The sequence below is a fragment of the Paraburkholderia lycopersici genome (genome assembly GCF_900096975.1).
In the GTDB taxonomy this organism is placed as follows: domain Bacteria; phylum Pseudomonadota; class Gammaproteobacteria; order Burkholderiales; family Burkholderiaceae; genus Paraburkholderia; species Paraburkholderia lycopersici.
Map to the genome: position 1 here is coordinate 1 of NZ_FMYQ01000016.1, position 55,561 is coordinate 55,561.

The following is a 55,561-nucleotide window of genomic DNA, read 5'->3' on the forward strand; positions in this document are numbered from 1 at the left end:
TTTAAAGAGCATTCGCGAAACCCGCCGTACAACCACTCACTGCCCGGCGTTTTCTGCGTTGCTGCGTCAGCAGCAGAGAAATGAGATTATGAAGAATCTTTTTCGCTTCGTCAACCCCTTTTTTTAGCGTCACCGCCTGAAGGCTGCTGATCCCGCGACCGCCGGTTTCCGCGGCGGCCTTCACTCGCCCGACGTCCATCACATCGAACAGCGAAGGGGGCGAATCTTAACGCCCCGGCCGCCACGCCGCAAGGGGGAGACGGAAATATTCCTTACTTCCCGGCGAGTGCCTCCAGCGGCACCACGGTCGCCATTGCCGCATAGCCTGCATCGCTCGGGTGGATGTGGTCGCCGCTGTCGTATTCATGGCGCAGACGCGTCGGATCGGCCGGATCGCGCAGTGCCGCGTCGAAATCGACCACGCCGTCGAATGCCCTGCTCGAGCGAATCCACTGGTTGACCGCTGCGCGGATCGCTTCGCGCTCCGGCGGCAGCGACGCCGGCGTCAGCGTCGCACCGAGAATGCGCACGCCACGCCCATGCGCCTGCGCAATGACGCGCCGATATCCCGCGATCAGATCGTTCGCGTCCACATGCGCATGAGGAAAATCACAGTCAAGGGCCGAGCGCGCCGGCATCGCCTGGAAGTTGATGTCGTTGACGCCGATGAGCAGCACCACCGTCCGCACGCCCGGGTGTGCCAGCGCGTCCCGCTCGAAGCGCCGCTCGAGTGCCTCGCCATAGCATGGCGAATCGTTCAGCAGGCGGTTACCGCTTATCCCGAGGTCGATGACGGCGAGATCCGAACGCTGCGATTGCGCGAGACGCCGCGCCAGCGCGTCCGGCCAGCGGCGATTCTGATTGAGCGTAGAGCGCATGCCATCCGTGATGGAATCGCCGATCGCCGCAACCGTCGATGCCCCCGGCGCCTCGACCGCCAGCCCCGTCACCCACACATACTGCGTGAACCGCTGTGTAAACGCCGCGATCGACGGATCGGCGACGTGATCGCCTGGCCGCGAGACGTAGTCCACCTGATTCGACACGCGATGCCATGCGACCACCGTCTGCCCAGGTCCCATATATGAGCTGATGGCGTAGGGCTTATGCGCCCTCAGCTCGATATGCACCGGGTCGCTATCGAGCGCCGCGCCGGGCGGCACCGACACCGCCGGCCGCCCGCCAAACGTCACGGACACCACGCCCGCCTCGCTCGCCGCCGCGCCACCGGCAGAGGGCGCGATCGCCATCGCCTCGATCACTAGCGGCGTGCGTCCGTAGAGATTGCTGACGCGCACGCGCACGACCGAACCGCCGAGCGTCGGATACACGATCTGGCGAACAGTGCGCCCTGCGACGTCCGGCGTGCGGTAGAGCGCCGGGAGCGAATCGCGCTGGGGAATCGACTGAAGCGCCGTCGCCCAGCTCGTGACCCACGAGCCCGAGGGTTGATCGGCGAACGCCGGCGAAACGACGCCCGGCGAAACGACGGAAACGAGCAACGCGGCGGCCGCCGCAAGGGAAGCAAGGGAGATCTTCATCCGTGAACAGTGCGCAGGCAAAGGCGCATTGTGCCCCATGGCCCGCCGGACAGCCTTCCATCCGCCTGACAGTTCGATGCACGCGCCGCCAAGCGGCGCACGCACGGCGTCGATTCGCTAACGCTCACTGCCAGTGCACTCTTTCTTGCCCTACCTCAAAATATTCATTTACCGACCGGTCGGTTGGTTTATACTGCGCGACATACCCAACTTCGACGAGAGCGTCCCATGTACACGCAATCCCTCGACATCCCCGGCAACGTCGCCCCGCTGGACGCGGACGCAGCCTCGCCCGAGCAGGCGCGGTTCGACGCCGTCATGGCCGCCGACGGCAAGATCGAGCCGCAGGACTGGATGCCCGAAGCCTATCGCAAGACGCTCGTGCGCCAGATTTCGCAGCACGCGCATTCGGAAGTGGTCGGCATGTTGCCGGAAGGCAACTGGATCACGCGCGCGCCGAGCCTCAAGCGCAAGGCGATCCTGCTCGCCAAGGTACAGGACGAGGCGGGCCACGGCCTGTATCTCTATAGCGCGGTCGAAACGCTCGGCGTCTCGCGCGACCAGTTGATCGACGCGCTCCACGCCGGCAAGGCCAAGTATTCGAGCATCTTCAACTACCCGACGCCCACGTGGGCCGACGTCGGCGTGATCGGCTGGCTCGTGGACGGCGCCGCGATCATGAACCAGATTCCGCTGTGCCGCTGCTCCTACGGCCCCTATGCGCGCGCCATGATCCGCATTTGCAAGGAAGAGTCGTTCCACCAGCGCCAGGGCTTCGACGCCCTGCTCGCCATGATGCAGGGCACCGAAGCGCAGCGCGAACTCGTCCAGCAGTCCGTGAACCGCTGGTGGTGGCCCGTGCTGATGATGTTCGGCCCGAGCGACGCCGATTCGGTCCACAGCAACCAGTCGGCCAAATGGGGGATCAAGCGCATCTCGAACGACGACCTGCGCCAGAAGTTCGTCGACGCCATCGTCGAGCAGGCCAGGGTGCTGGGCGTCACGCTGCCCGACGCCGACCTCAAATGGAACGAGGCGCGCGGCCATTACGACTACGGCGCGATCGACTGGGAAGAATTCTGGCGCGTCGTGAACGGCGACGGCCCGTGCAACCGCGAGCGTCTCGGCACGCGCGTGAAGGCGCACAACGAAGGCGCATGGGTGCGCGAAGCCGCCCTCGCCCATGCAGCAAAACAACGTCAGCGCGCCGAAAAGCAGGCCGCGTGATCCCCGAGACTACGAAGGAGAGACAGATGAACAAGGAATGGCCGATCTGGGAAGTGTTCGTGCGCAGCAAACAGGGCCTCGACCACAAGCATTGCGGCAGCCTGCACGCCGCCGACGCCACGATGGCGCTGCGCATGGCGCGCGACGTCTACACGCGCCGCCAGGAAGGCGTGAGCATCTGGGTGGTGCCGTCGTCGGCGATCACGGCGTCGGACCCGAACGAGAAGGCCGAACTGTTCGAGCCGGCCGGCGACAAGATTTATCGCCATCCGACGTTCTATACGCTGCCCGACGAAGTCAACCACATGTAAGAGCGCCACCATGACGACGCCCACGCCCGAACAACTCGCGTACGTGCTGCGCCTCGCCGATACGGCGCTGATCCTCGGTCAGCGCAATACGGAATGGTGCGGCCACGGCCCGGTCCTCGAAGAAGACATCGCGCTCGCCAACATGAGCCTCGACCTGATCGGCCAGGCGCGCCTGCTCTACACGCACGCCGCCGCGCTCGAACAGGCGCTCACCGGCCGCGAGCGCACCGAGGACGACTACGCCTACTTCCGCGCCGAACGCGAGTTCGCGAACTACACGCTCGCCGAACTGCCGCATTTCGGCCCGCTCGTCGGCACGACGCATTCGGCCAACGACTACGCCGTGACGATCGTGCGCAACTTCCTCTATGCCACGCTGATGGCGCATCTGTGGACCGCGCTGCTGCGCTCCGCCGACAGCCAGCTGGCCGCGATCGCCGAACGCTCGATCAAGGAAACGCGCTACCACGTGCACCACGCGCGCGAATGGCTGATCCGCTTCGGCGACGGCACCGAGGAATCGCACCGCCGCGCCCAGGCCGCGCTCGACTGGCTCATGCCGTACACGCGCGAATTCTTCAGCACCGACGCCGTGGAAACCGCCGTGACCGAAGCGGGCATCGCGCCGCTCACCGCGCAACTGGAAGCCGCCTGGCGCGCCGACGTGGAAGCCGCGCTAGACGAAGCCACGCTCGCGTCGCCAGCGCCCGTCCAGCACATCACGACCGGCAAGCTCGGCGAACACTCGGAACACATGGGTTTCGTACTCGCCGAAATGCAGAGCCTCGCGCGCCAGCACCCCGGCGCGCGCTGGTAAGCAGGCGCTCGCAGTCAAGAGAGGACGTCACGATGCAAGCAACGGCAGATCACGCGCTCGAACGCGCCTGGGAAGTGCTGGAATCGGTGCCCGATCCGGAGATTCCCGTCGTGTCGATCCGCGAACTCGGCATCCTGCGCGACGTGCGCCGCGCCGCCGACGGCCAGATCGAAGTGGTCATCACGCCCACTTATTCGGGCTGTCCGGCGATGTCGCAGATCGCGGAGGACGTCGCGCACGCGCTCGACGTCGCCGAACTCGCGCCGTACCGCATCGCGACGACCCTCGCGCCCGCCTGGACGACCGACTGGATCACCGACGCAGCGCGCGAAAAGCTGCGCGCCTACGGCATCGCGCCGCCCACGGGCAACTGCGGCAGCCACGGCGGCAGCGCCGGTCAAGCGGCCGAACAGCCGATCACCTTCATGCCGAAGCCGCTGCCCGCGCCCGCCTGCCCGCACTGCGGCTCGCCGCACACCGAACGCCTCGCGCAATTCGGCTCGACCGCGTGCAAGGCGCTCTACCGCTGCCTCGACTGCCGCGAACCCTTCGACTACTTCAAACCGTACTGATATGGCCACTCCGCAATTCCATTCGCTGCGCATCCGCGAAGTGCGGCCCGAAACCGCGGACGCGGTCTCCGTCGCTTTCGAGGTCCCGCCCGAGCTGCGCGACGCGTATCGCTTCACCCAGGGTCAGTTCGTCACGCTCAAGACCCACATCGACGGCGAGGAAACGCGCCGCTCGTATTCGATCTGCGTCGGCGTGACCGACTACGACCGCGACGGCGAACTGCGCATCGGCATCAAGCGCGTGCGCGGCGGGCGTTTCTCGAACTTCGCGTTCGACACGCTCGCGCCGGGCCACGAAATCGACGTGATGACGCCCGACGGCCGCTTCTTCACGCACCTGAACGCCGGGCACGGCAAGCACTACGTGGCGTTCTCGGGCGGCTCGGGCATCACGCCCGTGCTCGCGATCATCAAGACGACGCTCGAAACGGAGCCGCGCAGCGCGTTCACGCTCGTGTACGGCAACCGCAGCGTCGACGCGATCATGTTCGCCGAAGAACTGGAAGACCTGAAGAACCGCTTCATGAACCGCTTCATGCTCTACCACGTGCTGTCCGACGACCTGCAGGACGTCGAGCTTTTCAACGGCGTGCTCGATCAGGCCAAGTGCGCGGCGTTCCTCGAAACGCTGCTGCCGGCGAACGAAATCGACGAAGCCTTCATCTGCGGGCCCGCGCCGATGATGGACGCCGCCGAAGCCGCGCTCAAGGCCGCCGGCGTGCCGCCGCAAAACGTGCACGTCGAGCGCTTCGGCTCGCCGCTGCCGCAGGCGGGCGTGCCGCCGGTCGACATCGCCGAAAACACGCCGGCCGCCGATCTGGAAATCATCATCGACGGCAAGAAGCGCAAGATGCGCCTGCCGTACGAGGGCGCAAGCCTGCTCGACGTCGGCCTGCACGCGGGCCTCGCGCTGCCTTACGCGTGCAAGGGCGGCGTCTGCTGCACCTGCCGCGCCAAGGTGCTCGAAGGCGAGGTGAAGATGGACAAGAACTACACGCTGGAAGAGCAGGAGATGAAGGACGGCTTCGTGCTCACCTGCCAATGCCATCCGGTGAGCGAGCGCGTCGTGGTGAGCTTCGACGAACGCTAGAGCAACGGCACGCTTTCGGCCCACAGGCGATCCGCTTACACTAGGGGCCGCGCGCGTGTTGCAGCGCAACGCTGCACACGCGCGCGGCTCTTTTTCGTTATTTGCGCGCTTTCGGGCTTTCAGGCGTTCACCGTGAACGCAGCGAGTTGTCGATGACCACGATTCACCTCATATATGGCGAGCCGGCCGCGGCGGCGTTGCGCCAGGCGCTCGAAGGGGCGGCCCGCGCCGCGGCAACGGCCGATCGTCCGGACCGCGTGATCACGCTGCGCGATGACCTGACGGTAGGCCCACTGCGCGACATCGACAAAGCAGGCGACCCCGGCATCTCACAACGCGCCGCCTTCTGGGAGCGCCTTGGCGGCGTCTCGCCCACCCTCGCAAGCGAGGACTGCACGGCGTTGAGGGCCCTTGAGGCCGACGACACCAACGTAGTGATCTGGCACACGGATGATGCGGCGCACCAGCTCGCGTTGCGGCGCGTCTGCTACCGCCTGCGCGACGTCCCGCAGCGGTTGAACGAGGTGCGTCTCGCCGCCGATGAAATTTCGGGCCATAACGCGCCGGTGCGTCTCGAAGCGCGGTTGCCCGACGCTGCGCCGATTTCGGTGCTGCGCATTACGCGCCTCGCGCTCGAATGGCAGGAAGCGAAGTTCGCCAACGGCGAAACGCGGCGCTGGCGCGACAATACCTTTACAAGCGGCACGTGGAGCGATCTCGACACCCTGATCCTCGACGTGCTCTGCGCAAACAAAGCCCATCCGGAAGCTGCGTCATGGCTCGCAAGCGACGCGCTCGGCGCGGCGCTCACGCGCGACGCCGGCTTCACGGTAGGCAAAGCGGTCGTGCTCTGGCGCCTGCGCGAACTGGCCGCCGCCGACGAACTGCGCCTACGCGATGACATGTGCGCGGCATGCGCGCCGCTCGCGGGCGCCGCTCACGCGACGCGTCCGCCGCTGCCGCAAACCCCCGCGCACCTTTCCCTCTCCCGCTGAATTCCCATGGCACGCACCCGAGCGCCCGACCACGAAACCCAACGCGACCAGATTCTCGAACTCGCTGCCGCCAAATTCGCGCAGACAAGCTATCCGAGCACCTCGATGTCCGACCTCGCGGCCGCGAGCGGCACCTCGAAGGCCCGGCTCTACCATTACTACGAGAGCAAGGAAGCCATCCTCTTCGATCTGCTCGACCGCTACACGAAGCGGCTGATGCTCATCATCGCGGAAGTGGAAGGCGCGAGCCAGCGGCGCGGGCTCGACGAGCGCGAGAGCTTCGCGGAGTTGATCCGTGCATTTCTCGCAGAGTACGAAACCTCGCACAGCCGCCATGTGGCGCTCCTGAACGACGTCAAATATCTCGTGGACGCCCAGCGTGAGATCATTCTGAACCGCCAGCGCGACGTGGTCGCCGCCTTTACGCGCCAGCTCGCACGCGCCTACCCGGGCCAGGTGACGGCCGAAAACCAGACCGCGCTGACGATGATGGTGTTCGGCATGATCAACTGGACGTTTACCTGGCTCAAACCGGGCGGCCGCATGGGCTATCGCGATTTCGCCGAGCAGGTGATCGCCGTGGTCGATCATGGCTTGAAAAGCGCGTGAGCAGCGGAAATTTTCGGGTCGGATTGCTGCGACGCGACATGACGTATCGCGGCAACAGTTGACGCATCAACTTATCCGCAACAAATAATCCAGAATAATCAATAGCTTGCGCAAAAATTCCATGTTAATTAGGCGCAACACTCAAATTTACACTCGGGGTTTTCCCTAGCTCATACCCAGGGTTTTCGCTAGAATGCGTTTTGCACTGCATCATGCCTCACGTATTTTAAGGAGAACCCACCATGAACCCGCTTTCGACCCAAGCCAACGCGCCGATCGTATCGTCCGTTCGCCCGCTGACGTCCGGTCATGCGCCCGTCATGGTGCGAGTACTCACCTCCGCCGACCGCGACCGCCTGCTTGCGCACTTCCTCGCGCTCGATGTCGACGACCGCCTGCTGCGCTTCGGCCAGGCGGCGCCGGATCACGTGATCGAGAACTACGTGCGTTCGGTGGACTTCGCGCGCGACACCGTTTTCGGCGTGTTCGACCATCAACTGCAACTGGTGGGCGTCGGCCATCTGGCGTACCTGCCCGCGGACGGCAACAGCCGCACGGCCGAATTCGGCGTCTCCGTGATGGAAAGCGCGCGCGGTCAGGGTATCGGCTCGAAGCTGTTCGAGCGCGCCGCCATCCGCAGCCGCAACACGCACGTCACCACGCTCTACATGCACTGCCTGTCGCGCAACTCGACCATGATGCACATCGCGAAAAAGTCGGGCATGAAGATCGAGTACGCCTACGGTGAAGCCGACGCGTATCTCTCGCTGGAGCCGGCCGACCAGAGCAGCATCATCGCGGAAATGCTCCAGGAGCAAGCCGCGGTGTTCGACTACGCGCTCAAGCGCCAGGCGCGTCAGGCCAGGAAGCTGATGGAAACGATCCTGCCGCAAGCCGTTGCGGCATGACTCCTGCCCTTCGGGACAGACTGATTCACTGAGAAAAAGCGGCTTCGGCCGCTTTTTTTGCGCCCGTGCGGTGCACGGTCAACGGATGGGCAAAGCCGTCGTTTCCTTGAACGTGTCGAGCGAGAAGCTCGACTTCACGTCGATCACCGACGGATGGTGCAGCAACTGGTCCTGCACGAAGCGCGAAAAATGCGCCATGTCCTCCACCTGCACGCGCAACAGGAAATCCATGTCGCCGGTCATGGCGTGGCAGGCGACCACTTCCGGCCAGGCCTGCACCGCCGCCCGAAAAAGCTCGGCGTGCGTGACGCCCTCGCGCCCCGCCGCCGTCGGGCCGCGTTTTTCCAGCCGCACATTCACATAGGCGAGCAGATCGAGCCCGAGCTTCTGGGCGTCGAGCAGCGCCACATAGCCGCGGATCACGCCGCTTTCCTCCAGCCGCCGGATGCGCCGCAGACACGGGCTCGGCGAGAGGTTCACGCGCTCGGCGATCTCCTGGTTCGAGAGCCGCCCGTTCTCCTGAAGAATCGCCAGAATACGCCTGTCGATTGCGTCCAATTCGATACTTGCCATTTCCTGCCGTCCAATCGTTCAGTCCGGGCAGTTTATAGCGCAAATTGATCTGCCAGCGACCCAAATCGCAAGTTTTCTCCTGGTACGACCGTCTACACTCGTTCGGCGAAATCCGCTCTACAACTTGGTATGAGGCCGCAGCAGGCGCTAACGCCCTCGCCGCGACCGACACAGGAGACAACCATGCAGGTCCCCAACTGGGAGAACCCCGTCGGCACCGACGGCTTCGAGTTCATCGAATACACCGCGCCGAACCCCAAGGCGCTCGGCAAGCTGTTCGAGCGCATGGGCTTCACGGCCGTCGCGCGCCACCGCCACAAGGACGTGACGCTCTACCGCCAGGGCGATATCAACTTCATCGTCAACGGCGAACCCGATTCGTTCGCGCAGCGCTTCGCGCGCCTGCACGGCCCGTCCATCTGCGCGATCGCGTTCCGCGTGCAGGACGCCGCCAAGGCCTACCAGCGCGCGCTCGAACTGGGCGCATGGGGCTTCGACAACAAAACGGGCCCGATGGAATTGAACATTCCGGCGATCAAGGGCATCGGCGACTCGCTGATCTATTTCGTCGACCGCTGGCGCGGCAAGAACGGCGCGGCGCCGGGCAGCATCGGCGACATCAGCATCTATGACGTCGATTTCGAGCCGATTCCGGGCGCCGAGCAGAACCCGGCGGGCCACGGCCTCACCTACATCGATCACCTCACGCACAACGTCCACCGCGGCCGCATGGCCGAATGGGCCGAATTCTACGAACGCCTCTTCAACTTCCGCGAAATCCGCTACTTCGACATCGAAGGCAAGGTGACGGGCGTGAAATCGAAGGCGATGACCTCGCCCTGCGGCAAAATTCGCATCCCGATCAACGAGGAAGGCGGCGAAACGGCCGGCCAGATCCAGGAATACCTCGACGCCTATCACGGCGAAGGCATCCAGCACATCGCGCTCGGTACGAACGACATCTACGGTACCGTGGATGGCCTGCGCGCCTCGAACATCACGCTGCTAGACACGATCGACACGTACTACGAGCTCGTGAACCGCCGCATTCCCGGACACACCGAGCCGCTGGAAGAGTTGAAGAAGCGCAAGATCCTGATCGACGGCGCCCCCGAGGATCTGCTGCTGCAGATCTTCACCGAGAACCAGATCGGCCCGATCTTCTTCGAGATCATCCAGCGCAAGGGCAACCAGGGCTTCGGCGAGGGCAACTTCAAAGCCCTGTTCGAGTCGATCGAGCTCGACCAGATCCGCCGCGGCGTGGTCCAGGACAAGGCCTGACGCGCTTAGGCAGACGGCCGGCTTCCCGAAGCGCAAACAAAAAGGGCGAAGATCGCGCGATCTTCGCCCTTCTTACTTTGGACTCCGCCGCCGCACACCCGGCTGCGGAGTCCGTGAATGGAATGCTGCGCGGATCAGCGCGGCATCAGGATTGACGGTCGGCCTTCGCGGCCGGCATGGCGTTCGTCTCAGCCTTGGCGCTCAGCGTGTACTGGGCGCATCGGGTCGTCACATTCTCGCCGCCCCTCGTGCCGGCGTTCGAATGCAGCGGCGCGCTCATGGCGAAGAACGCGGCCGAGACCGTCAGGAAGGTCTGGATATGTCGATTGTTCATGCTGTACTCCTTTTTTCAGACTGCCTGTTGCGGTAGTACCCCTTTAAATTCCCAGGGCGTTGCGCGGTTCGCACAGGTGAGGGAGTTAGACAGGATATTCAAGACCGGTTCCTTGTCTGTGCAGGTTTTACAGGTTGTTACGCCGCGTGGAATTCCGATACATCCTTTCTACACGGGCGTTCGAGCCCCTTTTGCGACGTGCGGCCGCAGGCTCGAAACATGCTTCGAAATGCTGCGGCGCGGCACGCCGATGGCGAGAGCGGCGGGTTTGCCCGAGTGCTACTATCGAAGGAAAGCAGTCAATATGGCGACCCCGGCCAACGCATTCACAAGATGCCGAGGCCCTGCAGTTCTGGCGATCCCAAAACGGATTGGTTGGATGGAGGAAGACACATAATGAATGCCCCGCTCGACGCAGGTCAGCGCGCTTCGCTCGAAGCCGCACTCGCTTCCGTCACGCTCGACGACAAATACACCCTCGAACGCGGCCGCGCGTACATGAGCGGCATCCAGGCGCTGGTCCGCCTGCCGATGCTGCAGCAGGAACGCGACAAGGCCGCCGGTCTCGATACCGCGGGGTTCATTTCAGGCTATCGCGGCTCGCCGCTCGGCGGTCTCGACCAGTCGCTCTGGAAGGCGAAGCAGCACCTCGCCGCCCATCGGATCGTCTTTCAGCCCGGCGTCAACGAAGACCTCGCCGCGACCGCCGTCTGGGGCTCGCAGCAGGTGAACCTGTACCCGTCGGCGAAACACGACGGCGTGTTCTCGATGTGGTACGGCAAGGGCCCCGGCGTGGACCGCTGCGGCGACGTCTTCAAGCACGGCAACTCGGCCGGCTCGTCGCGTCACGGCGGCGTGCTCGTGCTCGCCGGCGACGACCACGCCGCCAAATCCTCGACGCTCGCGCACCAGTCGGAACACATCTTCAAGGCCTGCGGCCTGCCGGTGCTGTTCCCCTCGAACGTGCAGGAATACCTCGACTTCGGCCTGCACGGCTGGGCGATGAGCCGCTATTCGGGCCTCTGGGTCGCGATGAAGTGCGTGACCGACGTGGTGGAATCGTCGGCGTCGGTCGAGATCGATCCGCACCGCACCCGCATCGTCCTGCCCGACGATTTCGTCCTGCCCGAAGGCGGCCTGAACATCCGCTGGCCCGATTCGCCGCTCGTGCAGGAAGCGCGTCTGCTCGACTACAAGTGGTACGCGGGCCTCGCCTACGTGCGCGCCAACAAGCTCGACCGCATCGAGATCGATTCGCCGCACGCGCGCTTCGGCATCATGACCGGCGGCAAAGCCTATCTCGACGTGCGCCAGGCGCTCACCGACCTCGGCCTCGACGACGAAACCTGCTCGCGCATCGGCCTGCGGCTCTACAAGGTCGGCTGCGTCTGGCCGCTCGAAGCGCAGGGCGCGCAGGCCTTCGCGCGCGGGCTCGAAGAGATTCTCGTGGTCGAGGAAAAGCGCCAGATCCTCGAATACGCGATCAAGGAAGAGCTGTACAACTGGCCCGACGCCCAGCGTCCGCGCGTGTACGGCAAGTTCGACGAGAAGGACGGCGCCGGCGGCGAATGGTCGGTGCCGATGGGCAACTGGCTGCTGCCGGCGCACTACGAGCTGTCGCCCGCGATCATCGCCAGGGCTATCGCCACGCGGCTCGACAAGTTCGAGATGCCCGCCGACGTGCGCGCGCGCATCGCCGCGCGCATGGCCGTGATCGAGGCGAAGGAGAAGGCGCTCGCGAAGCCGCGCGTGCAGGTCGAGCGCAAGCCGTGGTTCTGCTCGGGCTGTCCGCACAACACCTCGACGAACGTGCCGGAAGGCTCGCGCGCGATGGCCGGCATCGGCTGCCATTACATGACCGTCTGGATGGACCGCAGCACGAGCACCTTCAGCCAGATGGGCGGCGAAGGCGTGGCGTGGGTCGGCCAGGCGCCGTTCACGAACGACCGGCACGTGTTCGCCAACCTCGGCGACGGCACCTACTTCCACTCGGGCCTGCTCGCCATTCGCGCGGCGATCGCCTCGAAGGCGAACATCACCTACAAGATTCTCTACAACGATGCGGTGGCGATGACGGGCGGCCAGCCCGTCGACGGCGTGCTGACCGTACCGCAGATCACGCATCAGCTCGCCGCCGAAGGCGCCGCGAAGATCGTCATCGTCACCGACGAACCGCAGAAGTACGAGGGCGTCACCTCGCTCGCGCCGGGCGTGGCGATCCACCCCCGCGACCGGCTCGACGCGATCCAGCGCGAACTGCGCGAAGTGCCCGGCACGACGATCCTGATCTACGACCAGACCTGCGCGACCGAGAAGCGCCGCCGCCGCAAGCGCGGCGCGTATCCGGACCCGGCGAGGCGCGTCGTCATCAACGAGGCCGTCTGCGAAGGCTGCGGCGACTGCTCGGTGCAATCGAACTGCCTCTCGGTCGAGCCGCTCGACACCGAGTACGGCACGAAGCGCCAGATCAACCAGTCCACCTGCAACAAGGACTTCTCGTGCCTGAAGGGCTTCTGCCCGAGCTTCGTGACGGTGGAAGGCGGCCAGTTGCGCAAGCCGAAGGCGAGCAGCGTCGGCAACGACGCGATGCCGCCCGTGCCGACGCCCGACGTGCCCGCCCTCGCGCGCCCCTACGGCGTGCTCGTGACGGGCGTGGGCGGCACGGGCGTGGTGACGATCGGCGCGCTGCTCGGCATGGCCGCGCACCTCGAAGCCAAGGGCGTGACCGTGCTCGACGTGACCGGCCTCGCGCAGAAAGGCGGCGCCGTGATGAGCCACGTGCAGATCGCGAGCCGCCCCGACGATATCCACGCCACGCGCATCGCCATGGGCGAGGCGAAGCTCGTGATCGGCTGCGACGCCATCGTGACCGCCGGCGACGACTGCGTCTCGCGGATGCAGGCCGGCCAGACGCACGTCGTGCTCAACAGCACGCCGACGCCGACCGCCGAGTTCATCAAGAATCCGAACTGGCAGTTCCCGGGCTCGAACACCGAAGCCGACGTGCGCGCGGCGGCGGGCGAGGACAACGTGGCGACCGTCGATGCGAACCGCTACGCGCTCGCGCTGCTCGGCGACGCGATCTACACGAACCCGTTCGTGCTCGGCTACGCGTGGCAAAAGGGCTGGCTGCCGCTCACGCACGAGTCGCTCGTGCGCGCGATCGAGCTGAACGCGGTGCAGGTCGAGAAGAATCTCGCGGCGTTCGAGTGGGGCCGCCGCGTGGCGCACGATCGCGCGGCCGTCGATGCGCTCGTGAAACCGCCGCGGCAGCCGGAACAGAACGCCGACGCCGCCGGCGCGAAGATCGTCTCGCTGCACACGCCGAAGGCGCTCGACGCGCTCATCGACAAGCGCGCGCAGTATCTCGCCGCGTATCAGAACGACGCGTACGCCGCGCGCTATCGCGCGCTCGTCGCGGAGGTGCGCGCGGCGGAGAGCGGCCTCGACCGCCCGGACGGCCAGTTCGCGCTGACCGAAGCCGTCGCGAAGAACCTGCACAAGCTGATGGCGTACAAGGACGAGTACGAAGTGGCGCGCCTCTACGCGGACCCCGCGTTCGTCGAGAAGCTGAAGGCGAGCTTCGAAGGCGACTGGAAGCTCAACTTCCATCTCGCGCCGCCCACGTTCGCGAAGCACGACGACAAGGGCCATCTGCTGAAGAAGCAGTACGGCCCGCGGATGCTCCCGGCGATGCGCGTGCTCGCGAAGCTGAAGTTCCTGCGCGGCACGGCGTTCGATCCGTTCGGCCGCTCGGAGGAGCGCCGCCACGAACGCGCGCTGATCGGCGAGTACGAGGCGCTCGTGCGCGAACTCCTGGGCGGCGTGAACGCCGGAAATCTCGTGCTCGCCGTGGAACTGGCGAGCCTGCCCGACGGCATTCGCGGCTACGGTCACGTAAAGGAGAACAACCTCAAGGCCGTACGCGCGAAGTGGGCGACGCTGCTCGACAAGTGGCGCTCGCCGCAGGGCGGCGCGGCCCGTCACGCCGCCTGACGGCTGACGGCTGACGGCTGACGGCTGACGGCTGACGCAGCGTTGCCGTAAAAACGAAGGGCGCTCCGCTTGCACGGAGCGCCCTTTTCATTGCATGACGAAGCGACGGAACCGGTAGCGAAAGCCGGCGCGCATCCCCCGCGCGCCGGCCCGAACCCTCAACGCGCCGCCTGCTTCGCGACCGCCGCGTTCGCCGAAGCGACCGCCGTCATGTTGATGATGCGGCGCACCGTCGCCGCCGGCGTGAGGATGTGCACGGGCTTCGAGGCGCCCAGCAGGAACGGCCCCACCGTCACGCCCTCGCCGCCGATAGTCTTCAGCAGGTTGTACGCGATGTTCGCCGCCTCGACGTTCGGCATGATGAGCAGGTTCGCCTCGCCCGCGAGCGTCGTGCCCGGGAACGCCTGCTTGCGGATCAGCTCGGAGAGCGCCGCGTCGCCGTGCATTTCGCCGTCCACTTCGAGCTGCGGCGCGCGCTCCGAGATGCGCTGGCGCGCGGCCTGCATACGCTGCGAGGTCGACGACCGCACGCTGCCGAAATTCGAGCTGGAAAGCAGCGCGACCTTCGGCGCGATGCCGAACTTCTCGATCTCGCGCGCCGCGAGGATCGTCATGTCGGCGAGTTGTTCGGCGCCCGGCACTTCGTTCACGTAGGTGTCGCAGATGAACAGGTTGCGGCCCGGCAGCATCAGCAGGTTCATCGCCGCATAGGTCTCGGCGTTCGGCGCCTTGCCGAGCACCTGCTCGACGAACTTCAGGTGATAGTCGAAGCTGTTCACGAGGCCGCAGATCATGCCGTCCGCGTCGCCGAGATGCACGAGGATCGCGCCGATCAGCGTGTTGAACTTGCGCATCGCGGCCTTCGCGACGTCGGGCGTCACGCCCTGGCGCGCGCCGAGTTCGTGATACGCCTGCCAGCTCTTCTGGTAGCGCGGATCGTCCTCCGGATCGACGATCTCGAAATCGGCGCCCGGACGCAGCTTCGAGCCCATCTTCTGCAGGCGCATTTCCACCACGGCCGGCCGCCCGACGATGATCGGCCTCGCGATCTTCTCGGTCAGCACGAACTGCGCGGCGCGCAGCACGCGCTCGTCCTCGCCCTCGGCGAACACGATGCGCGCCTGGCTCGCCTTCGCGGCCGCGAACACGGGACGCATCACCATGCCCGAGCGATACACCGTCGCGCCCAGTTGCTCGCGGTAGGCGTCCATGTCGGCGATCGGGCGCGTCGCCACGCCCGAATCCATCGCCGCCTGCGCCACGGCCGGCGCGATCTTGATGATGAGGCGCGGGTCGAACGGCTTCGGAATCAGGTACTCCGGGCCGAATTCGAGCGTATGGCCCTCATAGGCTTTCGCCACTTCGTCGCCCTGGTCGGTTTCCTCGGCGAGTCCGGCGATCGCGCGCACGCACGCGAGCTTCATCTCTTCCGTGATGGTCGTCGCGCCCACGTCGAGCGCGCCGCGGAAAATGAACGGGAAGCACAGCACGTTGTTGACCTGGTTCGGATAGTCCGAACGGCCCGTGGCGATGATCGCGTCCGGGCGCACCTTCTTCGCCTCCTCCGGGCGAATTTCCGGCTCCGGATTCGCGAGCGCGAGGATCAGCGGCGTCGCGCCCATGTCCTTCACCATCTCGGGCTTGAGCACGCCCGCGCCCGAACAGCCGAGGAACACGTCGGCGCCCCGGGTGGCGTCGCCGAGCGTGCGCGCCTGCGTATTGGCGGCATAGCGCGCCTTCGAAGGATCGAGATTGCCGCGGCCCTCGTAGATCACGCCCTTCGAGTCGGCAACGAGAATGTTCTCCTTCTTCAGGCCGAGCTTCACGAGCAGGTCGAGGCACGCGATGGCCGCCGCGCCCGCGCCCGAGCACACGAGTTTCACGCTGCCGAGCTGCTTGCCCACGACCTTCAGGCCGTTGAGGATGGCGGCCGAAGCGATGATGGCCGTGCCGTGCTGGTCGTCGTGGAAGACGGGGATCTTCATGCGCTCGCGCAGCTTCTGCTCGATGTAGAAGCACTCGGGCGCCTTGATGTCCTCCAGATTGATGCCGCCGAGCGTCGGCTCGAGCATGGCGATGGCTTCGACGAGCTTGTCGGGGTCGCTTTCGTCGAGTTCGATGTCGAACACGTCGATGCCCGCGAACTTCTTGAAGAGGCAGCCCTTGCCCTCCATCACCGGCTTGGCCGCGAGCGGGCCGATGTTGCCGAGGCCGAGCACGGCCGTGCCGTTCGTCACGACGCCGACGAGGTTCGCGCGCGAGGTGTACTTCTGCGCGTCGAGCGGGTCGGCGTGAATCGCCTCGCACGCGGCCGCGACGCCCGGCGAGTAGGCAAGCGAAAGATCGAGCTGATTGGACAGCGGTTTGGTCGGCGTGACCGAAATCTTGCCGGGCTTCGGATTCTGGTGATACGCGAGCGCGCTTTGCTTCAGTTGTTCATCCATTTTCAGGCCTGCCTGGACGTGAGAGACATGAGAGAGAGAGAATGTTGTTGTTCGCGAGCCCGACGGTTCGCGCGGCGCCACGCACGTTTTCGAAGGCGCGGGGTCCGGCGCATGCGGCAAGGCAACGAACCCGGCAATAGAAGAAGCGGCGAGACGAAACGGCGCAACGGCGCATAACGCGGCGCGGGCGTTCCAGCGGGGCCGATTAGTGTACACCTGGCACCGTTCGCGGCCACGTGGGTCAATGACTGATACCGGGAATTCGCGCCGCCGGCAAAGCGCGGCGGCGCGACGCCTTGCGCGCTTTCGTCCTACGGTTGCGCGATGCTCATTCGAGCGTGGCGCCGCGCCGTTCGGGAATCAGGAAGAGGGTCGCGAGGATGTCGAGGACGTAGATGGCGGCGAGCATGCCAAGCGCCGCCGTGAAAGAGTAGCGCGCGGCCAGCGCGCCGACGGCGAGCGGCCCGAAGCCGCCCACGGCGCGCCCGATGTTGAAAAGCACATTCTGCGCGGTGGCGCGGGCCGCAGTGGGATAAAGCTCGGAAATAAGCGCGCCATAGCCGCCGATCATGCCGTTCACGAACACGCCCATCGCCGCGCCGCCGACCAATAGCGCGCACGGCGTGGAAAGCTGCGCATAGACGAACACCATGATTACGGCGCCCACCTGGTAGAACAGGAACGCGGGGCGGCGCCCGAAACGGTCGGCCGCAACGCCGAAGAGCCAGATGCCCACCGCCATGCCGGCCACCGTCGCGGCGGTCCAGAGCCCTGACTTCGTCAACGAGTAGCCGAACGACTTCGCAAGATACGCGGGCAGCCAGATCATCAGCCCGTAGTAGCCGAAGTTCTGCACCGAGCAGAGCACGGCCACGCCGAGGCTCGCACGCGCGGTGGGCGCGTCCGCCACGAGCAGGCGCAGCGCGCGCGGGCGCTCGCTTCTGCCCGCCATGGCCACGCGCTGCGCATGAGCGACGAAAAGCCCGGGTTCTTCCACGCGCCGGCGCACGACGAACGAGACGACGGCCGGCAAGAGGCCGATTGCGAACATGCCGCGCCAACCGATCACGGGCAGCAGCAGCGGCGTGAGCAGCGCCGCGGCCAGCACGCCCAGTTGCCAGCCCAGCCCGACGTACGACGATGCCCGCGCGCGCAGCCGCGCGGGCCACGCCTCGGCAACGAGCGCCATGCCGATGCCGAACTCGCCGCCGAGCCCAATGCCGGCAATCGTGCGGTAGACGAGCAAGTCGGCATAGCCGCGCGCGAGCGCGCACATCCCCGTGAATACGGCGAAAAGCAGGATCGTCCAGGTGAGCACGCGCACGCGCCCGTAGCAGTCGCTCAGGAGCCCGAACCCGATGCCGCCCGCGACCGCGCCGACGAGCGTCCACGTCACGAGCGCGCCGGCCTGTGCGCCGGAAAGGTGCAGATCGGCGCTGATCGCGGGCAGCATGAAGCCGAGCATCAGCAGATCGAATCCATCCATGGCGTAGCCGAGCGCCGAGGCGACGAGCGCACGCAAGGCGTGGCCGCGCGTGGCGGCGGCGGAGGCAGACGGCGAAACGGCGGTCATGTGGACAAATCCTGGGAACGGGCGCTCACGCCTGGCGTGCAAACCGGCGTGAGTGTAAAGGCGCGGCCGCGCCGTCACAACCGCGAAACAAACCGGGCGCGTCCCGCTTCACAAGCTACGGCTTGGCCGGCCGCGCGCCACGGATCGTTGCCCGCGTTCGCGCCCTACATAGCCGGCCCCCGGCCGCCGGGGCCGGCCGGGGCGACTCGTCGGCGATCGGCAAGTCGGGTAAAATACCGGCCTACGCGCGCAAGAGAAGCCGTCCGGACCGAGCGAGTCGTGCTGACCGCATGCTGGCGAATCCGTCAGATGAAGTCAGGCGATCGGCGCCTCCGGGCCGCGCACCGCAGGCGCCGAAGCCACGCTTCGTGCCTGCCGTGCCAGCGCCACCGGGCCGCGCGCCCACCCTCCTCCCGCACTCATATCCAAGGATTCGCCCATGACAGGCTACGATCGCCAGACGATCTCGGACACGACCGCCAAGATGCTGCTCGAAGTGAAGGCCGTGCACTTCAACGCCGAAAAGCCCTTCATCTTCACCTCCGGCTGGGCGAGCCCGGTCTACATCGACTGCCGCAAGCTGATCTCGTATCCGCGCGTGCGCCGCGGCCTGATGGAAATGGCCGAAGCCACGATCCTGCGCGACGTCGGCTACGAGCAGATCGACGCCGTCGCGGGCGGCGAAACCGCGGGCATTCCGTTCGCGGCCTGGCTCTCCGACCGCCTGATGGTGCCGATGCAATACGTGCGCAAGAAGCCGAAGGGTTTCGGCCGCAACGCGCAGATCGAAGGTCTGCTCACCGAAGGCCAGCGCGTGCTGCTCGTCGAAGACCTGACCACCGACAGCCGCAGCAAGATCAACTTCATCAACGCGCTGCGCACGGCTGGCGCGACGGTGAACCATTGCTTCGTGCTGTTCCACTACAACATCTTCAAGGAAAGCGTCTCGGTCCTGAAGGACATCGACGTCGACCTGCACGCGCTCGCCACGTGGTGGGACGTGCTGCGCGTCGCCAAGGAATCGGGCTACTTCGAAACGAAGACGCTCGACGAAGTCGAGAAATTCCTGCACGCGCCGGCCGAGTGGTCGGCAGCGCACGGCGGCGCGACGGCCACACCGCAGTAAGCGCTGCCGGATAACCAGGCGCATGAAAAAAGGCCATCTGCCGCATAGGCAGATAGCCTTTTTTCCAGCCTGAACGCAGCGGCGAAATCAATGCAGCGCTTGCGCCTCGCCGCCCTCGTCGGGCGCATGCGAGGAGAGATTGAGCAAGCCATTGCTCTGCGCATACTGGAAAAGTTCGGAATCTCTATCGAGGCCGAGTTTGCGCATTGCCGTATTCTTCTGGGTGCTAATCGTCTTGATGCTCCGATTCAGCTTTTCGGATATCTCTTTAATTGTCATGCCCGAAACAAAGAGCCGAACGACTTCGAGCTCGCGTTTCGAAAGAATGACCTCATCGGTTTTACCGCCGCTGTTTATGCGCAGTTGATCGAGCGCGACCTTCACCTGCGGGCTCATGTATTCGAGATTACGGCTCACGTGCTGCACGGCGAGCCCGATATGGCTCAGGTCGTCGGATTTGTGCACGACGGCGATTACGCCGAGTTCGCCGAGACGTTTGAGCAGCGCTGCGTTTTCCAGCATCGTCAGGACGACGATGGGTACGTTGGGGAAATTGCGCCGCAGGTAGCCGATGAGCGGCAAGCCGTCGCCGTACTGGCCGCCCGGCATGGCGAGATCGGTCACCAGCACGTCGCAGGGGCCCGTTTGCAGCGACTTGACCAGTTCCGTGGACTGGCGAGCACGACCGACGACCTGGATTCCGGGGAAATTAAGCAGTGCATGTTCCGCACCAAACAAGATCACCGGATGATCGTCCGCGACTACGACCCTGATTGGCTGCTGCATTACCCCTCCGTGTAATCAAACCTGATTTTCTGCGGCGCGCGGCCAGCCCATATTCGCTTCCTCTTTCTGGCGCTCGACGGCTCCCTGTGCCCAAGCCGCAGGATGTATGACTATAGCGGATTCCCTCAACGCATTCCGCGGCGCGAGACGAACCTCGCTTACTTGTAACGGTATATTGAATCAAATTTGGTCTGGCGCAGAAATCCAGCCTTTCGTTCAGGACGCTGTGCCCGAATTTCACAAACCAACGGGAGAACTCGCTGATGCGTACTCCATATGGCTTTGAGCCGGGTTGCGCAAGCCGTGCATTCGTGCGCGCCTGCGTCGCCATGGCAATTGCCGCGATGCCCGCCGCTTCAGCCAATGCCGGCGGGAATTTCACGCTATCGAGCACCGACTTCAGCGACGGCGGCAAAGTCGGCCCGCGACAGATTTTCAACGACGCGGGCTGCAATGGTCCGAATCAATCGCCAGGCTTGACGTGGCGCAACGCTCCCACAGGGACGCGCAGTTTCGCCATCACGATCTTCGACCGCGATGCGCCCGGACGCGGGTGGTGGCACTGGGCCGTCGCCAATCTTCCGGCACAGGTGACGAGCCTGCCGGAGAACGCCAGCGCATCGGGCGCACTGCGCAAGCTCGGCGCAATCGAAGCGCGCAACGACTTCAACGTCGACGGCTATGGCGGACCGTGCCCGCCTCCGGGCAATCCGCATCGCTATGTCGTCACGGTCTATGCGCTGCGCATCGATGCGCTGCCGCTCGCGCAAGGGCGGCCCGCTGCGCTATTCGATCGCGAGATCAGCGGCTCGGCGCTGGCAAGCGCGCAGCTCACGGTCACCTACGGCCGCTGAGGAAGGATCAAAGGACCGAACGCGCCGCGCACATGACGAGCGGCGGAAGCGATCAAGATGATGCGTCGCGCGTCGGCGAGATGTCGGGCGAGGGCGCGCCTTGCCGCTCCCTCTTTGAATGGAGTCCTCCATGCCCAGAATCTCGTCATTGCGTGTCACAGCGGCTACGGCCATACGAAGAAGCTTGCGCAGAGTGTGCTCGCGGGCGCGGGCGCCGATGCAAAGCCGATCGCTGGCTGGCCGGGTGCGGAGCAAACACGTGAGCAGTCGTGCGGCGCCGCGTCGTTCGGTCCCCGAAGAAAACGCGCGCCGCCCGCCGCAGGAGCCTGGTGGGCGGGCTTCGCGTGCGGCTCGCCTCGGCGTTACGGGTAAGCCCCGATTTTTTTCCAGGCGCGTTCACACGTGCGCCCGCGTGAGGTCTTAAAATACCGTTCCGGCGCCGCCTTGCGTGACGGGCGGCGCGCTCCGCCCGGCGGGACGGCGCCGCAGCATGAACAACCCGCAACCCGAATCCCCCGCGTTCAGAGAGACCGAGATGAGCACGAAAGTTTTTGTCGACGGACAGGAAGGCACGACCGGCCTGAAGATTTTCGAGTACCTGTCGCCGCGCACCGACGTCGAGATCCTGCGTATCGACGAAGCGAAGCGCAAGGACGTCGAAGAACGCCGCCGTCTCATCAACGCTTCGGACGTGACGTTCCTCTGCCTGCCCGATGTCGCCTCGCGCGAATCGGCCTCGCTCGTCGAAAACGACCGCACCGTGCTGATCGACGCGAGCACGGCGTTCCGCACCCACGCCGACTGGGCCTACGGCCTGCCCGAACTGACGAGGACGCAGCGCGACAAGGTGCGCAAGTCGAGGCGCATCGCGGTGCCCGGTTGCCATGCGTCGGCGTTCATTCTAGCCATGCGCCCGCTCGTCGAGGCGGGTCTCGTGGCGCCGGAATTCGCTGCGCACAGCTATTCGCTCACGGGCTACAGCGGCGGCGGCAAAAAGATGATTGCGGACTACGAAGCCGGCGGCAATCCGAAGCTCGCGAGCCCGCGCCCCTACGCGCTTGGTCTCACGCACAAGCATCTGCCGGAAATGGCGGCGCACGGCGGCCTGAAGTCGGCGCCGGTGTTCACGCCGATCGTCGGGCCGTTCTACAAGGGCCTTGCGGTCACGACCTATTTTTCGCCGCAGCAGCTCACGCGCCGCGCGAAACCGCAGGACGTGCAGGCGCTCTTCGCCGAGTATTACGCGGCCGAGCCGTTCGTGCGCGTGGCACCCTTCAATGCCGACGACAACCTCGACGCCGGCATGTTCGACGTGCAGGCAAACAACGACACGAACCGGGTCGACCTGTTCGTGTTCGGCAACGACGAGCAGTTCGTCACCGTCGCGCGCCTCGACAACCTGGGCAAGGGCGCCTCGGGTGCAGCGATCCAGTGCATGAACCTCGCGATTGGCGCGGCCGAAAATACCGGCCTGAACGCCTGAAGCACCGCAACCTGCACCGCTGAGAGGGAAACCGGCTCGATCGAGCCGGTTTTTTTATGCCCGGCGAAATGTGAAGCCGGAAGAACCCGCGCTGCAAAACGTCCAGACGAAAAAAAGCCCGCCAGTTTGGCGGGCTGAATCCATATCAGAGGAGACATGGAGGAGACAAAAACTAGTATATCGCCAGTCGTGATGCAATGCAACATGTAAAGTAGTGCGCACCCTGAGTGTTGCTCAATAACAACGCCATTGCCATTATCCCGTCATCGACAGAATGAACATCAGTTGATCGAGCCCCACGGGCCGTACCAGATGCACATCGAAACCCGCCGCGAGCGCCTCGTCCCGGTGGCGCGATTCGCCCCAGCCAGCGAGCGCGATAAGCAGCGGAATGTGCCCGCCGCTCACGGCGCGCAGCCGCCGGACAATGGCGCCGGGCTCGTCCTGCGCGAGCGACAGCGCGATGATGGCCACGGCGGGCTTGCCGCGCGCGGCAAGCCCGAACGCTTCGTCGAGCGTGCGCGCCATGGACACGGCGTAGCCGAGGTCGGTCAGCAAGGTGCCGAGCCCGTTTAGCGATTTTTCGTCGTTATCGGCGATCAGGATGCGCGTGTCCATTCGCCGTCTCCTGCCCTGAAATTGGCGTCGCGGCCCGATCTGCCGTCCGATCCGCTGCGGGTCCTGTCGTCGTCATCGGTTCCCCGTCCCTGCATCCGCGAGCGACGCCGGAAATCCGGCCGCCGTCCGTTGCGATGCGCCACATTGTGCTCAGCTGCCCTTCTCGTATTTGTGCGTCACCGAGCGGTCTTCCGAAGATTTTGATCGCAAAAGGCACGGGAACGTTCGCCGCGCCGCAGTTCGTCCGCACACGCCGGCCGCACGCTCAGCCACCCTGCCCCTCGCGAGCCGCCCGGCGCGCGGCCACCTTGCCGAGCACGGCGAAGTCGCGCTCGCCGTCGCCGTGCGCCACGGCTTCGAGCAAGCTGTCGCGCAACACACTTGCGACGGGCATCGGCGTCGCCACGGCGTCGGCGGCGGCGAGCGCGAGGCGCACGTCCTTGAGCCCAAGGCGCGCCTTGAACAGCGCGGGCTCGTAACGCCGCTCCGCGATCATGCCGCCATAGCCCGCATACACGGGGCCCGGAAACGGGCCGCCCGTCACGACGTCGAGAAAATCGCGCATCGCGACGCCGTAGCCGTCAAGCAGCGCCGCAGCCTCGCCGAGCGACTCCACGGCCGAAGCCAGCATGAAGTTCGCGGCGAGCTTCATCACGTTCGCGTGCTGCTGGATTGCGCCGACGCGCCACGTCTTCTGGCCGATCACGTCGAAAAGCGGCTGCACGCGATCGATGGCCTCCGCCGCCCCCGCAGCCATGATCGTGAGCTTCGCGGCCCGCGCGGCGTCGGGCCGCCCGAGCACGGGCGCCGCCACGTAGCGCAGCCCGCGCCCTGCGTGCGCCTGCGAGAGCGATCCGGCCAGTTCGACGGAGACGGTCGCCATGTTCACATGCACGAGCCCTTGCGGCGCGTGGTCGAGCAGCGCCGCGTCGATCACTTCGCGCACGGCCGCGTCGTCCGCGAGCATCGAGAGCACGGCGTCGCCGGAAAAGGCCTCGCGAGGCGAACCGACGACGCGCGCTCCGGCGTCGGCAAGCGCCTGCGCCTTCTGCGCCGTGCGGTTCCACACGCGCACCGTATGACCGGCCTTCAGCAGATTGCCGACCATCGCGCCACCCATTTCGCCAAGGCCGATAAAACCGATGTCCATCGCACACTCCTTCCACAGAGAATCAGGGGAAAGCGCTCAGTACAGCACAAGGCGGCCCGCACTGCAGGCGCACCCGCACGAAGCGCGCGAACGCCTGCGCACGCTCATGCAGGCGGTGCGATACTGCTTCGCATGGTCACCGCCACCTTTCGCTTTTACGAGGAACTGAACGACTTTCTTGCGCGGCCGCTGCGCCGGCGTGCGTTCAGCTGCGCGTGCGCGCGCAACGCCACGACGAAACACATGATCGAAGCGCTCGGCGTGCCGCATACGGAAGTGGAGCTGATTCTCGTGAACGGCGAATCGGTGGGTTTCGACCATCCGCTCGCGGATGGCGACCGCGTGGCCGTCTATCCGAAGTTCGAGGCATTCGACATCCGGCCGTTGCTCCGCGTGCGCGCGGCGCCGCTGCGCGAGTTGCGCTTCGTCGCCGACGCGCATCTTGGCGGCCTCGCGCAATTACTGCGGCTCGCCGGCTTCGACACGCTCTACGACAACCATTTCCCCGACGACGAAATCGAAGCGCTGGCCGCCGCCGAGCACCGCATCGTGCTCACGCGCGACCGCGAACTGCTCAAGCGGCGCAGCATCCTGCATGGCTGTTACGTGCGCGCGCTCAAGCCGCGCGCGCAGGTGCAAGAGATCTTCGAGCGGCTCGACCTCGCGGCGAGCGCGCGACCGTTCCGGCTTTGCCTCATGTGCAACGCGCCGCTGCGGCCGATCGAGCGCGCAGCCGTGCGCGAGCGCGTGCCGGCCGGCGTCTACGAGCGGCAAACGCGCTTCGTCACCTGCGACGTCTGCCATCGTGTGTTCTGGGAAGGCTCGCACTGGCAGCGCATGCGCGCGCTGATGGACGGCCTCACGCGCCGCACGGGCGAAGCGCACGAGGCGTACGGCACGCACAACGGCCATGTGCGTCCGGATCCCGACAGCGGCCCATAGCAGCAATGGACGCGCGCGGGGGTTTGCGTACAATGCGCGCCACCGCCCAACACCGGAGCACGACAAATGGCCATGAAGAAAACGGACCTTGAGAAGAACAAGGCGCTGAAACTGCAGCAAGCAACGAAAAAAGCCGGGCCCGAGCGCTTCGGCAAAGGTTCGGCGCAACCGGTGCTGGACCGCCGCGAACAGCGCAAGCTGGACCAGGCGCAAGGGCTTGTGCCGTTCGCGTGCAAGCTCAACGCCGAACTCGTCGAAAGGCTGAAGGCTCGCGCCGAGGGCCATCCCGGCGGGCTCAACGGCCTGCTCGCGGAACTGCTGGAAGCCGGGCTCGCACGCGACGCGGCCTGAACCCCGCCCTCCCGCGGCACGCGCGAAAAAAAAGCCAGAGCAATGCTCTGGCTTTTTACATGGCAGCCCTCGCGCGGCGCTGCCGCCGCTCGAACGCTGCCTTGTGGGCGCTTTAGTTTGCCTGGCCCTTGTCTGCGGTGCCGGCGGCCGAAGCGCCTTCCGACACAGCGGCGCGCTTGCCGTGGTGCTTGAGTTCCTTGTGATGCTTCTTGGCCTTTGCCGGCGCGCTGGCTGCCGCCGGTGCGGTTGCGGCCGGGGCCGAAGCGTCTTGTGCAAATGCGTGAGCCGAAATCAGTGCGACCGATGCTGCGATGAGCGAGGCGAGAATCTTTTTCATCTTTGTTCCCCAAAACCTGACAAATAATGACCGGCACGTTGTGAATTAGGACAGCGTGAAACGCGCGAAACGAAACTGGTCCGCTTGCCGATCTCGGCGGGCGTTTCGCGCGAAGCAGTATTACGCAGCGTAGGGCGTTTGTCATCCGTAAATGGTCGGGTGTATTTTCCGGGAGACAATTCCCTTTCAATTCGGATACGATCGATATTTACGCGCTCGTTTTCCGGAAGGCCGCTGTTCTCTCGCTTTATGCGCTGAATCGTCCTGCCTCTGCCCGGTTCCGGCCCAATTCGCGCCAGATCCAGCAGGAATCGACAAAAAAGGCGCTCCCGCGCCTCTTTATGCAGCGGACACCTTGCGCCATGTGCGCTCCCACCGTCGAAAACGCTGTCGCACCTGTTCCACGCGAAAAGAGATCTCCGCTTGAAATCCGCCACCCGCCGCCACGTCCGCGCCAACCTGCTGATGCTGGCCGCCGCCCTGATCTGGGGCTCGGCGTTCGTCGCCCAACGACTGAGCCTCGATGCCATCGGCCCGTTCCTGTTCACCGGCCTGCGCTTCCTGCTGGGAGCCGCAGTCGTTTCAGCCTTTCTGTTCGTGCGACATCGCGCCGGCAGGCGCCCCGCGGCGAGCGGCGGCAGCCCGGCGGCCCCCGCGCTGTTCGACGGCGCGCTGCTGCGCTCGGGCATGCTGCTCGGCGTCGTGCTGGCCGTCGCGATCTCGCTCCAGCAGATCGGGCTCGGCTACACGAAGATCGCCAACGCCGGCTTCATCAGCTCGCTCTACGTCGTGATCGTGCCGATGCTGGGCGTGCTGCTGCGTCATCGCACGGGGCTCGGCACCTGGCTCGGCGCAGCACTCGCCGCGGTCGGCCTGTACTTCCTCAGCATCAACGAACACTTTTCGGTCATGTACGGCGACTGGTACCAGCTAGGCTGCGCGCTCGTGATCTCGATCCAGGTCATGCTCGTGGGCCATTACGCGCCGCGCCACGACCCGCTCGCACTTTCCATCGTGCAGTTCGTCACCTGCGGAGTGGTGTGCCTCGCCATCGGGCTCGCCTGCGAGCCGCTGCGCGTGGCCGACGTCCTGCGCGCCGCGCCCACCATCCTGTATGGCGGCGCGCTTTCCGTGGGCGTCGGCTATACGCTGCAGGTCGTCGCGCAGCGCGACGCCGCGCCCGCGCACGCGGCCGTGATTTTCAGCATGGAAGGCGTGTTCGCCGCGCTCGCGGGCTGGGCCGCGCTCGGCGAAACGCTCACGCCACGCGCCCTGGCTGGCTGTGCGCTCATGCTGGCCGGCCTGCTCGCCTGCCAGTTGCTGCCGGCCTGGCAGGCGCGCCTGCGTGCCCGTCAGCGCGCGGCCGCGCGAGCGCCGGAAACGGTGTAGCGGTGTAGCGCCGCCGAACCCGCTTCAGACGGCTTCCTGTTTCGATGAATGGCGTCGCCCTCCGGCGACGCTTTTTTTTCGTGTGGATAACGCGCGATTGCGTCGTGCGTGGCGAGGTTATCCACGCAAGCCTCTGGACAACATGGGGACGACCTGGCGAACGAGTTGTGGAGCACTTCTTGATAACCGCGCATGCGGCGCAATCGACCCAAAAGTTATCCCGGAAGCGCGCAATGCTTACAGGGTTTGTCCGCATAGCTATCCGTTTCGCATCGATATGAGCCGGCAGGTTATTTTGCTGTTATCCACAGTTATTGCCGGGACTTGTTAACTGCTACTACCTATAAATATAAATACTGAAAAAGATATGGAGAAACACGCGACGCTCGCTGCGCTCGCGTGCTGCGCATTCGCGCAGGTTTATTTCGCGCACGCGATGACGCTATCGACGAAACGAGGCAAACCGAGCAACGCGCGGCGTGCAATCGATCTGCGGATCTCGTTGCGCCGCCCCGAAAACCACACCGTTTCGCCCGCGCTGACCACGCAGCCGCCTTCGAAGCAGGCCCACGCAAAGCAATGCGCGACGGCAACGCCGATGCCATCGTCCTCGAGCCCTGGCAAGCCGATGCTCGCCAGCGCGACGCTCGCGCGTCCCGCGCTTCGCGCGAGGGCGCCTTCGGCGGCTTCGCGCGCAATGCTCTCGCTGAAGAGTCCGAAACGCGCGATGGTCTGCGCGCTCACGCCGGGCAGCGCCGCGAGCGCCGCTTCCGAATGCGCAACGCAGCCGAGGTCGAGGCAGCCCGGGGCACCGCGCTGCTCGGCCAGCATCGCGCCGATCGCACCGGCCGTGCAGGTTTCGACGCTCGCGAGCACGAGCGAGCGCGAGCGCAGATAGCCGACGATCTGCTTCGATATGTTCATGGCGACAGCGAACCGGAAAGGAAAACGCGAGTGTCGCACGCGCAATGCGCAACACGTCCGCGCAACGAAAAAGGGCGTGCGCCCCTGAGGATGCACGCCCTTGCGAATGCGCCCTGCCGCGACGCCACGCGGCTAGCCGCCCGCCATCATCCGCTCGATGGCCGGCTCGATATTGAGCAAGCCGACCGTCGCAGGCTCGGCCTGGACGACGCCGAAACATTCCGCGCGCTGCGGCGCCGGATCGACGAGGAAATTGCGAGCATAACGGCCGTAGCGTTCGGGCGGCAGAAGCCGCTCGGGCGGAATGACCTCGAACGCCGTACCGACGGCGATGAAGAGATCGTCGGGCGTCAGGTCGCGCTGGATGCGCCAGAGCGTCTCGTACTCGGGCGCGGCTTCGTTGAAGAACACGACGCCGGGCTTCACGCCCTCCGCCTGTCCGCACGAGGGACAGGCCGCCTGCGGGTCGAGTCCCTTGCCGGAGACCGGGAAGCGATAGTCGCAGTCGGTGCACAGCAGCGAAATCATGTCGCCATGCAAATGCGTGACCTGGCGCGCGCCGGCCTGTTCGAGCAGGTCGTCGATGTTCTGCGTGACGAGGTGCACGCGCGCCGTGCCCCAGGCGTTCTGCCACTTCGCGAGCAGTTGATGGGCGGCGTTCGGGCGGGCGTCGCCGTATTCCGCGATGCGCTGGTTGTAAAAGCGGAAAACCGCTGGCCGGTTGCGGCGCCACGTGAGGTAATTGCAGACCTCGTCGATGCTAGCGTGGGACCAGATGCCGTCACCGGTGCGGAACGTCGAGATACCGCTTTCCGCAGACAGGCCCGCACCGGAAAACACGAACAGGCGAGGCAGTCTGCCGGACTGCCGCGGTTGCCGGGATTGCGCCACGTTTGCCTCCTTGATCGAACGGCGACATTATGACCGGGCGGCGGCGTTTCGACAGGCGTTCGAATGGCCCGCGCGCGCATTGCGCCAGAGAACGGCCAGCAAGCCCTCAGGCCCGGCGCAGCGTGACGGCTGATGCATCCCCGCGCAGCAAGCTGCGGCAGCCCCGTGTGCGGCCGCTCAGCGTCTTCTGCGTCGATCGACGAAGCAAAAAGGGGATGCCGCAATGGCATCCCCTTTCGCAGGACGTTTTGAGCGCGGCCGTTGCCGCTAGCCGCGCACGAAAAACCTCACTCCACCGTCACCGACTTCGCGAGATTGCGCGGCTTGTCCACATCGGTGCCGCGCGCGCATGCCGTGTGATACGCCAGCAACTGCAGCGGCACCACGTGCAGGATCGGCGAAAGCAGCCCGTAGTGCTCCGGCATGCGGATCACGTGGATGCCGTCTTCGCTCGTGATGTGCGTGTCGGCGTCGGCGAACACATAGAGCTGGCCGCCGCGCGCGCGCACCTCCTGCATGTTCGACTTGAGCTTCTCGAGCAGCGCGTCGTTCGGCGCCACCGTCACGACCGGCATCGCCTCCGTCACCAGCGCGAGCGGTCCGTGCTTGAGCTCGCCCGCCGGATACGCCTCGGCGTGGATGTACGAGATTTCCTTGAGCTTGAGCGCGCCTTCCAGCGCGATCGGATAATGCAGCCCGCGCCCGAGGAACAGCGCATTCTCCTTGCGCGCGAACTCCTCCGACCACGCGATGATCTGCGGCTCCAGCGCCAGCACCCCGTTGAGCGCCGCCGGCAGGTGGCGCAGCAGCTTCAGGTGCGCGGCTTCCTGCGCCTCGCTCACATGGCCGCGCAGCTTGCCGAGCGTCACCGCCAGAATGAACAGGCCGACAAGCTGCGTGGTGAACGCCTTCGTCGACGCCACGCCGATCTCGCGCCCCGCGTGCGTGAGGAAGCTGAGCTCGGTCAGCCGCACCATCGCGCTCGTCGCCACGTTGCACACCGCGAGCGTGTGCGCCATGCCGAGCGACTGCGCGTGCCGGAGCGCGGCGAGCGTGTCGGCGGTTTCGCCCGACTGCGAGATCGTCACCACAAGCGCGCGCGGATTGGGCACCGACTCGCGATAGCGGTACTCGCTCGCGATCTCGACATCGGTGCGGATCTTCGCCACCGACTCGAGCCAGTACTTCGCCGTGAGGCCCGCGTAATAGCTCGTGCCGCACGCGAGGATCAGGATGCTGTCGATGCCCTCGAACACCCCCGGCGCGCGCTCGCCGAAGAGGCTCGCGTCGAACGTGTCGGCGGCGGGAATCGTGTCCGAGATTGCGCGCGGCTGCTCGAAGATTTCCTTCTGCATGTAATGGCGATACGGCCCGAGATCGACCGCCCCGCCGTAAGCGCCGTAGCCCTGCACGTCGCGCGCCTCGCGCGTCACGAGGTTGCCGGCGCGATCGGCGATGCGCACGCCTTCGAGCGTGATCTCGCACACGTCGCCCTCTTCCAGGTAGCTGACGCGCTCCGCGCTACCCGCAATGGCGAGCGCGTCCGACGCGATGAAGTTCTCGCCCTCGCCATAGCCCACGACGAGCGGCGAACCGGCGCGCGCGCCCACCACCGTATGCGGCTGGTCCCGGTGCACCACGCCGATCGCATACGCGCCCGCGAGCTGCTGCACGGCCGCGCGCACGGCGGCGAACAGGTCGCCCTGGTAAAGGCTGTGGATCAGGTGCGCGATGACCTCGGTGTCGGTCTGCGACACGAACTCGTAGCCCTGCGCACGCAGCGTCTCGCGCAGCGACTCGTAGTTCTCGATGATGCCGTTGTGCACGATCGCGAGCGTGTCGCGCGAGAAGATCGGGTGCGCGTTGTTCACCGTGGGCGCGCCGTGCGTGGCCCAGCGCGTGTGGGCGATGCCGGTCACGCCTTCGAAATGCGTCTCGCGCACCTGGGCGTCGAGTTCGGCCACGCGCGCGACGCTGCGCACGCGCTGCGGGCCGCCGGCCGTCACGATGGCCACGCCGCACGAGTCGTAGCCGCGGTATTCGAGCCGCCGCAGTCCTTCGATCAGGACGGGAACGATGTTACGAAGCGCTACCGCGCCGACGATGCCGCACATGGATTCGATCCTTTGCAATGAGGGAGGCGTGGGGGCGCCGCGCGCGTTTTCGCGCAGCAGGCGGCGCACCACGCCCGGTACAACCCGTTCAGTTCTTTTTCTTCGCCGGCCGGACGTAGCCGGGTTTGGCGAACTGCGTCTTTTCGTTGAGCGCGAGCGTGCCTTCGGGCACGTCCTTCCACACCGTCGTGCCCGCCGCGATGGTCACGCCACGGCCCACGCGCACCGGCGCGACGAGCTGCGTACCGGAGCCCACGAACACGTTGTCTTCGATGACCGTGCGATGCTTGTTCGCGCCGTCGTAGTTGCAGGTGATGGTGCCCGCGCCGATGTTCACGCCCGCGCCCACGTCGGCGTCGCCCACGTAGCTCAGGTGGTTCGCCTTCGAGCCCCGGCCGATGTTCGCGTTCTTCACCTCGACGAAGTTGCCCACGTGCACCTCGTCGGCGAGCTGCGCACCGGGGCGCAGGCGCGCATAGGGCCCGAGCACCGCATTCGCGCCGACCGCCGCGTTCTCGACGTGCGTATAGGCGTCCACGCGCGTGCCCGCGCCGATCGACGCACTGCGGATCACGCAGTTCGGACCCACGCTCACGCCGTCCGCCAGCGTCACGTCGCCCTCGAACACGCAGTTCACGTCGATGAACACGTCGCGCCCGCACGTGAGCGAACCGCGCACGTCGATACGCGCCGGGTCCGCCAGCGTCACGCCCGCCACGAGCAGCGCCGCGGCCACGTTGCGCTGGTGCACGCGCTCGAGTTCGGCGAGCTGCTGCTTGCTGTTCACGCCGAGCGTTTCCCATTCGTCGGCGGGCTGCGCGGTCACGGCCGGATGGCCGGAGGCGATCGCCGCCTGCACGACGTCGGTGAGGTAATACTCGCCCTGGGCGTTGTCGTTCTTCAGCGCGGCGAGCCAGCCCGCGAGCGGCGCGGTCGGCGTCACGACGATGCCCGTGTTGATCTCGGCGATTCCGCGTTCTTCCTCGCTTGCGTCCTTCTGCTCGACGATGCGCACGACCTCGCCCGCCGCGTCGCGCACGATGCGGCCGTAACCGGTGGGGTCGGCGAGCGTGACGGTGAGAATGCCGTAGCCGTTGCGGCCGGCGGCATCGACAAGACGCCTGAGCGTCGCCGCGCGCGTGAGCGGCACGTCGCCGTACAGCACGAGCGTGGGCACGGTCGTGTCGAGCAGCGGCAGCGCCTGCGCGAGCGCGTGGCCCGTGCCGAGCTGCTCGGCCTGCAGCGCGAACTGGACGTCGGGCGCGCCGACGGCTTCGCGCACGGCCTCGCCGCCATGGCCGACCACGACGACGAGCCGGGTGGGCGAAAGCGTGCGGGCGGTGTCGATGACGTGCGAGAGGAGCGGCTTGCCGGCGAGCGGATGGAGCACTTTCGGCAGCGCGGAGTGCATGCGTTTGCCCATGCCCGCCGCGAGGATCACGATGTTCATTGCATCGATGACTGGATAAGGAATGAAGCGGCTGATTCTAGCATGGGGGTATCCTCGGAACGTCGCCCCGACGGGCTCCCGCGCCCGGACGAACACGTTGTAACAACGTCGCTTCCGGCAATCGGCCTGTGCCCGCAAAACGTCCCATGCGGGGTCGGAGCGTTTGATTGCCGCGCCCGCGTGCCCAGGCGCATGAGGCTCGGGCGCGCGCGAGAAGCGGACCGCCAGCGCGGCCTGAAAACGCGGCTCAGAGATCGTCGAACGGCGTGAACTTGATCGTCGCACCTTCGGCCGGCGCGGCGTCGGTCGAGCACGGTTCTTCGTCGAACGCGATGTCGCCCGCCGGATCGGCCACGCCCGTCGCTCGCAAGCCCGCGAAGCCGAACAGCTTCGTGTCCATGAGGTGCGACGGCACGACGTTGCCGAGCGCGTTGAACATGTTCTCGACGCGGCCCGGGAAGCGCTTGTCCCACTCGCGGATCAGCGCCTTCATTTCCGCGCGCTTCAGGTTCGGCTGGCTGCCGCAGAGGTTGCACGGAATGATCGGGAATTCGCGCAGCACCGCGTACTTTTCGAGATCCGTTTCCTTTACGTAGGCGAGCGGCCGGATCACGACGTTCTTGCCGTCGTCGGACTGCAGCTTGGGCGGCATGCCCTTGAGCTTGCCGCCGTAGAAAAGGTTCAGCAGCAGCGTCTGGAGGATGTCGTCGCGATGGTGGCCGAGCGCGATCTTCGTCGCACCCAGCTCGCCCGCCACGCGGTACAGAATGCCGCGGCGCAGGCGCGAGCATAGCGAGCACGTCGTCTTGCCCTCGGGCACGAGGCGCTTGACGATGCTGTACGTATCCTGATTCTCGATGTGGTACGGCACGCCGACTTTGTCGAGGTACTCGGGCAGCACGTGCTCCGGAAAGCCCGGCTGCTTCTGGTCGAGATTCACGGCGACGATGTCGAAATCGATCGGCGCGCGCTCGCGCAGACGCAGCAGCACGTCGAGCAGCGCGTAACTGTCCTTGCCGCCCGAGAGGCAGACCATCACCTTGTCGCCGTTCTCGATCATGTTGTAGTCGCCGATCGCCTGGCCGACCTGGCGCACGATGCGCTTGAACAGCTTGTTGTTCTCGTAGGCTTCCTTCTGCTCGCGGCGCGTGAGCGAGCGGCGGCCCGCTCCTTCGTTCGTCGCTTCGTTCGCGGCGTTCTCGCCGACGGGGAGCGTTTCGGGGGCGTTCATGAATCAGTCCTCTTTGATGCGAAAGACCTCGACGCCCACCGCGTCGCAGTCCGGATAAACGTCGGGCTTCTCGGTCGAGACGCGCACCGCGCGCACCTGGTCGTGCGAGAGCAGTGCCGCGGCGAGATCGTCGCAGAGGGTTTCCTGCAGATGGATATGGCCCTGGCTCACGCGCGCGGCGACGGTCGCGCGCATGAAGTCGTAATCGACGACTTCGCGCAGCTTGTCCTCGCGCGGCGTGGTCAACGCGAGCGGCACGAACAGGTCGACGTTGATGACGACGCGCTGCTCGCCGCGCTTTTCGAAGTCATGCACGCCGATGTTGATGTGCACTTCGTAGTTGCGCAGGAAAAGCCGGCGGCAGTCGGCGAGCCGGGGGTGAAGCAAAACGGTGGACATGTCTGTTCCAGTCGATAAAAGCGTGCTTTCTCTCGCACGTATGCGGGCGAGTGCGCCCGGCGGTCATCCGGCCGGTCTGCAAAACCGCTCGTGCGCGGCGGTTCGCGTTCCTTTGCCTTTGTCAGCACCGCCTGCATGCGGGTTTGCGTGCAGCGGTCTATGCATTTAGTTGCGAAACAGGGTGCGGCGCCCGGCTTCAGCCACCCGTCAAAAACATCACGTCGCGCGGCAGCGGCACGAGGTGCTGCCCGCCGTCCACGACGAGCGTCGTGCCGGTCACGCCCGAGGCCTTCGCGAGATACAGCGCGGCCTCCACGAGATCGGCGGGCCGCGACGCGCGTTTGAGCGGCGTGACCTGGTGCGCGGCGGCGAAGCTTTCGGGCGTCTGGTCGCCCGACTGCAACGTGAGGCCGGGCGCGAGCCCCACCACGCGCACCTTCGGCGCGAGCGCCTGGGCGAGCGCGACGGTCGCGTTCTGCAACGCCGCCTTCGTCAACGTGTACGACAGATAGTCGGGATTCATGTTGTACAGCTTCTGGTCGAGCACGTTGATGACGCAGGTGCGCAGCGTCTCGTCCGTTGCCGCGGCCTCGGGCGTGGCCTCGTACAGCGTGCGCGCCAGCACGAGCGGCGCGCCCACGTTGACCGCCATGAGTTGCAGCAACTTCGCGTAGCCGACGTCGCGCGCGGTGTCTTCCTCGAAGCGCGAGGCATTGTTGAGCACGCACGCGGGACGGCCCAGCGCCGCGACGCAGTCCGGCACGAGCCGCGCCACTTGCGCCTCGTTGCCCAGATCGGCGTGCAGCGCCACGGCCCTGCGGCCCAGCGCCGCGATCTGCGCGACGACCTCGCCGGCGGCCGCGCGCGACTCGCCGTAATGCACGGCGACGTCCCAGCCGCGCGCCGCGAAGCCGAGCGACAGTTCGCGGCCGATGCGGCGCGCCCCGCCCGTCACCAGCACCACGGGCGCCCGTGCGCCGACGCCCGAATCGAGGTGCGATGCGGTGGCTGATGCGCTCGTGGCGGCGTCAGCGGGGCGGATGCCGGAAGTTGCGCTCATTTACAATGCCGGGATGAATCCGAAAGCTCACGAACCCGATAGTTTACCTGTTCCCGAGCCGATCGCGCTCGCGCAGTCCGAGGCGCTCGCGGCCACGCTGCGCGCCGAGATCGCGACGGCGGGCGGCTGGCTGCCGTTCGACCGCTACATGGAGCGCGCGCTCTACGCGCCGGGACTGGGCTACTACAGCGGCGGCGCGCGCAAGTTCGGCCTCCTCGCCGACGACGGCAGCGACTTCGTGACCGCGCCCGAGCTTTCGCCGCTTTTCGCCGCGACGCTCGCGCGCGCCGTCGGCGAGGCGCTCGCGGCAAGCGGCACGCAGCGCCTGATGGAGTTCGGCGCGGGCACGGGGCGTCTCGCGGCAGGGGTGATGCTCGCGCTCGACGCCGCGGGCGTGCCATTCGACTCCTACGCGATCGTCGATTTGTCGGGCGAGCTGCGCGAGCGCCAGCGCGAAACGATCGCGAAGCTCGCGCCGGCGCTCATCGAACGCGTGACGTGGCTCGACGCGCTGCCCGCGCAGTTCGAGGGCGTCGTGATCGGCAACGAGGTGCTCGACGCCATGCCGGTGCGCCTCTTCGCGCGCAAGGACGCCGTGTGGCACGAACGCGGCGTGAGCGTGAACGCCGAAGGCGCCTTCGTCTTCGCCGACCAGCCGGCGAATTCGGGACGCGACGCCCACTGGCCCGGGAGCGCGCTCGCGGGTGTGGAGGGCAGCGAGGACTACCTGACCGAGACGCACGAAGCGGCGCTCGCGTTCACGCGCACCGTATGCGCGATGCTCGTGCGCGGCGCGGCGTTCTTCATCGACTATGGGTTTCCGCGCCACGAGTATTACCACGCGCAACGCGCGCAGGGCACGCTGATGTGCCACTACCGGCATCGTGCGCACGGCGACCCGTTCCTCTATCCGGGTTTGCAGGACATCACCGCGCACGTGGAATTCACGGGCATTGCCGAGGCCGGCGTCGAAGCGGGCGCGGACCTGCTCGGCTATACCTCGCAGGCGCGCTTTCTGATGAACGCCGGCATTACCGAGGTGCTCGGCGACATCGATCCGAGCGACCCGCAACGCTTTCTGCCCGCCGCGAACGCGGTGCAAAAGCTCGTTTCCGAAGCGGAGATGGGCGAGCTCTTCAAGGTGATTGCGTTTTCGCGCGGCATCGGCGAGACCATCGCGGCGTTCGCGCGCGGCGACCGCAGCCACACCCTCTGATGCTCACGCCCAGGCGACCATGATCCGCTGGTTTCTTACCACCTTCATCGCCGTCGCCATTCTTTCGGGTGCGCAGCCTTGGCTCAGGAAGCTCGGCATCGGGCGGCTGCCCGGCGACATCACGCTGCGCATTTTCGGCCGCGAATATCCGCTGCCGTTCATGTCGACGCTCGTGCTTTCGATGGCGCTTTCATTTCTCGTGCGCGCGCTCTGAGCGCACGGGAAACGAGCAGCCAGGTCCGTCAGGACGATGCGAGCGCGGCTTCCACGGCCGCGATGCGCGCCTGGTGCACGGCCTCCTTGATTTTCCCGGCGTCGCCCTTCTTTTCGCCCGCCTGCGCGATGGCCTGTGCAATCGCGCCCGCATCGACGCCGCGCGCCGCCACGAGCGCTACGCGCAGCCGCTCGGCCTGCGGATAAGGCGCATTCTCCCAGTTCAGCCGCCCGCGCAGGTCCGACTCGCAGGCCTGCAGCGCCTCGGCAAAACGCGCGGGCTTGCGCAGCGCGTCGCAGCGTTCGAGCAGGCGCACGAGCGCGGCCGCGCCCATGTCGGTCACGCGATGCACGTTGCCGTGCTCGCGCGCCACCAGCACCGCCAGCTCGCGGCAGTCGTTGGGCACGCGCAGCCGGTCGCACAGCGGCTTGAGCAGATCGACGCTGCGCCCCTCGTGGCCGAGGTGGCGCGGCAACACGTCCTCGGGCGTCGTGCCCTTGCCGAGATCGTGCGTGAGCGCCGCGAAGCGCACCGGCAGCGTGTAGCCCTGGGCGGCCGCATGGTCGATCACCATCATCACGTGCACGCCCGTATCGACTTCCGGGTGATAGTCGGCGCGCTGCGGAACGCCCCATAGCGCATCGACCTCGGGCAACACGCGCGCGAGCGCGCCGCAATCGCGGAGCACCTCGAACATGCGCGAAGGCTTCGATTCCATCAGGCCGCGCGAGAGTTCCTGCCACACGCGTTCGGGCACGAGCGCATCGACTTCGCCCGATGCGACCATCTCGCGCATGAGATCGAGCGTCTCGGGCGCAACGGCGAAATCGGCGAAACGCGCCGCAAAACGCGCGATGCGCAGAATGCGCACGGGGTCTTCGAGAAACGCCTCGCTCACGTGACGAAACACGCGCGCCCGCAGATCGCGCGCGCCGCCGAACGGATCGACGACCTCTCCCGTGAGCACGCCGCCCGGCTGCACTTCGCGCGCCATCGCGTTGATCGTGAGATCGCGCCGCGCAAGGTCTTCTTCGAGCGTCACGTCGGGCGAGTAGTAGAACTGGAAGCCGTGATAGCCGGCGGCCGTCTTGCGCTCGGTGCGCGCGAGCGCGTACTCCTCATGGGTATCCGGATGCAGAAAAACCGGAAAGTCCTTGCCCACGGGTCGATAGCCCTGTGCGACCATCTGCGCGGGCGTCGCGCCCACCACGACGTAATCGCGGTCGCGCACCGGCAGCCCGAGCATTTCGTCGCGGATCGCACCGCCTACGACATAGATCTTCATTCGTCGTCGCGTTCGTCGTCGGCGACGATGTGGGTTTCGCGGCGCGCCGCCTCGACCCATTCGGCCACCGCAGGCAGTGCGCTCACGCGCTGGACGTAGGCCGCCGCTTCGGGCGAAAGCGCCGGCTGATAGCTGTTCAGCCGCATGACGACCGGCGCGTACATCGCGTCGGCAATACCGAACTCGCCGAACAGGAACGGGCCGCCGCTCGCGGCGAGGCACTCGCGCCAGAGCGCGTCGATGCGCGCGACGTCGGCGAGCGCGCCCGGCGTCGCACCCGCGCCTGGCTTCGCCTTGCGGATGTTCATCGGCATGTGGCTGCGCAGCTCGCCGAAGCCCGCATGCATTTCGGCGCTCACGCTACGCGCGCGGGCGCGCGCGTTCGCGTCGCGCGGCCACAGCGCGTGCTGCGGGAAGCGCTCGGCGAGCGTCTCGGCGATCGCGAGCGAATCCCATACGGCAAAGCCGTCGTCGGCAACGAGGCACGGCACCTTGCCCGAGGCTGAGAACGCGAGGATCGAGGACTTGGTGCGGGGCTCGTCGAGCTCGATCAGCACTTCCTCGAATGCAATGCCGAAGTGCCTGAGCAGCACCCAGGGGCGCATCGACCACGACGAATAGTTCTTGTCTCCGATTACGAGCTTCATTGTGCAAATGACCGTAGTGAGTTGAATGGGCGCCGGCCGGCGACTTGCCGCCTACCGGCCGGCGCTTGCGCGAAAGATGTTCAGACGCGAGCGCAGCGAGGCGTCCGCGAGATAGAGCGGCGCGATCGTCTCGATGCTGGCCGGGTCGATGTCGAGCTCGGGCGCGAGCGGACCGCCAAGCACGCTGTCCACTTTCATCGAGTCGAGATTATCGCGCGTGAGCACCGGCACGCCAGGCGCCATCTCGAACGATAGCGCCTGCAGACGCCCGAACGCATCGGGCAGCCGCACGATGCGCGCGTGCCGGCCGACCACCTCGCCGCAGTACTGCAGCAACTGCTCGAGCGTGTAGACGGCCGGTCCGCCAAGTTCGTAAGTGTGCCCGCTCGCGGCATCGAGATCGAGTACGTTGACGATGGCCTTCGACACGTCGCCGACGAATACCGGCTGGAACTTCGCGTCGGGCATGGCGAGCGGGATCACGGGAAAGAGCCGCTGCAGGAGCGCGAAGCGGTTGAGGAAACTGTCCTCGGGGCCGAACACGACCGAAGGCCGGAAGATCGTCGTGGCGAGCGACGTGGAGGCATGCACGGCTTTCTCGCCGTCGCCCTTCGAGCGCAGATACATGCTCGGCCCGCGCGGATCGGCGCCGAGCGCGCTCATGTGGATGAGCCGGTGCACGCCCTTGCTCTCGCACGCGGCGACGATCTTCGTGGGCAGCTCGACGTGCAACCTCGCGAAGCCCGGCCCGTAGGGATCGCCGCGCCCGCCATTGAGCGTGCCGACGAGATTGACGACGGCGTCCGCGCTCTCGACGAACGCGGCGAGCGCGACGGGATCGGACACATCGGTCTCGACCACGTCGACGGGCAGCAGGGTGAGATGGCGGGCGTTGTAACGGCGTCGGGTCGCGATGCGCACGTCCTTGCCCGCCTCGACGAGCGCGTTGACGAGATGGCTGCCGATGAATCCCGAACCGCCGATGACCGCAATGGCTTGATGTCTCATCCTGACCTCCTCGGGCAGACGGCGCCGCCGCATACGAGGTCCGGTTCGTCCGACGGCGCGCCAGCCTGGAGGTGGAGCACGCCGCGTGCCGTCATGCCGCGCGGCATGATGGCACGGCGCTTACGGCGAGATATAGCCGAGACGCGCCTTCAGCGATTGCGGACGGCCCTCGAACAGCGCCGCATAGTAGACCGTGTTCGACAACACGTTTTTCACGTAGTCGCGGGTTTCCTGGAACGGAATCGTTTCCGCGAAGATGGCGCCTTCGACGCCGCCCTGCAACGACTGGCGCCACGCGCGCGGACGCCCCGGCCCGGCGTTGTAGCCCGCCGTAGCGAGCACGGCCGAGCCGTCGAACTGATTGTAGATCATCGACAAATAGTTCGTTCCGAGCAGGATGTTGGTGTCGAGATCGTTGAGCTGATCGCGCGAGAGCGGGCCGAGGCCGATCTTCTTCGCCACCATCTGCGCCGTGGCCGGCATGATCTGCATGAGGCCGCTCGCGCCCACGCCCGACTTCGCATTGAGAATGAAGCGCGACTCCTGGCGGATGAGCCCATACGCCCATTCGACGTCGAGGCCGTTGGTCTGCGCGTCGCGCTCCACCACGTCGCGGAACGGCGCGAGATAGCGCAGCGAGAAGTCGTGCTCGGTCTGCGTGCGGTCGGCCGTGTTGACGGTGCGGTCGAGCAACTGGATACGCTTCGCGTATTCGGCGACGGCGAGCAGTTGACGATCGCTCATGCCGCGTAGCGGCCAGTTCCATTCGCGATTGCCTTCGAGCCGCAGGTTCAGCGCGTAAAAACGTTGCGCGAGCGCGAAGCCCGGCGTTTGCGCGGCCTGCGCGACTTCGGCGTCGCTGACCGTGGTCCTGGGCGGAATCGTGATCTTCTGCCCGAGTTCTTCGGTGGCGAGCTGGCCGTAGAAGTTGTAGCCCTGCGAAATCGACGCGAACTCCTGGTTCGCCTGCGCCGTTTCGCCCGCCTGCTTGAGCGCGCGCGCGTGCCAGTAAACCCACGACGGTTGCGCGCGCAGCGCGGCCGGCATCTGCTCGATCGACCAGCGCACCATGGTCCAGTCGCCGCCCAGCAGCGCGGCGCGCGTACGCCATTCGTAAGCCGGGCTCGAGAGCGGTGCGTTGACCGAGAGCCGGTACCAGTCGAGCGCGGCGGGCAAGCGCTTGAGCGCCCCCTGATAACCGATCGTGCCCCAGCCGATCGCGCGCTCCGGCGAACTGAGCGAAGGCGCGACGGCCGCGAACGTGGCCGCGGCCATGGCGGGGTCGTTGCGCGCCATCACGGTCACGGCGAGCAGCGCGAGTTGATGCGATTGCGGATCGGCGGTGACGCCTTGCGCGAGCGTGAGCGGCGGCGCGCTCACGGCCTGGCTGAACGCCGTCGGGTCGGGACGCTGCGCGAGGCCGTCGAGCAGCTTCGCGCCGGTCGAGGTCTGGTTCTGCTCGTAGGCGAGGCGAATTTGCTGCCAGACGTCGTCGTTCGAGAACTGGCCTTTGATGGCGAGCGCCGTGATGAGATCGACGCAACCGTCGCCGTAATAGCGCGGCTCGACGAGCAGCGCGCGCGCGTCGTTGGCGACGTTCTCGCCGCGCGCCGCGCGCGACTCGAGCGCATAGCACTTCACCTGCGTGTCGTCGTTGAGCACGAAGCGCGGATATTGCTGGTCGAAGTTGGCCCAGTCGTGGCGCGCGCCGAGCACGAGCAGATAGTCGTTGCGCATGCGGTCGGCGATCGCCTGGCCGTCGTAGCGCTGCAGGAACGACAGCACCGGCGCATCGGGCGCGTCCACGCGCGCGTGGCCCTGCGAATCGAAAAGCTGCGGCTTGAGCTGGAAGTACTCGAGATACGCCGGCGCCGGGTAATCGGGAATCGTCGCAGCGAGTTGGGCGGCGCGCGCGGGGTCGTTGTTGCGCGCGGCTTCGCGAAGCTGGATGAAGGTCTGGTCGTCGCTGGAAAGGACTGCGCCTACGGGCAGTGCGACGGGGCGCACGGCGGACGCCGTGCTGCATGCTACGAGTGCCGCGGCAGTCAGTGCGAGACCGACCACGCGATATACTCGGACAAGGCGTTTGGACATCGTTATTTCTGGAGCGCGAGGTGAACCCAAGGATAGCACGCAACCCCCATGCGGAATCCAAAAAGGACTGGCGTGCAAGGCTGCTTCCCCGGCGAATCGAAGCAGCTTCCGACGTGGCAATCGGCGAAGCGCTGACGGTTCGTCTCGATGCTCTCGTTGCACAGTTTGCTCCGGATTCGATCGGCTTCTACTGGCCCCTGCGCGGCGAGTTCGATGCGCGCCCCTGGCTCGCCGCCTGGCTCGCCGCCGATCCCTCGCGCCGCGCCGCCCTCCCCGCCATCGCCGAGCGCCACGCGCCGCTCGCCTTCCACGCCTGGACGCCCGACGCGCCGATGCGCGAAGGCCATCACGGCATTCCCGAGCCGGCCTCGCAGGACGTGATCGTGCCCGACCTGCTGCTCGTGCCCTGCGTGGGTTTCGATCGCGAAGGCTACCGGCTGGGCTACGGCGGCGGCTACTACGACCGCACGCTCGCCGCATGGCCCGGCGGGGCGTTGCCCGTCACCGTGGGCATTGCATATGAGGCGTGTCGCATCGACGACGGCGTGCTCGCGCGCGAGGCGCATGACCTGCCGCTCGACGCCGTGGTGACCGAAGCCGCCACGCACCTTTGCGCGCGTGCGCGGGTGCGCTAGCGGCGTCGGCGTTTCAACGGCTCAAAGCGAAGCCGCCGCGCGCGCGGCGGTGTCGTAGAGTCCCGACGCGTTGCGCATGAGCTGCGCCGCGTCGCCGATCTGCTGGTTCGTGAGGCCGCTTTCCTTGAGCGTCGCGATGAGGCAGCTCTCGCGCACGTCGCGATAGCGCAGGCACAGCGCGCGCCCCTCGTCCGTCACCGAAAAGAAGACTTCCTTGCCGGTCTTTTCGCTTTTTACGTACCCTCTGGAGACGAGCTTCTTTAACGCATACGTGGCCACGTGCGTGTCCTCGATGTTGAGCACGAAGCAGATGTCCGCGAGCTTCTTGCGCCGCTCGCGATGGCCGACGTGATGGAGCAGCGACACCTCGATCGGCGTCATGTCCTTTACGCCCGCCGCCGACATGCAGCGCACCATCCAGCGGTTGAACGCGTTGCTCGCCATGATGAGCGCGTACTCGAACTCGGAAAGCTCGGCGCTCGACTCGGAGACGAGATGTTCGGACGAAACGATTTTGGTCGGCTGGCGCGACATGGCAGAAAACCCGTTGGTCGGTGATCGAAGAGGGAAAGCGGCGTGGCGTGAGTGTAATTGCAGCGGGGGTCGAGTGCGCCTGGCGAAAACGCTTATTGATAATTTGTAGATAATTTATCGACAATGTACGCTATAAGGAACCGTCGCCAGCCGTCTCTGCGCGGTGTTGCGAGCCGCGAGTTTCGACCGGCCGAACCGTCCTCTTGAACGATTTACCATGCCGAATCCTGATCCCCGCATCTTTCCGCTTGGCGACGAAGCGCTCGTCTGCGAAGCGCCGCCGCCCGCCACGCTCGCGGTCCAGCGCCGCGTCTGGGCCGTCGCCGCGCTCGCGCGCGGCTGGGCGCCGGTGCGCGAGGTCGTGCCCGGCATGAACAACCTGACGATCACCTTCGACCCGCTCGCCGCCGACACCGCCGCGCTCGCGGGCGCGCTCAAGGACGCATGGCGCGACGCCGAAGACGCACCCGAGGCGAGCCGCGAAGTCGAGATTCCCGTGGTCTATGGCGGCGAGGACGGCCCCGATCTCGAAACGGTCGCGCAGCACTGCGGACTTGCCGCCGCCGACGTCGCCGCGCGCCATGCCGCAGGTGTCTACACGGTGTTCTTCCTCGGCTTTCAGCCCGGCTTCGCCTATCTCGGCGGCCTCGAGCCGGCCCTGCACACGCCGCGTCGGCGCGAACCGCGCCTCGCCGTTCCGGCCGGGTCGGTAGGCATCGGCGGGGAGCAGACGGGCATTTATCCGGCCGCGTCGCCCGGCGGCTGGCAGTTGATCGGCCGCACCGCCGCCAAGCTTTTCGACCCCGCGCGCAACCCGCCCACGCTGCTCATGCCCGGCGATCGCGTGCGCTTCACCATTGCGGAGCTCCACGCATGATCGAAGTCCTGCGCGCGGGCCTGCTCACCACGGTCCAGGATCTCGGCCGTACCGGCTACCGGCATCTGGGCGTCTCCACCGGCGGCGCGCTCGACGCGCTCTCGCTCGAAGTGGGCAACCGCCTCGTCGGCAACCGGGCCGACGCGGCCGGCATCGAAATCACCTTCGGCCCCGTCGCGCTGCGCTTTGCGCGCGCCACGCGCATCGCCATCACCGGCACCGATTTCGGCGCCACGCTCGGCGGACGGCCCGTCTGGTCGTGGTGGAGCCTGCCCGTCGCGCCCGGCGAGGCGCTCGTGCTCAACGGTGCGAAGCACGGCATGCGCGCCTGCGTGTGCGTGGCGGGCGGCGTGGACGTGCTGCCCATGCTCGGCTCGCGCAGCACCGACCTCGCGGCGGGCTTCGGGGGCCTCGCGGGCCGCGCGCTCAAGGACGGCGACCGCCTCGCCACGGGCGCCTCGTTCGCCCCGGGCCGCGAGCGCGCCGTGCTCGATCCCGGCGCGCCGGCCTTCGGCGTGAAGGCGCCCGTGTGGTGCAACTTCGCGCTCGTCGACGAGCCGCATCACCGGCGCGGCCGCCATCCCGACGGCATGGCCTGGGCCGCGCCCGTGCGCGTGCTGCGCGGCCCCGAGCACGACAGCTTCACGCCCGAGGCGCAGCGCGCGTTCTGGTCCGACGAATGGCAGGTCACGCCCAACAGCAACCGCATGGGCTTTCGCCTCGCGGGTACGCCGCTCGCGCGCGACGACGGACGGGACCTGCTCTCGCACGCCGTGCTGCCGGGCACGATCCAGGTGCCGCCGAGCGGTCAGCCTATCGTGCTGATGGCCGACGCGCAGACCACGGGCGGCTATCCGAAAATCGGCTCCGTGATCCGCGCCGACCTGTGGAAGCTCGCGCAGGTGCGTCTGACCGGCGGCGTGCGCTTCGTGGAGGTCACGCCCGCCGGCGCGCGCGCGGCGCTCGAAGAGGAACGGGCGTATCTGCGGCAGATCGACGCCGCGATCGCCATGCACGATGAGCGCTACGCGACCCGCCGCACGAGCGCGCCCGCGAGCGCCTGATTTTTTTCCCCATCTGTAGCACGCGCAGTAGAGGAGCATCATGACCACCATCGATTTGAACGCCGATCTCGGCGAAGGCTGCGGCTCCGACGAGGCGCTGCTGGACCTCGTGAGCTCGGCCAACATCGCGTGCGGCTGGCACGCGGGCGGCGCCAATGCGATGCGCGAATGCGTGCGCTGGGCCGTGGAGAAAGGCGTGTCGATCGGCGCGCATCCGAGCTTCAACGACCCCGAGAATTTCGGCCGCAAGGAGATGAATCTGCCGCGCGAGGAGATCTACGCAGGCGTGCTCTATCAGCTCGGGGCGCTCTCCGCGATCGCCCAGGCCGAGGGCGGGCGCATCGCCCACGTGAAGCCGCACGGCGCGCTCTACAACCAGGCCGCGCGCGATCCCCAGATCGCCGAGGCGATCGTCAGCGCCGTGCACGACTTCGACCCGTCCGTGACGGTGTTCGCGCTCGCGGGCAGCGGGCTCATCGCCGCCGCGCGCGAGGCCGGGCTCGTGGCCGTCGAGGAAGTGTTCGCCGACCGCGGCTATCGCGCGGACGGCTCGCTCGTGCCGCGCAGCGAGCCCGGCGCGCTGCTCGACGACGAAGACGCCGTGCTCGCGCGCACGCTCGCGATGATCCGCGAGCAGCGCGTGCAAGCGGTGGACGGCGCCTGGGTGCCGCTCAACGCGCAGACGATCTGCCTGCACGGCGACGGTCCGCATGCGCTTGCGTTCGCGCGGCGCATCCGCGCGGCGCTCGACAACGCCGGCATCGGCGTGCGCGCCGCCGGCGCGGCCGCAGGCTGAACGCCGGCGCGCGCAAGACGCGATGACGCGATGACGTGCGCCAAGCCGCGGCGCACGTCTCGCACGATTCATCGAAGATTCGCCAACGATTCAGCAAGGCAATCGCACGGCAGCCCACGCGGCAAAGCGTAGTTGTTCTCAGCAGGTTCGTAGTTGTACGAACGGCCATCAGAGCCGTGATGTCAACGCGGTCCGCCTCGCCACCGGAGCGAGCGGCACCGTTTCGCCGCTATCCGCGGCAACCACGACAAGCCAATACGTTTGGAGATCCACATGCAGAGCACCGTCAACTTATGGCCGCTGATCGGCGTGGCCGTCATCATCGCAGGCTTTTTGCTGCGCTTTAACCCGATGCTGATCGTCGCCGCGGCGGCCGTCGTCACCGGGTTCGCCGCGGGCTTCGAGCCCGGCAAGATTCTCGCCGCCATCGGCACCGGCTTCATCAAGACGCGCAACATCCCCCTCATCATCCTGCTCCCGCTCGCCGTGATCGGCCTGCTCGAGCGCCACGGCTTGCGCGAGCGCGCGCAGATCTGGATCGGCAGCATCAAGGCGGCCACGGCGGGTCGCCTTCTCATCGTCTATCTGCTCGTGCGCGAGCTCACCGCGGCCGTCGGCCTCACCGGCCTCGGCGGCCATCCGCAGATGGTGCGCCCGCTCATCGCGCCCATGGCCGAAGGCGCCACCGAAAACCGCTTCGGCAAGCTCTCCGACGCCGTGCGCTACAAGCTGCGCGCTTACGCGGCCGCCACCGACAACGTTGGCCTCTTCTTCGGCGAGGACATCTTCGTGGCATTCGGCGCGATCGTGCTGATGGTCACGCTGCTCAAGGAAGCGGGTGTTTCAGTCGAGCCGATTCATGTGGCGCTCTGGGGCATTCCCACCGCGATCTGCGCGTTCGCGATCCACGGTGCGCGCCTCTGGCTGCTCGATCGCAAGCTCGAGCGCGAACTGGGCGGGACGCGCCCGGTCAACGCAAAAGCGCCGGCCGGCCAGGGAGACGAAGCATGACGCTCACCCTCAACTGGCTCTTCTGGCTGCTCGGCATCGTGCTGCTCATCGTGGGCGGCACGATCGTCATGGATCGCGAGCATCCGCGCCGCTTCACGGCGGGCGGCTTCTGGCTGCTCTACGCGCTCATCTTTCTCGCGGGCGACCGGCTGCCGGCCGAAGTCGTGGGCGTGCTCGTGCTCGCCATGGCGCTGATCGCGGGCCTCGGCGGCGTGACGGCCGCGAAGCCCAGGGTGCTCGCGCTCGAAACCCGCATTGCGAGCGCGAAGCGTCTGGGCAACAAGCTCTTCGTGCCCGCGCTCACCATTCCCGTCGTCACCGTCGTGCTCACGCTCGCGGCGAGCCATCTCGTATTCGGCGGCACGCCGCTCGTCGACCCGAAGAACGTCACGCTGATCGGCTTCGGCATCGGCTGCGTGATCGCGCTCGTCATCGCGTGCCTCATCACGCGCGACAGCGTCGGCCAGTCAATGAAGGAAACGCGCCGGCTCGTCGACGCGCTCTCGTGGGCCGCCGTGCTGCCGCAGATGCTCGGCATGCTCGGCCTCGTGTTCTCGGACGCGGGCGTCGGCAAAGCGGTCGCGCACGTCACGACGTCCTGGATCAACATGGACGCGCGCTTCGTGGCCGTGGTGGTGTACTGCGTGGGCATGGCGCTATTCACGGTCATCATGGGCAACGGCTTCGCGGCGTTTCCCGTGATGACGGGCGGCGTGGGCGTGCCGGTGCTGGTGGGCGTGTTCCACGTCAATCCGGCGATGATGGCCGCCATCGGCATGTTCTCGGGCTACTGCGGCACGCTCATGACGCCGATGGCCGCGAACTTCAACATGGTGCCGGCGGCGCTGCTCGAGCTGCCCGACAAGAACGCGGTGATCCGCGTGCAGGTGCCCACGGCGCTGGGCATTCTCGTGGCCAATATCGTGCTGCTGAACGTGTTCGGTTTTTGATCGGCGCGGAAGGCACGTCCTCCCCCGCCCCGTCAATACGAAAGCCGGCTCGCGCCGGCTTTTTCGCGCCGGCGCGGGCGCAGCGCGGGCCGCGTCGGGCGTCGCGCTACCGGGGTACGCGTTCGGCGTATCCGGATTGCGAACCGGCCGCGCTCAGCCCGGATCGACCGTGAAGCCGCGCTGGCTCAGCAACTGGAGCACCCCCTTGCGGCCTCCCAGATGCAGCGCGCCGATCGCGACGAAAAGCGGCTTGTTGGGCGCCACGTACTGCTGCATGCGCGAGACGAAGCGCCGGTTGCGCTCGTAGACGATGCGGTTGTCGACCGACGCCGCCACGCGCGCATCGTGCGAGAGCTTTTCGGTGCGCGCCGACTCCCAGGCCGCGATCGCGTCGGCGTCGCCCACGCGCCACAAGCGCAGCAGCGTCTGCACGTCGGCCACGTTTTGCGCGGGCGTCTGCGCGAGATCCTGCGCGAGCATTTCGCGCTGCTGCGCGAGGCTCAGGTTCGTGAACGCGCGCATCTGCTCCGAAAGCGTCTCGAGCCCGACGATGCGGCGGCCCTTCCAGCGCAGGAACACGTTCTGCAGCTGCGCCTCGGTGCCGTACTCGGTCTGCAGGCCGGCGCTCAGCGAATCGTAGGTTTCCACGAGCAGCGAGGCGAGCCACGGCCGCATTTTGCGGATCTCGGCGAGCGCTTCCGGATTGCCGCGCATGCGCGCCTCGAGCTTCTGCCAGAGCGGCTCGGGCAGCAGCGCCGGCAGGCAGGGACGCCGGCATACGCCGTATTTCGAGACGTCGTCCTGGGAGACGAGCAGATCGTCGGGCGAAAGCTCGAGCGCGAGGATAGACGAGGCGGCGAGCGCCGCGAGGATCGGCTGGCGAAACGGCTGGCCCGGCGGATAGTCGGCGGGGTCGCCCACATGCAGCGTGCCGAGCAGGTAAATCGTGAGGTTGCCGCGCGTGGCGACGTAGAACGGCATGCGCGCGGGCTGCGTACGCACCGGGCCGCCGGCGGTCGTGCCCGAGGCGTAGCTCGGCACGGCGGGCGCGGCATGGAAGCCGGGAATGCCGCCCGACGAGCCCGGCGGCATGGGTACGGCTGGCCGCGCGCCAGGCGTGTTGGCGGCGGCCCCGGCAGCGTACGCGGCGCCCGCCAGGCAGCCGAACGCGACCGCCGCCCAGAACGCCATCTTCAGAGCTGCGCGGAGCGCCGCCCCGAGCGCCCCCCGAACAGCCGCGCCCAATCGCGCAATCACCGCAAGAGCAGCCCGCGAGACAGGGGAAAAGGCAATGAAAAAAGCGGCACGACGGCCGCCCCTTGGCTGGCGGCGCGTAAAACGACGCGCCGCCGTCGCTTCAGGCATCCTCTTCCCCCACCTCCTCTGCACGATGGCAGGATACCTGACGGCCATCCACTTCGCGTAGTGCCGGAACTTCCTTGCGACACCGGTCGATCGCGTATGGACAACGTTGATGGAACGTGCAACCGGACGGCGGATTGAGCGGCGAAGGCAATTCGCCCTCGAGCCTGATCTTCACGCGGCGGTCCGCCTCGAAGATCGCGGGCGTCGCCGACAGCAGCGAGCGCGTGTACGGATGGCGCGGGCGCCCGATCACCGTCTGCTTGTCGCCGAGTTCGGCCACGCCGCCGAGGTACATCACCATCACGTCGTCGGCGACGTGCTCGACCACGGCCAGGTTGTGCGAAATGAACACGTAGCTCGTGCGGAACTGCTCCTGCAGGTCCATGAACAGATTGAGGATCTGCGCCTGGATCGAGACGTCGAGCGCGGAGACCGGCTCGTCGGCCACCACGATCTGCGGATCGAGGATCATCGCGCGCGCGATCGCCACGCGCTGGCGCTGCCCGCCCGAGAACATGTGCGGATAGCGCTTCGCGTGCTCGGGCCGCAGGCCGACGGTGCGCATCATGTGCGCGATGCGGTCCGCGCGCTCGGCGGCGGAAAGCTTCGTGTTGATCGCGAGCGGCTCGCCGAGCGTCTGCTCCACGGTCTTGCGCGGGTTGAGCGAGGCGAACGGGTTCTGGAACACCATCTGCACGCGGCGGCGCAGCGCGGCGACCTTCGCCTGGTTCCCGTGCGCGACGTCCTCGCCGTCGATGACGAGGCGGCCCGCGGTGGGCGGCTCGATCATCGTGAGCTGGCGCGCGAGCGTCGATTTGCCGCAGCCCGACTCGCCCACCACCGCGAGCGTGCGCCCGCGCGCGAGCGAGAACGACACGCCGTTGAGCGCCTTCACGGTGCCCGTGCCGAACATGCCGCGCCTGACGGCGTAGTGCTTCTTGAGGTCCTCGGCGACGAGAACCTTGTCGCCCTGGCCGTCCCTGTTGTCCTCGCGAGCCGCGTGTTGCCGGACTGCGTTCATCGCGCGCCTCCGTTGGTCAGGTTCATCGTCGCGTTCCGCGGCTTGATGCAGCGCACCTGCGCATAGCCGCTCTCGTCCGCCACCGGATCGAGCGTGGGCCGCGCCTTCGTGCAGTCGTCCACGGCGTACCTGCAGCGCGGCGCGAACAGGCAGCCGCGCGGCCGGTCGTCGCGGCCCGGCACCATGCCCGGCAGCGCGGCGAGACGCCGCGCGCCCACGTTGTGCTCGGGAATCGCCGCGAGCAGCGCCTCGGTGTACGGATGATGCGGCCGCGCAAAGATGTCGGGCACGCGGTTCGTCTCGATGATCTCGCCCGCGTACATCACGGCCACGCGCTGCGCGACCTCGGACACCACGGCCAGATCGTGCGAGATCAGCACGAGCGCCATGCCGCGCTCCTTCTGCAGGCGCACGAGCAGCGCCATGATCTGCGCCTGGATCGTCACGTCGAGCGCCGTGGTGGGCTCGTCGGCGATCAGCAGCTTCGGGTTGCAGGCCACCGCCATCGCGATCATCACGCGCTGGTTCATGCCGCCCGACATCTGGTGCGGAAAGTTGTCGATGCGGTTCTTCGCGTCGGGAATGCCGACCTGGTCGAGCAGTTCCAGCGCGCGCGCGTGCAGCGCGGCGCCGCGCAGGCCCTCGTGCAGCTTCAACACTTCCTTGATCTGATAGCCGATCGTGTAGCTCGGGTTCAGGCTCGTGAGCGCGTCCTGGAACACCATCGCGATGTCCTTGCCGACGATGCGCCGGCGCGCCTTGCCCGTGGCGTTGAGCAGGTCGCGGCCGTCGAACGTGATCGCGTCGGCGCTCACCTTGCCGGGCGCGTCGATGAGGCCCATCAGCGCCATCATCGTCACGCTCTTGCCCGAGCCCGATTCGCCGACGATGCCGAGCACCTCGCCCGGCGCGACCGAGAGGTTCACGCGGTCCACGGCCGGCAGGCCGTTGAAGTCCACCGCCAGATTGCGGAGGGTAAGCAGTTCGTTTTGCATGTTCAGGCCATCCGCTTGAGCTTGGGATCGAGCGCGTCGCGCAGCCCGTCGCCGAGCAGGTTGATCGCGAGCACCGAAACGAGGATGGACAGGCCCGGCATCGTGACGATCCACCATGCGCTGTCGATGTAGTCGCGCGCCGAGGCGAGCATCGCGCCCCACTCGGCGGCGGGCGGCTGCACGCCGAGGCCGAGGAAGCCGAGCGCGGCGGCGTCGAGAATCGCCGAGCTGAAGCCGAGCGTGGCCTGCACGATGAGCGGCGCCGTGCAGTTGGGCAGCACCTGCGAGAACATCAGCCGCAGCGTGCCCGCGCCAGCCACGCGCGAGGCGGTCACGTACTCCTTGTGCAGTTCGCCGAGCGCCGAGCCGCGCGTGAGGCGCACGTAACCGGGCAGCGCCACGATCGCGATCGCGAGCATGGTGTTCGTGAGACCCGGCCCGATGATCGCGACCACGGCCACCGCGAGCAGCAGCGAGGGCAGCGCGAGCAGCACGTCCATGAGACGCATGATCGGCGTGTCGGCCCATTTCTCGAAGAACGCGGCCACGAGCCCGAGCACGATGCCCGGAACCAGCGCGAGCACGACCGACACGCAGCCGATCCACAGCGAGAGCCGCGCGCCGTACATGAGGCGCGAGAGGATGTCGCGGCCCGCTTCGTCGGTGCCGAGCACGAACTTCCAGTTGCCGCCGTCGAGCCACGCGGGCGGGATCTTCACGTAGTCGCGGTATTGCTCGATGGGGCTGTGCGGCGCGACGAGCGGCGCGAAGATCGCCACGAAGATGAGCAGCAGCACGATCAGGCCGGCGCCCACGGCGCCCCTGTTGCGCGAGAAGTTCGCCCAGAATTCGCGCAGCACGAGCGCGCGGCCCGAAGGCGGCGTGACGGCGCGGGGCACGGTGTTCTGAATGTCAGCCATCATGCCTCCCGGGATCGGTGATTGGGTTGTAGGGGTTGCAGGTTCATGGCTCGCTTACCTCGTATGCCGGATGCGCGGATTGAGCACGCCGTACAGCAGATCGACGCACAGGTTCACGAGAATCACGAGCGTCGCGATCATGAGAATGCCGCCTTGCACGACCGGATAATCGCGCCGGCTGATCGCGTCGATCAGCCATTTGCCGATGCCGGGCCAGGAGAACAGCGTTTCGGTGAGCACCGCGCCCGCCAGCAGCGTGCCGACCTGCAGGCCGATCACGGTCACGACGGGAATCAGCGCGTTGCGCAGCGCGTGCACGACGATCACGCGCACGGGCGAGAGACCCTTGGCGCGCGCGGTGCGGATGTAGTCCTCGCGCAGCACTTCGAGCATCGACGAGCGCGTCATGCGCGCCACCACCGCGAGCGGAATCGTGCCGAGCACGATGGCGGGCAGGACGAGGTGCGAGAGCGCCGAGCGGAACGACCCTTCGTCGGTGCCGGGCAGCAGCGAGTCGATCAGCATGAAGCCCGTGACGTGCGGAATGTCGAACTCCACGGCAATGCGGCCCGACACCGGCGTCCAGCCGAGCTTCGACGAAAACACCATGATGAGGATGAGCCCCCACCAGAAGATCGGCATGGAATAGCCGGTGAGCGCCGTACCCATCACGCCGTGATCGACGACGGTGCCGCGCCGGAGCGCCGCGAACACGCCGGCCGGCAGACCGATCGCGAGCGCGAAAATCAGCGCGCAGATCGACAGTTCGACGGTGGCGGGAAAGCGCGCGAGAAACTCGTCCATCACGCTCGTGTTGGTGATGATCGAAGTGCCGAGATTGCCCTGCAGCGCGTGGCCGACGTAATGCAGATACTGCATCGGCAGCGGCTCGTCGAGCCCGAGGCGGTGCATGGCCTCGGCGTGCATTTGGGGATCGACGCCGCGCTCGCCCATCATCACTTCGATGGGGTCGCCCGGAATCAGGTGGATGAGCGCGAACGCGAGGATCGTGATCCCGATGAACGTGGGTATCACCATGCCGATGCGGCGCAATACGAAGCGGAACATGTGGTGTTCCCCCGAAAGCTTTGAAATGAAACGCAACCGGCGACAGGGGCTCGTGACCCCGGTCGCCGGACCTATTCCGCCCGCTTTCCGATCAGGTGAAAGCCGGGCGAAAACTACCCGATCAGCTCGCGATAAACCTTACTGCATGCCCACGCCGTCGAAGCGCGCGTAGCCGAGCGGCTCGATGCGCATGTCGACCACCTTCTTGCTGACCGGCTGGTAGACGGTCGAGTGGGCGATCGGCGAGAACGGCAGTTGCTGCGCGAAGATCTGCTGCGCCTGCTGGTAGAACTTCGTGCGCTGCGCGACATCCGACGTCTGGCGGCCCTTCTGGATCAGGTCGTCGAACGGCTTGTAGCACCACTTGCTGAAGTTGTTGCCGTTCACGGCCTCGCAACCGAGCAGCGTGCCGAGCCAGTTGTCGGGGTCGCCGTTGTCGCCCGTCCAGCCGATCAGCATCGAGTCGTCCTCGCCCGCGTGCGCGCGCTTGATGTACTCGCCCCACTCGTACGTGACGATCTTCGCCTTCACGCCGATCTTCGCCCAGTCGGCCTGGATCATCTCGGCCATCAGGCGCGCGTTCGGGTTGTAGGCGCGCTGAACCGGCATGGCCCACAGCGTGATCTCGAAGCCGTTCGACAGACCTGCCTTCGCGAGCAGCGCCTTGGCCTTCTCCGGGTCGTAGGCGTTGGCCGGGAGGTTCTTGTAGTAGGACCACTGCGTGGGCGGCATCGGGTTGGTCGCGAGCTGGCCCGCGCCCTGATACACCGAGTCGATGATCGCCTTTCTGTTGATCGCCATGTCGAGCGCGTGGCGCACGTCGACGTTGTCGAGCGGCTTGTGCGTGACGTTGTACGACAGGTAGCCCAGGTTGAAGCCCGGCTGCGACGGCATGGCGATGTTCGGCTCGGCCTTCAGCGGCGCGATGTCGGCGGGACGCGGATAGCTCATCACCTGGCATTCGTCGCGCTTGATCTTCTGCACGCGCACGCTCGCGTCGGGCGTGATCGAGAAGATCAGCTTCGAGAGCTTCACGGCGCCCGGCTTCCAGTAGTCGGGATTGCCGTCGTAGCGGATGGTCGCGTCCTTCGTGTAGCTCCTGAAGATGAACGGGCCCGTGCCGACCGGATACTGGTTGATGTCGGCGGCCTTGCCGGCCTTCAGCAGTTGATCGGCGTATTCGGCCGAGAGGATCGAGGCGAATTCCATCGCCATGTTCTGGATGAACGGCGCGTTCGGCTCGTTCAGCGTGAACTTCACAGTGTACGGATCGACTTTCTCGACCTTGGCGATCAGCTTGTCGAGGCCCATGTCGGTGAAGTACGGAAACGACACCGGGTATGCCTTGCGGAACGCGTTGTTCGGATCGAGCATGCGCTCGAACGAGAACACGACGTCGTCGGCGTTGAATTCACGCGAGGGCTTGAAGAACGACGTGGTCTGGAACTTCACGCCATGGCGCAGATGGAACGTGTAGGTCTTGCCGTCAGGGGAAACGTCCCACGATTGCGCGAGACCCGGTTCGACCTTGGTGCCGCCGCGCTCGAATTCGACGAGGCGGTTATAGACGGTGAACGTGTTCGCCGTGAAGTCCGTGCCGGTCGTGTATTGGGCCGGGTCGAAGCCGGCGGGGCTGCCTTCCGAGCAGTAGACGAGCGTCTTGTTCGGAATGCTTTGCGCGGCGTGCGCGAGAGGGGCTCCAGCAATCGATGCCGCTGCGAGCGCCACGAGAGACGTCATTCGTGCAGCACGCAACAGTTTGTTTTCTTTCATGTTTCCTCCAGTTCAATGCCGGCTCGCGCCAGCGTAGCGCGATCTTACTTGAGCAGGTGCCGCGGTCACAAGCAAGCCAAAAGTCCCGTCGCTTCTGGAAAACGCCGGGTTGACAGGGGCCGTGGTTGCCGCATGGTGCGGCGCAGCGTGGCCCCGCCCTTTTTTCTTGCGGGAACACGACGATAGACAGCGCGCCGAATTGTTGCGTACCGCCAATGGCTTCCTCATGCGCCTCGTCGGCGTCGCCGGATTGGTGCTTTCCATGAAAAAAGCCGCGCGGCCCGGAAGTCCGGGAACCGCGCGGCTCGAGCCTGCCGGGCGAGTCGCGAGCGGGCGCTCAGAACCCCAGCCGCTCGCAGATGGCCTTGGTGGCCGGTGCCGCGTTGAGCGTGTAGAAGTGCAGGCCCGGCACGCCCGCATCGACGAGGCGGCGGCACAGGCCCGTCACCACGTCGAGGCCGAACGCGCGAATCGACTCGCGGTCGTCGCCGAAGCTCTCCAGACGCTTGGCGACCCAGCGCGGCACTTCGGCGCCGCACATCTCCGAAAAGCGCATGAGCTGCGAGTAGTTCGTGATCGGCATGATGCCGGGCACGATGGGGATGTCCACGCCGAGCTTTTGCGCGTCGTCGACGAAGCGGAAATACGCGTCCGCGTTGAAGAAGTACTGCGTGATCGCCGAATTGGCCCCCGCTTTTACCTTCTGCGCGAA

The 55,561-nt window shown here is 66.7% G+C and carries 52 protein-coding genes (1 of these 52 cut by a window edge); 24 read left to right on the top strand and 28 right to left on the bottom strand.

Features of this window, described 5'->3' with window-relative positions; translation table 11 throughout:
• Positions 1-272 precede the first annotated feature (272 nt).
• Entirely contained in the window at positions 273-1,541 is a 1,269-nt protein-coding gene (locus BLU17_RS17755; protein WP_091998965.1) for an SGNH/GDSL hydrolase family protein, read from the bottom strand.
• A gap of 228 nt (positions 1,542-1,769) precedes the next feature.
• Here BLU17_RS17755 and paaA point away from each other — a divergent pair, with 228 nt between their 5' ends.
• The 8 genes from paaA (at position 1,770) to BLU17_RS17795 (ending at position 8,070) form a co-directional block, all read left to right on the top strand.
• The gene (gene paaA, locus BLU17_RS17760) at positions 1,770-2,768 is read left to right on the top strand and encodes a 1,2-phenylacetyl-CoA epoxidase subunit PaaA (RefSeq protein ID WP_091998968.1); all 999 of its coding nucleotides are present in this window, start codon (positions 1,770-1,772) and stop codon (positions 2,766-2,768) included.
• Positions 2,769-2,794: 26 nt separating this feature from the next.
• On the top strand, positions 2,795-3,079 hold the full coding sequence (paaB, locus tag BLU17_RS17765; protein WP_034188015.1) for a 1,2-phenylacetyl-CoA epoxidase subunit PaaB: 285 nt from the start codon (positions 2,795-2,797) through the stop codon (positions 3,077-3,079).
• 10 nt (positions 3,080-3,089) lie between these two features.
• Entirely contained in the window at positions 3,090-3,896 is an 807-nt protein-coding gene (gene paaC, locus BLU17_RS17770) for a 1,2-phenylacetyl-CoA epoxidase subunit PaaC (RefSeq protein WP_091998970.1), read from the top strand.
• 32 nt (positions 3,897-3,928) lie between these two features.
• A complete protein-coding gene (gene paaD, locus BLU17_RS17775; RefSeq protein ID WP_091998973.1) occupies positions 3,929-4,468 on the top strand; it encodes a 1,2-phenylacetyl-CoA epoxidase subunit PaaD in 540 nt (179 codons plus the stop codon).
• Between the two features lies 1 nt (position 4,469).
• The gene (gene paaE, locus BLU17_RS17780) at positions 4,470-5,558 is read left to right on the top strand and encodes a 1,2-phenylacetyl-CoA epoxidase subunit PaaE (RefSeq protein WP_091998976.1); all 1,089 of its coding nucleotides are present in this window, start codon (positions 4,470-4,472) and stop codon (positions 5,556-5,558) included.
• Between the two features lie 152 nt (positions 5,559-5,710).
• Positions 5,711-6,553, top strand: coding sequence for a DUF1835 domain-containing protein (locus BLU17_RS17785; RefSeq protein ID WP_091998978.1), 843 nt, complete (start codon positions 5,711-5,713; stop codon positions 6,551-6,553).
• 6 nt (positions 6,554-6,559) lie between these two features.
• On the top strand, positions 6,560-7,162 hold the full coding sequence (locus BLU17_RS17790; RefSeq protein ID WP_091998981.1) for a TetR/AcrR family transcriptional regulator: 603 nt from the start codon (positions 6,560-6,562) through the stop codon (positions 7,160-7,162).
• A gap of 242 nt (positions 7,163-7,404) precedes the next feature.
• Positions 7,405-8,070: a GNAT family N-acetyltransferase gene (locus BLU17_RS17795; RefSeq protein WP_091998984.1), complete on the top strand. Its 666-nt coding sequence runs from the start codon at positions 7,405-7,407 to the stop codon at positions 8,068-8,070.
• A 78-nt stretch (positions 8,071-8,148) separates the two neighbouring features.
• On the opposite strand, the gene BLU17_RS17800 is transcribed toward BLU17_RS17795, so the two are convergent.
• Complete coding sequence (locus tag BLU17_RS17800; protein ID WP_091998987.1) at positions 8,149-8,643, bottom strand: Lrp/AsnC family transcriptional regulator; 495 nt, start codon at positions 8,641-8,643, stop codon at positions 8,149-8,151.
• A 183-nt stretch (positions 8,644-8,826) separates the two neighbouring features.
• Between BLU17_RS17800 and hppD the strand changes: the two genes are divergently transcribed.
• Entirely contained in the window at positions 8,827-9,924 is a 1,098-nt protein-coding gene (hppD, locus tag BLU17_RS17805) for a 4-hydroxyphenylpyruvate dioxygenase (RefSeq protein ID WP_091998989.1), read from the top strand.
• A gap of 145 nt (positions 9,925-10,069) precedes the next feature.
• Here the strand turns inward: hppD and BLU17_RS17810 are convergent, their stop codons facing one another.
• Positions 10,070-10,258, bottom strand: a complete 189-nt coding sequence (locus BLU17_RS17810) for a hypothetical protein (RefSeq protein WP_091998992.1) — start codon at positions 10,256-10,258, stop codon at positions 10,070-10,072.
• A gap of 396 nt (positions 10,259-10,654) precedes the next feature.
• Between BLU17_RS17810 and BLU17_RS17815 the strand changes: the two genes are divergently transcribed.
• Positions 10,655-14,254, top strand: a complete 3,600-nt coding sequence (locus BLU17_RS17815; RefSeq protein ID WP_091998995.1) for an indolepyruvate ferredoxin oxidoreductase family protein — start codon at positions 10,655-10,657, stop codon at positions 14,252-14,254.
• A 158-nt stretch (positions 14,255-14,412) separates the two neighbouring features.
• Here BLU17_RS17815 and BLU17_RS17820 read toward each other — a convergent pair whose 3' ends face one another.
• On the bottom strand, positions 14,413-16,698 hold the full coding sequence (locus BLU17_RS17820; RefSeq protein ID WP_091998998.1) for an NADP-dependent malic enzyme: 2,286 nt from the start codon (positions 16,696-16,698) through the stop codon (positions 14,413-14,415).
• Between the two features lie 328 nt (positions 16,699-17,026).
• The gene (locus BLU17_RS17825) at positions 17,027-18,271 is read right to left on the bottom strand and encodes an MFS transporter (RefSeq protein WP_091999001.1); all 1,245 of its coding nucleotides are present in this window, start codon (positions 18,269-18,271) and stop codon (positions 17,027-17,029) included.
• Between the two features lie 439 nt (positions 18,272-18,710).
• Between BLU17_RS17825 and BLU17_RS17830 the strand changes: the two genes are divergently transcribed.
• Complete coding sequence (locus BLU17_RS17830; protein WP_091999004.1) at positions 18,711-19,397, top strand: orotate phosphoribosyltransferase; 687 nt, start codon at positions 18,711-18,713, stop codon at positions 19,395-19,397.
• Between the two features lie 87 nt (positions 19,398-19,484).
• Here the strand turns inward: BLU17_RS17830 and BLU17_RS17835 are convergent, their stop codons facing one another.
• Complete coding sequence (locus BLU17_RS17835) at positions 19,485-20,183, bottom strand: response regulator (protein WP_091999007.1); 699 nt, start codon at positions 20,181-20,183, stop codon at positions 19,485-19,487.
• A 263-nt stretch (positions 20,184-20,446) separates the two neighbouring features.
• On the opposite strand from BLU17_RS17835, the gene BLU17_RS17840 reads away from it, so the two are divergent.
• Both BLU17_RS17840 and argC read left to right on the top strand, forming a co-directional pair.
• Positions 20,447-21,037 carry a YbhB/YbcL family Raf kinase inhibitor-like protein gene (locus BLU17_RS17840; protein ID WP_091999010.1) on the top strand — a complete coding sequence of 197 codons (591 nt, stop codon included), beginning with the start codon at positions 20,447-20,449 and terminating at the stop codon, positions 21,035-21,037.
• 535 nt (positions 21,038-21,572) lie between these two features.
• Positions 21,573-22,520, top strand: coding sequence for an N-acetyl-gamma-glutamyl-phosphate reductase (gene argC / locus BLU17_RS17845; RefSeq protein ID WP_091999013.1), 948 nt, complete (start codon positions 21,573-21,575; stop codon positions 22,518-22,520).
• A 255-nt stretch (positions 22,521-22,775) separates the two neighbouring features.
• Here the strand turns inward: argC and BLU17_RS17850 are convergent, their stop codons facing one another.
• Both BLU17_RS17850 and BLU17_RS17855 read right to left on the bottom strand, forming a co-directional pair.
• Positions 22,776-23,138: a response regulator gene (locus BLU17_RS17850; protein WP_091999016.1), complete on the bottom strand. Its 363-nt coding sequence runs from the start codon at positions 23,136-23,138 to the stop codon at positions 22,776-22,778.
• A 265-nt stretch (positions 23,139-23,403) separates the two neighbouring features.
• Positions 23,404-24,288: an NAD(P)-dependent oxidoreductase gene (locus BLU17_RS17855; protein ID WP_091999019.1), complete on the bottom strand. Its 885-nt coding sequence runs from the start codon at positions 24,286-24,288 to the stop codon at positions 23,404-23,406.
• Positions 24,289-24,420: 132 nt separating this feature from the next.
• On the opposite strand from BLU17_RS17855, the gene BLU17_RS17860 reads away from it, so the two are divergent.
• Together BLU17_RS17860 and BLU17_RS17865 are read left to right on the top strand one after the other, a co-directional pair.
• Positions 24,421-25,230: a Mut7-C RNAse domain-containing protein gene (locus BLU17_RS17860; protein WP_091999022.1), complete on the top strand. Its 810-nt coding sequence runs from the start codon at positions 24,421-24,423 to the stop codon at positions 25,228-25,230.
• A gap of 66 nt (positions 25,231-25,296) precedes the next feature.
• Complete coding sequence (locus BLU17_RS17865) at positions 25,297-25,581, top strand: hypothetical protein (protein ID WP_091999024.1); 285 nt, start codon at positions 25,297-25,299, stop codon at positions 25,579-25,581.
• Between the two features lie 112 nt (positions 25,582-25,693).
• Here BLU17_RS17865 and BLU17_RS17870 read toward each other — a convergent pair whose 3' ends face one another.
• Positions 25,694-25,918, bottom strand: a complete 225-nt coding sequence (locus BLU17_RS17870; RefSeq protein ID WP_091999027.1) for a hypothetical protein — start codon at positions 25,916-25,918, stop codon at positions 25,694-25,696.
• A gap of 423 nt (positions 25,919-26,341) precedes the next feature.
• Between BLU17_RS17870 and BLU17_RS17875 the strand changes: the two genes are divergently transcribed.
• On the top strand, positions 26,342-27,307 hold the full coding sequence (locus BLU17_RS17875) for a DMT family transporter (RefSeq protein ID WP_091999031.1): 966 nt from the start codon (positions 26,342-26,344) through the stop codon (positions 27,305-27,307).
• Between the two features lie 420 nt (positions 27,308-27,727).
• Here the strand turns inward: BLU17_RS17875 and BLU17_RS17880 are convergent, their stop codons facing one another.
• The 7 genes from BLU17_RS17880 to BLU17_RS17910 all read right to left on the bottom strand — a co-directional run bounded on the left by BLU17_RS17880 (position 27,728) and on the right by BLU17_RS17910 (position 35,376).
• A complete protein-coding gene (locus BLU17_RS17880) occupies positions 27,728-28,231 on the bottom strand; it encodes a CinA family protein (RefSeq protein ID WP_091999033.1) in 504 nt (167 codons plus the stop codon).
• 132 nt (positions 28,232-28,363) lie between these two features.
• Entirely contained in the window at positions 28,364-29,122 is a 759-nt protein-coding gene (locus BLU17_RS17885; RefSeq protein WP_091999036.1) for an SIR2 family NAD-dependent protein deacylase, read from the bottom strand.
• Positions 29,123-29,409: 287 nt separating this feature from the next.
• Entirely contained in the window at positions 29,410-31,236 is a 1,827-nt protein-coding gene (gene glmS, locus BLU17_RS17890; RefSeq protein ID WP_091999039.1) for a glutamine--fructose-6-phosphate transaminase (isomerizing), read from the bottom strand.
• A gap of 88 nt (positions 31,237-31,324) precedes the next feature.
• Positions 31,325-32,686 carry a bifunctional UDP-N-acetylglucosamine diphosphorylase/glucosamine-1-phosphate N-acetyltransferase GlmU gene (gene glmU / locus BLU17_RS17895; RefSeq protein ID WP_091999043.1) on the bottom strand — a complete coding sequence of 454 codons (1,362 nt, stop codon included), beginning with the start codon at positions 32,684-32,686 and terminating at the stop codon, positions 31,325-31,327.
• 247 nt (positions 32,687-32,933) lie between these two features.
• Positions 32,934-33,917 carry a tRNA 2-thiocytidine(32) synthetase TtcA gene (ttcA, locus tag BLU17_RS17900; protein ID WP_091999046.1) on the bottom strand — a complete coding sequence of 328 codons (984 nt, stop codon included), beginning with the start codon at positions 33,915-33,917 and terminating at the stop codon, positions 32,934-32,936.
• A gap of 3 nt (positions 33,918-33,920) precedes the next feature.
• Positions 33,921-34,316 carry a dihydroneopterin aldolase gene (locus BLU17_RS17905; RefSeq protein WP_091999049.1) on the bottom strand — a complete coding sequence of 132 codons (396 nt, stop codon included), beginning with the start codon at positions 34,314-34,316 and terminating at the stop codon, positions 33,921-33,923.
• A 196-nt stretch (positions 34,317-34,512) separates the two neighbouring features.
• The gene (locus BLU17_RS17910; RefSeq protein WP_091999052.1) at positions 34,513-35,376 is read right to left on the bottom strand and encodes an SDR family oxidoreductase; all 864 of its coding nucleotides are present in this window, start codon (positions 35,374-35,376) and stop codon (positions 34,513-34,515) included.
• A gap of 13 nt (positions 35,377-35,389) precedes the next feature.
• On the opposite strand from BLU17_RS17910, the gene BLU17_RS17915 reads away from it, so the two are divergent.
• The gene (locus BLU17_RS17915; protein ID WP_091999055.1) at positions 35,390-36,592 is read left to right on the top strand and encodes a class I SAM-dependent methyltransferase; all 1,203 of its coding nucleotides are present in this window, start codon (positions 35,390-35,392) and stop codon (positions 36,590-36,592) included.
• A gap of 19 nt (positions 36,593-36,611) precedes the next feature.
• Complete coding sequence (locus tag BLU17_RS17920) at positions 36,612-36,806, top strand: DUF2905 domain-containing protein (protein ID WP_091999058.1); 195 nt, start codon at positions 36,612-36,614, stop codon at positions 36,804-36,806.
• 28 nt (positions 36,807-36,834) lie between these two features.
• Here the strand turns inward: BLU17_RS17920 and BLU17_RS17925 are convergent, their stop codons facing one another.
• From BLU17_RS17925 to BLU17_RS17940, 4 genes are all read right to left on the bottom strand, one after another.
• Positions 36,835-38,091 (bottom strand): multifunctional CCA addition/repair protein, encoded by a 1,257-nt coding sequence (locus BLU17_RS17925; protein ID WP_091999061.1) that lies wholly within the window; start codon positions 38,089-38,091, stop codon positions 36,835-36,837.
• Positions 38,088-38,738, bottom strand: coding sequence for a glutathione S-transferase family protein (locus BLU17_RS17930; protein ID WP_091999064.1), 651 nt, complete (start codon positions 38,736-38,738; stop codon positions 38,088-38,090). The genes BLU17_RS17925 and BLU17_RS17930 overlap by 4 nt, the downstream gene beginning before the upstream one ends.
• 51 nt (positions 38,739-38,789) lie before the next feature.
• Positions 38,790-39,746, bottom strand: a complete 957-nt coding sequence (locus BLU17_RS17935) for a complex I NDUFA9 subunit family protein (RefSeq protein WP_091999067.1) — start codon at positions 39,744-39,746, stop codon at positions 38,790-38,792.
• Between the two features lie 120 nt (positions 39,747-39,866).
• Positions 39,867-41,840 carry a lytic transglycosylase domain-containing protein gene (locus BLU17_RS17940; RefSeq protein ID WP_091999071.1) on the bottom strand — a complete coding sequence of 658 codons (1,974 nt, stop codon included), beginning with the start codon at positions 41,838-41,840 and terminating at the stop codon, positions 39,867-39,869.
• Between the two features lie 20 nt (positions 41,841-41,860).
• Between BLU17_RS17940 and BLU17_RS17945 the strand changes: the two genes are divergently transcribed.
• Positions 41,861-42,475 (top strand): 5-formyltetrahydrofolate cyclo-ligase, encoded by a 615-nt coding sequence (locus BLU17_RS17945; protein ID WP_245746911.1) that lies wholly within the window; start codon positions 41,861-41,863, stop codon positions 42,473-42,475.
• Between the two features lie 21 nt (positions 42,476-42,496).
• Here the strand turns inward: BLU17_RS17945 and BLU17_RS17950 are convergent, their stop codons facing one another.
• Positions 42,497-43,009 (bottom strand): winged helix DNA-binding protein, encoded by a 513-nt coding sequence (locus BLU17_RS17950; RefSeq protein ID WP_091999074.1) that lies wholly within the window; start codon positions 43,007-43,009, stop codon positions 42,497-42,499.
• Between the two features lie 217 nt (positions 43,010-43,226).
• Between BLU17_RS17950 and pxpB the strand changes: the two genes are divergently transcribed.
• The 5 genes from pxpB to BLU17_RS17975 all read left to right on the top strand — a co-directional run bounded on the left by pxpB (position 43,227) and on the right by BLU17_RS17975 (position 47,707).
• On the top strand, positions 43,227-43,886 hold the full coding sequence (gene pxpB, locus BLU17_RS17955) for a 5-oxoprolinase subunit PxpB (protein WP_091999077.1): 660 nt from the start codon (positions 43,227-43,229) through the stop codon (positions 43,884-43,886).
• Positions 43,883-44,950 carry a 5-oxoprolinase subunit C family protein gene (locus BLU17_RS17960; protein ID WP_091999080.1) on the top strand — a complete coding sequence of 356 codons (1,068 nt, stop codon included), beginning with the start codon at positions 43,883-43,885 and terminating at the stop codon, positions 44,948-44,950. Before pxpB ends, BLU17_RS17960 begins: the two co-directional genes overlap by 4 nt.
• Positions 44,951-44,990: 40 nt before the next feature.
• A complete protein-coding gene (pxpA, locus tag BLU17_RS17965; RefSeq protein ID WP_091999082.1) occupies positions 44,991-45,746 on the top strand; it encodes a 5-oxoprolinase subunit PxpA in 756 nt (251 codons plus the stop codon).
• A gap of 273 nt (positions 45,747-46,019) precedes the next feature.
• On the top strand, positions 46,020-46,757 hold the full coding sequence (locus tag BLU17_RS17970) for a DUF969 domain-containing protein (protein WP_091999085.1): 738 nt from the start codon (positions 46,020-46,022) through the stop codon (positions 46,755-46,757).
• Complete coding sequence (locus BLU17_RS17975) at positions 46,754-47,707, top strand: DUF979 domain-containing protein (protein ID WP_091999090.1); 954 nt, start codon at positions 46,754-46,756, stop codon at positions 47,705-47,707. The genes BLU17_RS17970 and BLU17_RS17975 overlap by 4 nt, the downstream gene beginning before the upstream one ends.
• Positions 47,708-47,860: 153 nt before the next feature.
• Here the strand turns inward: BLU17_RS17975 and BLU17_RS17980 are convergent, their stop codons facing one another.
• From BLU17_RS17980 to metF, 7 genes are all read right to left on the bottom strand, one after another.
• Entirely contained in the window at positions 47,861-49,072 is a 1,212-nt protein-coding gene (locus BLU17_RS17980) for a TraB/GumN family protein (protein WP_091999093.1), read from the bottom strand.
• Positions 49,065-50,093 (bottom strand): peptide ABC transporter ATP-binding protein, encoded by a 1,029-nt coding sequence (locus BLU17_RS17985; RefSeq protein ID WP_091999096.1) that lies wholly within the window; start codon positions 50,091-50,093, stop codon positions 49,065-49,067. The genes BLU17_RS17980 and BLU17_RS17985 overlap by 8 nt, the downstream gene beginning before the upstream one ends.
• The gene (locus tag BLU17_RS17990) at positions 50,090-51,088 is read right to left on the bottom strand and encodes an ABC transporter ATP-binding protein (RefSeq protein ID WP_091999098.1); all 999 of its coding nucleotides are present in this window, start codon (positions 51,086-51,088) and stop codon (positions 50,090-50,092) included. The genes BLU17_RS17985 and BLU17_RS17990 overlap by 4 nt, the downstream gene beginning before the upstream one ends.
• Before the next feature lie 2 nt (positions 51,089-51,090).
• Entirely contained in the window at positions 51,091-52,008 is a 918-nt protein-coding gene (locus BLU17_RS17995; protein ID WP_091999301.1) for an ABC transporter permease subunit, read from the bottom strand.
• Between the two features lie 54 nt (positions 52,009-52,062).
• On the bottom strand, positions 52,063-53,076 hold the full coding sequence (locus BLU17_RS18000; RefSeq protein WP_091999101.1) for an ABC transporter permease subunit: 1,014 nt from the start codon (positions 53,074-53,076) through the stop codon (positions 52,063-52,065).
• A gap of 138 nt (positions 53,077-53,214) precedes the next feature.
• On the bottom strand, positions 53,215-54,849 hold the full coding sequence (locus tag BLU17_RS18005; protein WP_091999104.1) for an ABC transporter substrate-binding protein: 1,635 nt from the start codon (positions 54,847-54,849) through the stop codon (positions 53,215-53,217).
• Between the two features lie 337 nt (positions 54,850-55,186).
• A protein-coding gene (gene metF, locus BLU17_RS18010; RefSeq protein ID WP_091999105.1) for a methylenetetrahydrofolate reductase [NAD(P)H] crosses the window boundary here: on the bottom strand, positions 55,187-55,561 show its 3' portion. 456 nt of this gene lie beyond the right edge of the window; 375 of the gene's 831 nt are visible here — the last part of the coding sequence; its start codon lies beyond the right edge, outside the window; its stop codon occupies positions 55,187-55,189.

Excerpts from the sequence above, each read along its gene's own strand:
- BLU17_RS17755 (WP_091998965.1), bottom strand. The coding sequence starts at position 1,541 with ATGAAGATCTCCCTTGCTTCCCTTGCGGCGGCCGCCGCGTTGCTCGTT.
- paaA (WP_091998968.1), top strand. The coding sequence starts at position 1,770 with ATGTACACGCAATCCCTCGACATCCCCGGCAACGTCGCCCCGCTGGAC.
- paaB (WP_034188015.1), top strand. The coding sequence starts at position 2,795 with ATGAACAAGGAATGGCCGATCTGGGAAGTGTTCGTGCGCAGCAAACAG.
- paaC (WP_091998970.1), top strand. The coding sequence starts at position 3,090 with ATGACGACGCCCACGCCCGAACAACTCGCGTACGTGCTGCGCCTCGCC.
- paaD (WP_091998973.1), top strand. The coding sequence starts at position 3,929 with ATGCAAGCAACGGCAGATCACGCGCTCGAACGCGCCTGGGAAGTGCTG.
- paaE (WP_091998976.1), top strand. The coding sequence starts at position 4,470 with ATGGCCACTCCGCAATTCCATTCGCTGCGCATCCGCGAAGTGCGGCCC.
- BLU17_RS17785 (WP_091998978.1), top strand. The coding sequence starts at position 5,711 with ATGACCACGATTCACCTCATATATGGCGAGCCGGCCGCGGCGGCGTTG.
- BLU17_RS17790 (WP_091998981.1), top strand. The coding sequence starts at position 6,560 with ATGGCACGCACCCGAGCGCCCGACCACGAAACCCAACGCGACCAGATT.
- BLU17_RS17795 (WP_091998984.1), top strand. The coding sequence starts at position 7,405 with ATGAACCCGCTTTCGACCCAAGCCAACGCGCCGATCGTATCGTCCGTT.
- BLU17_RS17800 (WP_091998987.1), bottom strand. The coding sequence starts at position 8,643 with ATGGCAAGTATCGAATTGGACGCAATCGACAGGCGTATTCTGGCGATT.
- hppD (WP_091998989.1), top strand. The coding sequence starts at position 8,827 with ATGCAGGTCCCCAACTGGGAGAACCCCGTCGGCACCGACGGCTTCGAG.
- BLU17_RS17810 (WP_091998992.1), bottom strand. The coding sequence starts at position 10,258 with ATGAACAATCGACATATCCAGACCTTCCTGACGGTCTCGGCCGCGTTC.
- BLU17_RS17815 (WP_091998995.1), top strand. The coding sequence starts at position 10,655 with ATGAATGCCCCGCTCGACGCAGGTCAGCGCGCTTCGCTCGAAGCCGCA.
- BLU17_RS17820 (WP_091998998.1), bottom strand. The coding sequence starts at position 16,698 with ATGGATGAACAACTGAAGCAAAGCGCGCTCGCGTATCACCAGAATCCG.
- BLU17_RS17825 (WP_091999001.1), bottom strand. The coding sequence starts at position 18,271 with ATGACCGCCGTTTCGCCGTCTGCCTCCGCCGCCGCCACGCGCGGCCAC.
- BLU17_RS17830 (WP_091999004.1), top strand. The coding sequence starts at position 18,711 with ATGACAGGCTACGATCGCCAGACGATCTCGGACACGACCGCCAAGATG.
- BLU17_RS17835 (WP_091999007.1), bottom strand. The coding sequence starts at position 20,183 with ATGCAGCAGCCAATCAGGGTCGTAGTCGCGGACGATCATCCGGTGATC.
- BLU17_RS17840 (WP_091999010.1), top strand. The coding sequence starts at position 20,447 with ATGCGTACTCCATATGGCTTTGAGCCGGGTTGCGCAAGCCGTGCATTC.
- argC (WP_091999013.1), top strand. The coding sequence starts at position 21,573 with ATGAGCACGAAAGTTTTTGTCGACGGACAGGAAGGCACGACCGGCCTG.
- BLU17_RS17850 (WP_091999016.1), bottom strand. The coding sequence starts at position 23,138 with ATGGACACGCGCATCCTGATCGCCGATAACGACGAAAAATCGCTAAAC.
- BLU17_RS17855 (WP_091999019.1), bottom strand. The coding sequence starts at position 24,288 with ATGGACATCGGTTTTATCGGCCTTGGCGAAATGGGTGGCGCGATGGTC.
- BLU17_RS17860 (WP_091999022.1), top strand. The coding sequence starts at position 24,421 with ATGGTCACCGCCACCTTTCGCTTTTACGAGGAACTGAACGACTTTCTT.
- BLU17_RS17865 (WP_091999024.1), top strand. The coding sequence starts at position 25,297 with ATGGCCATGAAGAAAACGGACCTTGAGAAGAACAAGGCGCTGAAACTG.
- BLU17_RS17870 (WP_091999027.1), bottom strand. The coding sequence starts at position 25,918 with ATGAAAAAGATTCTCGCCTCGCTCATCGCAGCATCGGTCGCACTGATT.
- BLU17_RS17880 (WP_091999033.1), bottom strand. The coding sequence starts at position 28,231 with ATGAACATATCGAAGCAGATCGTCGGCTATCTGCGCTCGCGCTCGCTC.
- glmS (WP_091999039.1), bottom strand. The coding sequence starts at position 31,236 with ATGTGCGGCATCGTCGGCGCGGTAGCGCTTCGTAACATCGTTCCCGTC.
- glmU (WP_091999043.1), bottom strand. The coding sequence starts at position 32,686 with ATGAACATCGTGATCCTCGCGGCGGGCATGGGCAAACGCATGCACTCC.
- ttcA (WP_091999046.1), bottom strand. The coding sequence starts at position 33,917 with ATGAACGCCCCCGAAACGCTCCCCGTCGGCGAGAACGCCGCGAACGAA.
- BLU17_RS17905 (WP_091999049.1), bottom strand. The coding sequence starts at position 34,316 with ATGTCCACCGTTTTGCTTCACCCCCGGCTCGCCGACTGCCGCCGGCTT.
- BLU17_RS17910 (WP_091999052.1), bottom strand. The coding sequence starts at position 35,376 with ATGAGCGCAACTTCCGGCATCCGCCCCGCTGACGCCGCCACGAGCGCA.
- BLU17_RS17915 (WP_091999055.1), top strand. The coding sequence starts at position 35,390 with ATGAATCCGAAAGCTCACGAACCCGATAGTTTACCTGTTCCCGAGCCG.
- BLU17_RS17920 (WP_091999058.1), top strand. The coding sequence starts at position 36,612 with ATGATCCGCTGGTTTCTTACCACCTTCATCGCCGTCGCCATTCTTTCG.
- BLU17_RS17925 (WP_091999061.1), bottom strand. The coding sequence starts at position 38,091 with ATGAAGATCTATGTCGTAGGCGGTGCGATCCGCGACGAAATGCTCGGG.
- BLU17_RS17930 (WP_091999064.1), bottom strand. The coding sequence starts at position 38,738 with ATGAAGCTCGTAATCGGAGACAAGAACTATTCGTCGTGGTCGATGCGC.
- BLU17_RS17935 (WP_091999067.1), bottom strand. The coding sequence starts at position 39,746 with ATGAGACATCAAGCCATTGCGGTCATCGGCGGTTCGGGATTCATCGGC.
- BLU17_RS17940 (WP_091999071.1), bottom strand. The coding sequence starts at position 41,840 with ATGTCCAAACGCCTTGTCCGAGTATATCGCGTGGTCGGTCTCGCACTG.
- BLU17_RS17950 (WP_091999074.1), bottom strand. The coding sequence starts at position 43,009 with ATGTCGCGCCAGCCGACCAAAATCGTTTCGTCCGAACATCTCGTCTCC.
- pxpB (WP_091999077.1), top strand. The coding sequence starts at position 43,227 with ATGCCGAATCCTGATCCCCGCATCTTTCCGCTTGGCGACGAAGCGCTC.
- BLU17_RS17960 (WP_091999080.1), top strand. The coding sequence starts at position 43,883 with ATGATCGAAGTCCTGCGCGCGGGCCTGCTCACCACGGTCCAGGATCTC.
- pxpA (WP_091999082.1), top strand. The coding sequence starts at position 44,991 with ATGACCACCATCGATTTGAACGCCGATCTCGGCGAAGGCTGCGGCTCC.
- BLU17_RS17970 (WP_091999085.1), top strand. The coding sequence starts at position 46,020 with ATGCAGAGCACCGTCAACTTATGGCCGCTGATCGGCGTGGCCGTCATC.
- BLU17_RS17975 (WP_091999090.1), top strand. The coding sequence starts at position 46,754 with ATGACGCTCACCCTCAACTGGCTCTTCTGGCTGCTCGGCATCGTGCTG.
- BLU17_RS17980 (WP_091999093.1), bottom strand. The coding sequence starts at position 49,072 with ATGCCTGAAGCGACGGCGGCGCGTCGTTTTACGCGCCGCCAGCCAAGG.
- BLU17_RS17985 (WP_091999096.1), bottom strand. The coding sequence starts at position 50,093 with ATGAACGCAGTCCGGCAACACGCGGCTCGCGAGGACAACAGGGACGGC.
- BLU17_RS17990 (WP_091999098.1), bottom strand. The coding sequence starts at position 51,088 with ATGCAAAACGAACTGCTTACCCTCCGCAATCTGGCGGTGGACTTCAAC.
- BLU17_RS17995 (WP_091999301.1), bottom strand. The coding sequence starts at position 52,008 with ATGGCTGACATTCAGAACACCGTGCCCCGCGCCGTCACGCCGCCTTCG.
- BLU17_RS18000 (WP_091999101.1), bottom strand. The coding sequence starts at position 53,076 with ATGTTCCGCTTCGTATTGCGCCGCATCGGCATGGTGATACCCACGTTC.
- BLU17_RS18005 (WP_091999104.1), bottom strand. The coding sequence starts at position 54,849 with ATGAAAGAAAACAAACTGTTGCGTGCTGCACGAATGACGTCTCTCGTG.